Raw genomic sequence first — 57,671 nt, 5'->3', positions numbered from 1 at the left:
AAAAGGACACACCGAGCTTTATCGCGGTGCTGAGTATATGGTGGACTTTTTACCTAAGGTTAAACTAGATATCGTATTAAGCGACGAAGATGTTGACCGTGCTATCGATGTTATCGTTAAAACATCGCAAACAGGTAAAATTGGTGACGGTAAAATCTTTGTCACTGACGTTGAGCGTGTCGTACGTATTCGTACCGCTGAAGAAGATGAAGACGCGATTTAATTCCAACTGAAACTCGCACCTTGGGGTGGTTTGGGTATATTCGATCGCAAACATTAAAAAAGGCGCCTAAGGCGCCTTTTTGCTTTAGTCTGTTTTAACGCTTGTTAGCTTCTCGCGTTGCTTTAGCGTGTTCACTTAGCTCAGGTAAGCCAAGTTTGTTGTAGCTTTTTTCCATGATCTCTAGTGCTTGATCAAGGTAGCTGCTTTGTGAGTAGTGCTCAACCACATATTTACCACGGTTTGCAGCAGCAAGGTATGCCTCACGCTCATAGTAGTATTCAGCAACTTTTAACTCGTAGCGTGCCATTTTATTCAGTAGCCACACTAAACGTTTTTTCGCTTCTGGTGCGTAGGCACTGTTAGGAAAACGTTTTAAAAGCGTTGATAAATCAGTAAATGCGACACGAGTACGGTTTGCATCTCTGTCGGCACGGTCTACACCAAAATATTCTTGAAATGCGTTTTCATCCGCTTTGATATTCACCAAGCCACGCATGTAGTACATGTAGTCTAAGTCTTTGTGGTTTGGGTTTAAACGAATAAAACGGTCGATAGTTGCGAGTGCTTGTTCAGTATTACCTGCTTGATAATGCGCAAACACTAAGTCCATTTGTACTTGTTTTGATAGAGGACCAAAAGGGTAGCGAGAATCAATAGCACTTAATAGCTCAATTGCACGAGCGTATAAGCCAGAATCTAATGTTTGTTTTGCATCTTCATATAAAGCTTGCGCAGATTTATTAGGAACGCGTTGGATATCTTCTTGATCTGGTGCTGATGAACAGGCACCTAAGCCAAGTACAGATACTGAAAAAACTATGGCGAACGCACGTTTCCCTATTTTATTTATCATTTTATTTCTTACCTTCGATGTCTTCGGCTAGGCCAAGTGAGGAAAACCGAGTAAACTATACGTATTATATTAAAGCGATTCTAACCCAGTCGAGCACAGCTTGCACTGGTAAATTGGGTAAAGTTACTAATGTCAGAGCAAATTTCTCTCCAAGCCGAGGTTCCAATTGACCTTGGCGGTAAACGTCTAGACCAAGTATTAGCGCAATTGTTCCCTGATTATTCTCGTTCACGTATAAAAACGTGGATTTTGGATGATAAAATCACTGTAAACGGCGAAATATTAAACACACCGCGCGAAAAACTACTCGGTGGCGAAGTGGTGAGTGTAGAAACAACCATCGAAGCCCCTCGTGAATACGAGGCACAAAATATCAAATTAAACATCGTTTATGAAGACGATGATATTTTGGTGATCAATAAACCTATGGGATTAGTTGTACATCCTGGTGCGGGTAACCCAGATGGCACGGTATTAAATGCTTTGCTACATCATTACCCTGATATCATTAATGTGCCTCGTGCGGGTATTGTGCATCGCCTTGATAAAGACACCACTGGTTTAATGGTGGTGGCGAAAACAATTCCGGCACAAACTCATTTAGTTTCTGCTTTACAAAAGCGTGAAAACTTCACCCGTGAATACGAAGCAATTTGTAATGGCACAATGACAGCGGGTGGCATGGTTGAAAAACCAATTGGTCGACATGCAACAAAACGTACTCACATGGCCGTGCATGAAATGGGCAAACCAGCTGTGACGCATTATCGTGTTGCAGAAAAATTCCGTGCACATACACGCTTACGTTTACGCCTAGAAACAGGCCGTACTCACCAAATTCGTGTACACATGGCTTATTTAAACCATCCATTAGTTGGCGATCAACTGTATGGTGGTCGTCCGCGCCCGCCAAAAGGTGCTACACCTGAGCTGTTTCAAATGCTACGCGACTTTAAACGCCAAGCATTACATGCTGTTAAGCTATCAATTGCGCACCCAATCACTGGTGAACTAATGACTTGGCAAGCGCCAATTCCAGATGATATGGCTGCTATGACAGAAGCATTACGCGCTGATACTAAAGCAAACCCAAATATCGAGTTTTAAGCGTTATGATCACACCAGCATGGACTGCCCCAAACTCTGTTAGCGCGCTGAGTACCACCCGACAGGGCGGTGTTTCGGTTGCACCCTTTGATAGTTTTAATGTGGGTTTACATGTTGGTGATGATGAGCAAGCCGTGCTTGCAAATCGCGCGTTACTTACAAATCAGCTGCCTAATCCTGCTGTGTGGTTAAACCAAACACATAGCAGCGATGTAGTCGTAATTGATGAGCAGTCTGATTTAAGCGAACTACGCTCTGCTGATGCGCTTTACACCCGTTTAATAAAGCAGCCGCTGGCGATAATGACCGCAGACTGTTTACCAGTATTGCTTTGCTCGAGTTCTGGGGATGAAGTCGCTGCTGTCCATGGTGGCTGGCGTGGTTTAGCGCAAGGTATATTGGCAAACACGGTTTCGCACTTTCAAGCGCCAGCAAGCGATATTATTGCTTGGTTAGGCCCAGCCATCGGTCCTTTACAATTTGAAGTTGGGCAAGAAGTTAAAGTGTGTTTTTGCTCACAAAACCCAGAGCATCAACAAGCTTTTACAGCCAAGCACGAAAAATACATGGCTGATATCTACTTACTAGCACGCCAGCAATTGGCACAATTAGGTGTGGTCAAAATGTATGGTGGTGAGCACTGCACCGTCACTGAAAAGTCACTGTTTTTCTCTTATCGCCGCGATGGACAAACAGGCCGTATGGCTAGCTTGATCTGGCGCAATTAATACGCCTTTTTTGCGATTAAATTTTCTTCTTTTACTTGAACAAATCACTAAGCATACCCATTAATTAAGCAATTAGATTTTTTAATAGGTAAACCCTTATGCGTTTAGATAGATTTACAAGTAAATTTCAATCTGCGCTTTCAGATGCGCAGTCATTAGCACTTGGGCGCGATCATCAATTTATTGAGCCTGTGCATTTAATGTATTCATTGCTTCAGCAAAATGGTTCAAGTGTGCGTGCGTTACTTGCACAAGCAGGCGTCAGTGCTGATGAGTTAAACACCAAGTTATCCCAAGAAATCGAGAAACTGTTTAAAGTTGAAGGTATTGGTGGCGATGTTCAGCTGTCAAATAACCTGATTTCATTAATTAACTTATGCGATAAATATGCTCAAAAACGAAAAGATAAATTCATTTCGAGTGAGTTGTTTGTTCTTGCCGCGTGTGATGATAAAGGTCCATTAGGTGACATTTTTAAAGCGCTGAATATTACTTCTAGCAAGATCGAATCTGCAATTGAAGCCATTCGTGGTGGCCAAAAAGTAGAAGACCCAAATGCTGAAGAAACTCGTCAGGCATTAAAAAAATTCACCATCGATTTAACTGAGCGAGCAGAGCAAGGTAAGCTTGACCCTGTCATTGGTCGTGATGACGAAATTCGTCGTACTATCCAAGTATTACAACGCCGTACTAAAAATAATCCGGTGTTAATTGGTGAGCCGGGTGTAGGTAAAACAGCGATTGCTGAGGGCCTTGCACAACGTATTATCAATGGTGAAGTACCTGAAGGCTTAAAAAACAAGCGAGTATTATCGCTCGATTTAGGTGCTTTGGTTGCTGGCGCAAAATACCGTGGTGAATTTGAAGAGCGTTTAAAATCAGTATTGAATGAACTTGCCAAAGAAGAAGGCCAAGTCATCCTCTTTATTGATGAAATCCATACTATGGTAGGCGCAGGTAAAACAGACGGCGCAATGGATGCAGGTAATATGCTAAAACCAGCACTTGCCCGTGGTGAGTTACATTGCGTGGGAGCTACAACCCTTGATGAGTATCGTCAATACATTGAAAAAGATGCGGCACTTGAGCGTCGTTTCCAAAAGGTATTTGTTGATGAACCATCGGTTGAAGACACCATTGCGATTTTACGTGGTTTAAAAGAGCGTTATGAGCTGCATCACTCAGTTGATATTACCGATCCGGCCATTGTTGCTGCGGCGCAGCTTTCGCATCGTTACATTAGCGATCGGCAATTACCAGATAAGGCAATAGATTTAATTGACGAAGCAGGTTCTTCAATTCGTTTGCAAATTGACTCAAAACCAGAGTCTTTAGATAAGCTAGAGCGTCGTATTATTCAGTTAAAACTGGAAGATAACGCGTTGGCGAAAGAAAAAGACGAAGCAAGTCAAAAGCGCCGCACTGAAATGCAAGAACTGATCACTGAACTTGAAGCGCAATACCGCGAACTAGATGAAGTGTGGAATGCTGAGAAGGCCTCACTGCAAGGCACGCAAGTTATCAAAGCAGAACTTGAGCAGGCACGTCTTGATTTAGATGTGGCACGCCGTGCCAGCGATTTACAGCGTATGTCTGAACTGCAATATGGTCGTATCCCTGAACTTGAGCGCAAACTCGACCTTGCTTCACAAGCTGAAATGCAAGAAATGAGCTTGCTTAAAAACCAAGTAGGTGAAGACGAAATCGCTGAGATTTTATCGCGTTGGACAGGTATTCCGGTATCGAAAATGCTGCAAGGTGAACGTGAAAAGCTTCTGCAAATGGAAGATCAATTACACCACAAAGTGATTGGTCAAGATGAAGCCGTTGTAGCTGTTGCGAATGCAATTCGTCGCTCTCGCGCAGGACTTGCTGATCCAAATCGCCCAATCGGTTCATTCCTATTCTTAGGCCCGACAGGGGTAGGTAAAACTGAGCTGACCAAAGCACTAGCCAGTTTCATGTTTGACACTGAAGATGCCATGGTGCGCATTGATATGTCGGAGTTTATGGAGAAACACTCGGTGGCACGTTTAGTCGGTGCACCTCCGGGTTATGTTGGCTATGAAGAGGGTGGCTATTTAACTGAAGCGGTACGCCGTCGTCCGTATTCCGTCATTTTATTGGATGAAGTCGAAAAAGCGCACCCTGATGTATTTAACATCTTACTGCAAGTGCTTGATGATGGCCGCTTAACGGATGGTCAGGGCCGTACCGTTGATTTTAAAAATACGGTGATCATCATGACCTCTAACTTGGGTTCAGATATTATCCAAGAGCAAGCAGGTTCAAATGATTATGCGACGTTAAAAGAAAAAGTGATGGGCGTATTAGTCAGTCAGTTCCGTCCTGAATTTATTAACCGAATCGACGAAACCGTGGTATTCCATCCACTTGCTAATGAGCACATTAAGGAAATTGCTGACATTCAGTTAAGTAAGCTACGTGAGCGATTAACTGAAAAAGGCTACATTCTTGAAGTTACGGATGCAGCTTTAGACCGCATCGCTGAAAGTGGTTTTGATCCTGTGTATGGGGCAAGGCCTTTAAAACGTGCTATTCAACATACCATTGAAAACCCATTAGCACAGCGCCTGCTCGGTGGCGATTACCAACCAGGTGCCATCATCCATATTGATGCTGATGAGAATGGACTTGTTTTCTCAAGTCGTTAATTAGCCCTAAAAACAAAAGCCGCATCAATTATGATGCGGCTTTTTTGTATCAGTTAAGTTTAAACTTTAAAAGTTAACAGCATATCGTTAACTTTGCGTGAACCTTCAACAAGCCCCGCTGCATCTTTAGCCACGTTGAAGCTAAGCTTTAAGTTCTCTTCGCTGTGTCCTTTAATGCTTTCTACATTTTCGCGTATATCGGTGCTGACAACTTGTTGTTCCTCAGCAGCCGTCGATATCTCAGTGGCAAGGCCTGATATTTCATCAATTTGCGCGAAGATGCTCGCAAGCTCAGTTTGAGTGTGAGCAGTCGTATCAACACAACTATCTGCTTGCGCTTTAGTTGATTGCATCACTTTAGACCAGCTAAATAACGTATCTTGGATCTCTTTAATTGAGCTGTGTATTTGTGCTGTTGCATTTTGAGTACGTGAAGAAAGTGCGCGTACTTCATCTGCTACAACCGCAAAACCTCGGCCATGCTCACCGGCACGTGCTGCTTCAATTGCTGCATTCAGCGCTAATAAGTTTGTTTGTTCAGCAATGCCTTCAATCTCACTCATTACTTGGCCTATTTTGTCTGCTTCACTAGCAAGAGAGTTAGCGGTAGTGGCTGCTTGCTCTACTTGGTTAGCGAGATCAGACACCATGCTGCTATTATCTTCAATATGCAGTTTGATATCGTTACAGCTTTGGTAAGTGGTTTTAACCTTATCAGCAGTGTGATGAGTATTTGCTGAAATTTCGCCAATAGTTGCACTCATTTGTGTCATTGCCGTAGCAATATCACTTAAACGTTGGCCTTGTGCAGCAATACCTTGCTCGGTTAGTGACGATTGGTTATCTAAGTTGGTAGCAATGTCTTTGAAGGAGTAAGTAGAGTCTTTAACACGACCCAATACAGTTCTAAGCTTAGCGAACAGCATTTGCTGATTATAGGCAGCAATACTGAAAGGGTGTGAACCGCAATAGACGTAGCGTGAGACCGAATCAAATTCTGCACGTTGCTGCTTTAAATGGCTTGGTGTAACAACCAGTTCGTCATAATTTAAAGCAAAAAGTAGTGCTATAAGGACACATGCGGTTAAAGCAACCATCCATGAAGCGGCCACAGCTAAACCAACAATACCTGCAAGCAATAAAATCGCAGACATTATTTGTCTAAGTGAAATATTCTCACGAAATGATGTGATTGATTTACCGCCATTTATTTTAGTGTACAGTGCCATCGCACGGGTTTTTAATTGCTCAGATGGCTTGGTACGCACTGATTGATAGCCAACTAGCTGACCATGTTCATAAATAGGCGTAACGAACGCATCGACCCAATAGTAGCGGCCATCTTTACAGAGGTTTTTTACCATGCCACGCCAAGAGTGGCCCTCTTTAAGTTTTTCCCACATCTCTTTAAATGCCGCTTTAGGCATATCTGGGTGGCGTACAATATTATGATTTTTTCCGAGAAGCTCTTCTTCGGTGTAACCTGCTATAGTACAAAACTCCTTATTTACGTATGTGATTACACCGCGTAAATCTGTGGTAGAGACAAGCTCTTGATTATCTGAGTATGTCACTTCTTGATTGACGATTTCTTGCCCACGACGCATATGAGTCCTCGAAATATACTTTTTTATGGTGTGCGGATTATAGTCTCAGAAAAATGTAAGGGAAGGGGGGACATAGTGTTAACTGTGAAACTTTTAATAATTTCATCTTCCCTTTGATCTAAAACAATATCTTGCCTGAAATATTATGTTTAGCCTCATTCTTTTATATTAGTTAAAAGACCTAATATCCTCAAGGAAAAAGCCTAAATTGTATTTTTAACCGTTTAAGCAACAATGAAGTGCCACCAAAGCAATTGTATATTGTGACTCACAATGGCAAGATTGAGCTTCGAGTGTATAGGTAAATAATGAAACTGATATTTCTGACTTGAGTAATTGTTTTTTGCCCCCATACACTTAGGATTACAGCCACGCGGCTCGAGGAAGCATTTTTGATAAAACATGATTTAAATAAAACGCTAGAAGCGTTAACGGCACAATTTCCTAACGCAATTAATGGGATTCAACGTGGTATCGAGCGAGAAGCATTAAGGATTAAACCAAGTGGTGTTATCTCACAGCAAGGTCATCCACAAGGCGTTGGTAGCGCTTTAACGAATGATCATGTCACCACTGATTTTTCAGAATCACTTTTAGAATTTATCACGCCGGTTAGTACATCTGCAGAGCAAACACTCGCGCAGCTAAAAGACTTGCAAAAGTTCACCTTATCGCAGATGGACGATGAGCTGTTATGGCCGATCAGTATGCCATGCTTTATTGAACATCAAGATGACATTGTACTCGCACAGTTTGGTGACTCAAACATTGGCCGCATGAAAACACTTTACCGTGAAGGCTTAAAGAACCGTTATGGCAGCATGATGCAGGCCATTGCCGGTGTGCATTTCAATATCTCTTTCCCTGAGAGCTTATGGCAAAGCCTGTATAGCTTAAACGGCAACCAAGGTACATTAGCTGACTCTATTTCGAATGGCTATTTAGGGCTTATTCGTAACTTTAAGCGTGAGCTTTGGTTGATCAGCTTTTTATTTGGTGCATCACCAGCATTATGTAGTTCATTCTTACAAGGGCGCGAAACTGATTTACCATTCAAAAAGCTAGGTAAAGGCACCCTTTATTTAGAAGTGGGCACAGCGCTGCGTTTGGGTAACCTTGGCTATACTAATAGTGCGCAATCGTCTTTACGTGTTATGTATAACTCACTAGAAGAATATGTAGCGGGTTTAAAAGAAGCAATTCATACACCATCGGATATCTATGGTCATATTGATGATTACACGAGTGCGGAGCCAAAGCAGTTAAATAAAAATATTCTACAAATCGAAAACGAGTTTTACTCGCCAATTCGTCCTAAGCGTAATGCAGCCTCTGGCGAAACACCGACAGATGCATTACTTCGCGGCGGTATAGAATACATCGAGGTACGTGCGCTTGATGTTAACCCGTTTAGTGAAACGGGTATCGATTTACAGCAAATTCGTTTCTTAGACGTATTCTTAACTTATTGCTTATTGAATGACTCGCCAGAAATGGATTGGCAAGAGCAAAAATTAAGCACTACTAACCTTGATGCGGTTGTCAATGAAGGTCGAGACCCAGAGCTAATGCTCAACAAGCAGGGTGAGATGGTGCGTCTAACTGATTGGGCCGAGACAATTTTTACTCAGCTATCTGAGGTTGCCCGTTACATGGATAATGCATATGGCGTGAGTTATTACAGCGAAACCATAGCTGAGCTTGCAACTTGGGTGAACAATCCAAGTAAAACTTTCTCTGGCAAATATGTTAGTGCGCTGGCAAAAGAGAACCAAGATAATGGTCATTTCGCTTTATCACTTGCACAGCAGTACAAGCAAAGCCACCTTGATGCTGATTATCAATTTTATGATCAAGCATTTTTGGCAAAGCAAGCGACTGACTCTGTACTTAAAGAGCGTGAAGTTAAAGCGGCAGACTGTGTATCTTTCACTGCATTTTTAGATGACTATTTTGCTAAAGCTTAGTATGGTGAAGGCATAAAAAAACGCAGCCTAGGGAGGCTGCGTCAAAGATTCTTCAGGGATGAAACAATGCTATACTACTGCATTCATAAGTTCAGACTGACCTGATGAGAAAAAGTTCAGCGAGATCCATAAAAAAATGAAAAAAAGTATAATTATTTTATCGCTGGCCGCATCTTTGGCTGGTTGTGCAACGGCTCCTCCTGAGCAACCTCATGATATATGTAAGATTTTTGAAGAAAAACCTGACTGGTATTACGATGCTCGTGATGCACAAGAAAAATGGGGTTCACCAAAGCATGTACTAATGAGCATGATGTATCAAGAAAGCTCATTTCGTCATGATGCAGCGCCGCCAATGGAATATTTCTTGTGGGTAATTCCAATCGGACGTGCTAGCTCTGCATATGGCTACTCACAAGCAAAAACCCCAACATGGTCAGATTACATTCGTGAAACAGGTAACAGCGGTGCAGACAGAGATGACTTTGATGATGCTATCGACTTTATGGCTTGGTTCGTTTACAAAACTCATAAAGTAAATGGTATATCGAAATGGGACGCCTACGCGCAGTACCTAAATTACCACGAAGGGTGGGGCGGCTATAAGCGAGGTACTTATAAAAGTAAAAAATGGCTAATGAGCGTTGCTAATAAAGTTAAACATCGAGCTAGCCGCTATGGCGCACAACTTAAAAAGTGTGAAGCCGATTTAGACAAAAACTGGTTTGAACGCTTATTTAGTTAATGCATAAATAGAAAGCCCGCATCAATTAGCGGGCTTTTTGTTAGCTATTTACCAGGGAACTGGTGAATGTGAACATCCCTTTGCGGGAATGGAATAGTGATATCAGCGGCGTCAAAGGCAATTTTAACGCGTTCGTATAAGCCAAAATACACTGGCCAGTAGTTATCAGACTCAACCCATGCCCATACCAACATGCCAATATGGCTTTCACCGTGCTGACTAACATGAACCGATGGTTTTTTATCTTCTATATCTTTTAGTATCAAATCATAGTCATTAAGCACGCTCATAAGCACATCACGGGCTTTATGAACATTATCGCCATAACTAATGCCAAATTCGATAGCTACGCGGTGTGTTGGCTCTGAAAACTTATTCTTAACGCAACCATTTGATAGCGTGCCATTTGGGATAATGATTTTTTCATTGTCGTAAGTGAGTAAAACCGTGACAAAAATTTGTATCTCAACAACTGTACCCATGTAGCCTTGTGCTTCGATTACATCGCCTACTTTAAAGGGCTTAAAGAACAGAATAAGCACGCCACCTGCAAAGTTAGCAAGGCTACCTTGAAGTGCCATGCCCACCGCAAGGCCAGCAGCACCTAGCATTGCGATAAATGACGTGGTTTCTATACCAATCATAGAAGCAACAGATATCAGCAACAGTACTTTTAAAATGACCGAGATAAAGGAGACTAAAAAGTGTGTAAGACCAACTTCAAACTTGACCTTGTTCATTGATTTTTCGGCCATATTGGCAATTCTACCAATTAACCACCAACCTATGATCAAGACCAGTATTGCGAGGATAAACTTTGGCCCGTAAAGCATCAGTAATTCGATAGCTTGGTTATAGATTTTTTCGATTGATATTTCGTCCATTATTTTCCCTTTTATATCAAAATATGCAAAAGAAAATAATAGTAGAGGAATTCGTGTTTGGTTGTACGGGATAGCTTATAAAATGTGAATCTTCAGAGGTAATTCACCTATAAGTAACAAAAAAGGAGCAGCAAGCAACTCCTTTTGTTTAGGTGATGTAGAAAATTATTCTGTGCGTTTACTTGGAATAACTTTAACTAACTTAACCATATTTTCTTTTATCTCGATAACTTCAATAGGGTAGCCGGCAATACGCAAACTTAGGTTTGAGTCTGGGATGTCCTCTAAGTATTCAACAATTAAACCACTTAGCGTTTTCGGGCCATCAATCGGTAGCTCCCAACCCATTTCTTTATTTAAATCACGAATATTGGCACCGCCATCAACAAGTACTGAGCCATCATCTTGCTCTGTTACTTCTTCACTCGGTGTACGCGTTTGCGTTGTAGTGAAATCACCCACCACTTCTTCAAGAATATCTTCAAGTGTTACTAGACCTTGAATATCACCATACTCATCAACAACTAAGCCAATACGCTCTTTTGATTGCTGGAACTTAAGTAGTTGCGTGTTCAGTGATGTGCCTTCAGGAATAAAGTAGATTTCACGTACCGCACGCAGTAGTGATGGTTTATCAAACTGCTCTTTCGTTAATAGACGCAGTGCATCACGTGAGTGAATAAAGCCAACAGCATCATCAATTTGGTCACGATACAACAGTACACGGGTGTGCTGTGCATGAGTAAGTTGGCGGCTGATAAGCTTCCAATCATCATTGATATCAATAGCAACAATTTCGTTGCGTGGGATCATGATATCTTCAACAGTGACTTGCTCTAAATCTAAAATTGAAGTCAGCATGCTTTGGTGGCGAGCAGGTAATAGTGCACCTGATTCGTTCACCACAGTTTTTAATTCTTCTTTACTTAAGCTGTGCTCTTCAATTTGTGCTGTGGTAATACCAAACAAGCGTAACATGCCGTTGGTCATCCAGTTTACGATAACCACAAACGGGAAAAGGATTTTCAATAGGCCTTTGAGCACAATTGAGCTTGGAAAAGCAACCTTCTCTGGGTATAGCGCAGCAAGTGTTTTTGGCGTTACTTCGGCAAAGATTAAAACAACCAGCGTTAGCGCACCGGTTGCAATAGCGATACCGAGATCACCATACAAACGAATACCAATAATCGTTGCAACCTGTGCTGCAGCGATATTTACAAGGTTATTACCAATTAAGATCAGACCAATGAGCCTGTCAGGGCGACTTAATAGTTTGCTGACGCGCTTCGCTGCACGGTGCTCTTCTTTTGCAAGATGACGCAGGCGAATACGGTTGATTGACATAATTCCAGTTTCAGAACCAGAAAAATAAGCAGAAATAAGTATCAATAATCCCAATATTATAAACAGGGTACTAGTCGATATGTCGTCCAAGGATGGATCCTTTTTTTATAAATCAGTGCATATTAAGCTAGAGACAGCATGCTGAGTCAAGTTAAAACTTATTTAGAACCACTTCTTGGATGAAACGGCTGCCAAAATAAGCAAGTGACAAGATAAAAGCGGCTATCATGATCGAAAATACCACAGGCTTACCACGCCAGCCTTGGCGTAAGTGACCTACAGTGACCACAGTGAAAATTAGCCAAGCAATTAACGATAAAACCGTTTTGTGGATAAACTCACTGGCAAACATTCCCTCTAAGAAGATGAACCCAGAAAGGAGAGCAAAAGTCAGTAAGATAGTACCCAGCGTGAGTAATTGATATAGCTGACGTTCAACCACCATTAAAGGAGGGAGGTGGCTGTGAACAATTGCCAAGTCTTTGCGTTTTAGGCGTTTATCAATAAAGTAGAACTGTACAGCATAGAGTGTTGAGATTATCAAAACACAATAGGCTAGCAGTGATAACGATATGTGAGTAACTAAACCAAGTTCAACATCGATTGATTGCAAAATCACATGATGCGGTATAAACAAGCTGGCAAGGGTCAGTAAGGCTGCAAAACCATAAACAACTGGCAGCAATAAAGTTGCGGGGAATTTGAGAGACACAGCAGTTACCGACACCACAATGACCCAACAGGTTAATAAGGCAACGTTGACGATACTTAAATCTTGGCCGTCAGCACGAAAAACTGAATTAACCAGTAATAGCATATGAGCAAGGATAGCCACAGTGCTAAGAATGACTGTGAGTTTTTGGCTTGGACCTTGTTTGTGAAAAAGGCGTGATAGCACATGTGACGTTGCTAACACATAAAACAAACTAGCAATAATAGTTAAACTAATAATCATCGTGTTTTGGCCACTTAATTTATATCGATAAATCCTTGTCTCTTTGATGCCATTGTATTTTATAGCAAGGCAAAAGCATAGAGTTTGTAAAAAGAAACTCAAACTGCACACTTGAACACTGTATTGTCGACCACCATTTACGGTATACTGCTATGAATTAAATTTTAATATTGCCTGTATTGTCGCCAAACTTGTTTGATTTATGTACATTGCAGGTGCAACACGTTTTATCGGAACCTTTACATGTTTGAGAATCTCCAAGAACGCTTAGGTAAAACCTTAAAAAATATCAGTGGCCGCGGACGCCTAACTGAAGACAATATAAAAGATACATTACGCGAAGTCCGCATGGCATTTTTGGAAGCGGACGTTGCCTTACCTGTTGTTCGTGAGTTCGTTAAGCAAGTTAAAGAACGCGCCGTAGGTGTTGAAGTAACAAAAAGCTTAAGCCCAGGCCAAGTCTTTATTAAGATTGTTCGTGAAGAACTTGAAAAAGCCATGGGTGAAGCTAACGAAGAGCTAAGCCTTAATGCACAGCCGCCAGCGGTCGTGATGATGGCGGGTTTACAAGGTGCTGGTAAAACGACCAGTGTTGGTAAACTAGCTAAATTCTTAAAAGAGCGTAAAAAGAAATCTGTATTAGTTGTGAGTGCCGACGTTTACCGTCCGGCAGCAATCAAACAGCTTGAAACACTGGCTGATGAAGTGGGTGTTGAGTTCTTCCCAAGTGACATTTCACAAAAGCCTGTTGATATCGCAAACAATGCGATTTCGCACGCGAAGAAGAAATTCATTGATGTGGTATTAGTTGATACCGCGGGTCGTTTACACGTCGATAACGACATGATGGACGAGATCAAAGCACTTCACAGTGCGATTAACCCAATCGAAACCTTATTCGTTGTTGATGCGATGACAGGCCAAGATGCGGCAAACACTGCAAAAGCATTTGATGAGGCGCTTCCTTTAAGTGGTGTGATCTTAACTAAGACCGATGGTGATGCCCGTGGTGGTGCTGCATTATCGATTCGTCATATTACCGGTAAGCCAATTAAGTTTATGGGTGTGGGTGAGCGCACTGATGCTCTTGAACCATTCCACCCTGACCGTATTGCTTCTCGTATCCTAGGTATGGGTGATGTACTTTCATTAATCGAAGAAGTCGAAATGAAAGTAGATAAAGAGAAAGCTGCTAAAGTTGCCGAAAAAGTATTTAAAGGTGATGGTTTCACATTAGATGATTTTGCTGAGCAACTTCGTCAGATGAAGAATATGGGCGGTATGATGTCGATGCTTGATAAGCTGCCAGGCATGCAAAACCTACCAGACGCTGTAAAAGGCCAGATGGGTGATAAAACTTTCGTACAAATGGAAGCTATCATCAACTCTATGACGCCAAAAGAGCGTGCTCGCCCAGAAATCATCAAAGGCTCGCGTAAAAAACGTATTGCTGCAGGCTCTGGCACTCAGGTGCAAGAAATCAACAAACTGCTTAAGCAATTTACGCAAATGCAGAAGATGATGAAGAAGATGAAAGGCAAAGGTGGCATGAAGAAAATGATGCGCGGCATGAAAGGCATGTTACCACCAGGTATGATGGGTGGCGGCCCTAAATTTTAATAGTGCTGTTTATTAAGTGTATAAAAAGGAGCATATAGCTCCTTTTTTTGTAGATAATTTATGCGTAGTTGTTAGCTGCATGTAAGATTTAAAGCCCAGATCAGTGTTTAATCAACTAAACTTACATTTTGCAGCAGTTCTTACTTGCAATGTTGCAAAAAACTCGTACAATTCCCCAGCTTCCCGTATTGGGGAGTAAATCTTATTAATGAAAACAGTCAATCTAATGTAGAGGACGGTATGGTAACTATTCGTTTGCAACGTGGTGGCGCTAAAAAACGCCCTTTCTATCAAATTGTGGTTGCGGATAGCCGTTTCTCGCGTGACGGTCGCTTCATCGAGAAAGTAGGTTTCTTTAACCCAATCGCTTCTGGTCAGGAAGAAAAAGTACGTTTAGATTTATCTCGTGTTGATCACTGGGTAGGTCAAGGCGCATCTCTTTCAGATCGCGTAGCTAAGTTAGTTAAAGACGCTCGTAAAGCGGCTTAATAGGCGTAAGAGTAACCATGAGTCAAGAGAACACCTCGTATATTACAGTAGGAAAGCTCGGTGCCCCGTATGGTATAAAGGGCTGGCTTAAGGTGCATTCATTTACTGATGATCCCGAAGGGATCTTCGATTTCAGCCCATGGTTGATAGGGCAACAAGGTAAATGGCAGACCTTAGAAGTGGTCGACTGGCGTCGCCACAACAAAGGCTTTATCGCTAAAGTTGCGCAAGTAAACGACCGAGACGAAGCAATGGCTTTAACCAATGCAGAAATCTCAGTAGATGCAGCGCAGCTACCAGAATTACCGCAAGGTGAATTCTATTGGCGAGATCTGATCGGCATGTCTGTTATAACTGATAAAGGTTATAACTTAGGCACTGTTGATGACCTAATGGAGACAGGGTCAAATGACGTTTTGGTTGTGAAAGCAAACAAAAAAGATGCATTTGGCCAAGCAGAGCGTTTAATTCCTTTCTTAACAGATTCTGTTATTAAAGAAGTTAAACATGATGCAAGAGAAATTACCGTAGACTGGGACCCAGGGTTTTAATGTCACAAACGAGTTCGCTATGGGTAGGGGTGATAAGCCTTTTCCCGGACATGTTTGATGCGATTACCACCCAAGGGGTAACAGGTCGCGCAGTTAAAAATGGTCTAATCGACTTTAACTGTTGGAACCCACGTGACTATGCTACTGATAAGCATAGAACTGTGGATGATCGTCCTTACGGGGGCGGTCCTGGCATGTTAATGATGGTTGAACCATTGAAACAAGCTATCCTTGACGCTAAAAAAGCGGCAGGTGATGGTGCAAAAGTAATTTATATGTCCCCGCAAGGGCGCAAATTAGATCAGCAAGGTGCAAGCGAGCTTGCACAATCAGAAAAGCTGATTTTAATTGCAGGTCGCTATGAAGGTATAGATGAGCGAATTATAGAATCATACGTTGACGAAGAATGGTCAATTGGTGATTTTATTTTAAGTGGTGGTGAGCTACCCGCGATGACGCTAATTGATGCAGTAGCACGATTAGTACCAGGGGTGTTAGGTCATAACCAGTCAGCTGAGCAGGATTCATTTTCGAATGGCTTGCTTGATTGTCCTCACTATACACGGCCAGAGACATTGGATGATAAACAGGTGCCTGCTGTATTACTCAGCGGAAACCACCAAGAAATCGCTAAGTGGCGCACAAAGCAATCACTTGGTAGAACTTGGCTTCGTCGTCCTGACTTGTTGCATAACCTAGCTCTGACTGAGGAGCAAGCGGCACTCCTTGCTGAATTTCAGCAAGAGTACCAACAAGCTTGTGGCTAGAAGACAGTTACACCTAGGAAAGTGAGAAATATAATGGCAAAAGTAAACCAAAATATTATTAAAGCGCTTGAAGAAGAGCAGCTTAAAACAGACGTACCAGCATTCGGCGCTGGTGATACAGTAGTTGTACAGGTACGTGTAAAAGAAGGTAACAAAGAGCGTCTACAGGCCTTTGAAGGTGTTGTAATCGCTAAGCGTAATCGTGGTCTTCACTCAGCATTCACAGTTCGTAAAATCTCGAGCGGTGAAGGTGTTGAGCGTGTATTCCAAACGCACAGCCCTCTTATCGATAGTATCTCAGTTAAACGTCGCGGTGCAGTTCGCCGTGCGAAACTTTACTATCTACGTGAGCGTTCTGGTAAATCTGCACGTATTAGAGAAAAACTTAACTAATACGCGCTGTTTTACAACGCAAAATAAAACGGGTTGCAGCCTTAGGTTGCAACCCGTTTTGGTTTTTATACCACAAAAAAATTTTCCTTCCCTGAGAAATACCGAAATACTCCCTTCTAAATTATCTGTTATCCCTTCATAAGCTATGCTACATGCACGTTAGGGCTTTGTGCTTTGGCTGTTATCCTGTTACTATAATTTGTATTACAAGCTTTACTTTTTTGTATATAAATATTTACGTTTATAGGGTTTGAGGTGTGGTAACGTGGTAACAGTGAATGATCTAGCTGATTTAAGAGCAGGAATAGATGAATGTGATGCGCAATTGGTGGCATTACTGGCAAAGCGTAATGGGATTACAGAAAAAATCGGCGCAATTAAGCAACAAATCGGTGCACCATTACATGCCCCAGATCGCGAGGCAGATTTACTCGCGGCACGTCGTCAAGAAGCAGTCGCACAAGGGGTTAACCCTGAATTAGTTGAGGACATCCTGCGTCGTATGATGCGTGAAGCTTATCAGAATCAGCAAGGTAGCCTTGCTTGCGTTGCGCCTCAGTTATCACCTATTGTAATTGTTGGTGGTGAAGGTGCCATGGGTCAGCTATTTGCTCAACAGTTTACTCGTTCAGGTTATGAAGTGCGTATTTTAGATAAAGCACAGCAAGCACAAAGTGAAACGATATTAAAAGGGGCAAAATTGGTTCTTGTCAGTGTGCCAATTAATGCACTTGAACAAGTTGTCGCAGCATTACCAACACTTGATGATGACTGTTTGCTGGTTGATATTACCTCAGTAAAGCAAAAACCTCTAAAAGCGCTTATGGCGGCACATAGCGGCCCTGTAGTTGGCTTACACCCGATGTTTGGCCCAGATATTTCGCACTGGGTAAAACAAACGGTTGTGGTGTGTGAAGGGCGAGATCATGAAGTGGCTAAAGGGTTAATGGCACAACTACAAGTTTGGGGCTGCCAAGTAGTTGAAATGGATGCTAAAAAACACGATGAAGCAATGCAGATCATTCAGGTTATGCGCCACTTAACAACCTTTGTATATGGCCAATTTCTTGCCAAGCAAAGCCATACACTTGCAGAGCTTCGCAGCTGCTCATCACCCATTTATCAATTAGAGTTAATGATGGTAGGGCGCTTATTTGCCCAATCGCCAGAACTTTACTCTGATATCATGTTAGCGCAATTCGACGATGTAGAAGCACTGCTTGCCAACTACCAAGATACTTTTGCAGACACGCTCGAAAAGCTAAAAGCTGGGGATAAAGCATCATTGATTGCCGCATTTGCTGATGCAAAAGAATACTTCTCTGATGCAACTGCACATTTCTTAACGCAAAGCCGCAGCTTACTTAATAAAGCAAACGACGCGAAAGTGCTTGATTAAACAGCTATTACCTAGCAAAAAGAGCTCTATCAAAAAAGCCCGCATCAAGCGGGCTTTTTAGTTGCAAATGTTTTGTTTTAAATAATCGTTTTAATGACCACCTAATGAGCCAGGTAACGCACCTGTGTGGTGGTTAATTAAGCCCCATTGATACAGCAAGTCAGTCATATCTGAAAGGCTGAATAAGGTCATGCTCAAGCCAACAATCGTCAACACTATGGTATAAGGTAGCGCCATGTATACCATGCGTCCATAAGATAGTCTTAACACAGGGGCTAATGTTGATGTAAGCAAGAACAAGAAGGCAGCTTGTCCATTAGGCGTTGCAACACTTGGTAAATTAGTACCTGTGTTAATTGCCACAGCTAATAGGTCAAATTGATCACGGGTAATTTGACCTGCCTGTAACGCAGCAGCCACTTCATTGATATACACAGTACCCACGAAAACGTTATCGCTGACCATCGAAAGAATACCGTTGGCAATGAAGAACATCACAAGTTGTAGCTGACCTTCAAAGGTAAGCACCCATGCGATCACAGGTGTAAATAAATGCTGGTCGATAATAACTGCAACAATAGAGAAGAATACGCAAAGTAATGCTGTGAATGGTAGGGCTTCTTCAAATGCTTTACCTAACTGGTGCTCTTCGATAATACCAGCACTGGCTGTGGCAAAAATAATGACAGACAAACCAATTAAACCAACAGTGGCTAAGTGAAGGGCTAAACCTATGATCAACCAAACAGCAATGAAAGCTTGAATCGCTAGGTTCACTTTGTCGCGTGTGGTGCGTTTTTTCTCAAGCTTTTTAGCATGATCAGATAAAATCGTGTGGATGGGGGCAGGGAGTTTTGCGCCGTAACCAAAGGCTTTAGTTTTTTCGAGCAAGAAAGTAGTGGCAATACCGGCAATCATAACGGGTAAAGTAATAGGCAACATTCGGAAGAAAAATTCGCCAAATAACCAGCCAGCACGCTCAGCAATGATCAAGTTCTGTGGCTCGCCTACCATGGTACAAACACCGCCTAAGGCAGTACCAATTGATGCATGCATTAATAAGTTACGAAGAAAAGCACGAAACTCTTCAAGCTCTTGACGGTTTACAGGGCGAACTTGGTTATCGTCATTAATATCATGCTCGCTGCTAGAGTCTTTTCCTGATGCAACCTTGTGGTAAATACTGTAAAAGCCCATCGCAACGGCAATAACCACCGCCATCACCGTTAACGCATCTAAGAAAGCAGATAAAAAAGCCGCAGCAATCGTGAACGACAGCGACAATACGGTTTTACTTCGCACCGAAACAACCAGCTTTGTGAAGATATACAAAAGCAAGTCTTTCATAAAATAGATGCCGGCAACCATAAAGATAAGTAACAGGATCACATCGATATTCTGTACTATTTCATGTTCAACTTGGCCGGCGGTTGTCATGCCGATAAATAAGGCCTCAATTGCTAATAAGCCTCCCGGTTGTAGCGGGTAACATTTAAGTGCCATGGCGAGTGTAAAAATAAACTCTAGCACTAATACCCATCCTGCCAGATAAGGGTTAAGTTGAAATAACACCGGGTTGATTAGTAAAAACGCAATAATGGTGTATTTATACCACTGTGGCGAAGTCCCCAAAAAATTTTTAAATACTGCTGGTAAAACGCGCTGCTGCATGGCCGTACCTTTTAATAGTGCTGGTTGTTATTGTTAATAATTAGAAATTCAGTATATCGAAAGTATTGTTATTTGGCGTACTTTTAATCCAAAAGGTCATTTATTTAACTAGATCTTGTAGATTTTTATGCACTGCGGAGTTAGTTTACTTGTTAGTTGCAGATCATCTGGTACAATCAGTGAGTTGAACACCAAATGCGGTAAAAGTAGTTGCTAACTCAAGTGGAAATTGGATGAGAATTTTTAAAGCGAAAAGCCCAGCAGGTTTTGCTGAAGAATACATTGTTGAATCTATTTGGAATGGTGACTTTCCGCCTGGCTCAATTCTTCCTGCTGAACGTGAATTGTCAGAGCTGATTGGTGTAACACGTACAACCTTACGTGAAGTACTTCAGCGTCTAGCTCGTGATGGCTGGCTAACGATTCAACACGGTAAACCTACACGTGTAAATAACTTCTGGGAAACCTCGGGTCTTAACATTCTAGAGACGCTAGCACGTCTTGATGAAGACAAAATGCCAGAGCTTACAGACCAATTACTTTCTGCTCGCACTAATATTAGCGCAATTTATACCCGTGCGGCTATTAAGCTTGCCCCAGAGCGTGTAATTGAAATTTTATCGCAAAGTGAAGAGCTTGAAGACAGTGCTCAAGCATTTGCTGATTACGATTATAAAGTTCACCATGAATTAGCAGTGGCGGGTAATAACCGCATTTACGTGCTTATCTTAAATGGTTTTAAAGGTTTCTACTCAAAAATTGGCTGCCATTACTTCTCTGATTCTCGTACCCGTGAATTAGCGCGTCAGTTTTATAAAGACCTAACAGAGCTTGCTGAGCGTCGTGAGCATGACGGTGCGATTTCTATGATGCGTAAATATGGTCATCAAACAGGTGAAATCTGGCAGCAAATCCGTGGTGATATGCCAGAAGATATCATGGACTAAGTGTCTGTATTGATATTCATTTAAGAACCCAGCTAAAAGCTGGGTTTTTTGTTCTGTCGGTCAATTTGCACACTAATATAGAGTTATCTCAAACCCCCGTTTATTGCGAATCAATTTTTCCGATTAAGCATATCGTTTTTTTCGATTGTTCATTTGTCTGTAACCTCATTAAACTATCTTGCAAATTATCAATACTTACTCTTGGTTTTTGATTTTTAGTAACCATATCTAAGTGAGTATTGCATAGGCAATTGGAAATAAACTCAAATATTTGGAGATAAAAATGGGTGTATTAGTTGGCCGTCAGGCACCAGACTTTACTGCAGCAGCTGTTCTTGGTAACGGTGAAATCGTTGAAAACTTCAACCTAAAAGAAACTATCAAAGGTAAAAAAGCAGTTATCTTCTTTTACCCGTTAGACTTCACTTTCGTTTGTCCTTCAGAGCTAATCGCTTTCGACAAGCGTTTTGAAGAATTCCAAAAGCGTGGCGTTGAAGTAATCGGTGTTTCTATCGATTCACAATTCTCACACAATGCATGGCGTAACACTGCCGTTGCTGACGGTGGTATTGGTCAAGTTAAATATGCACTAGTTGCAGACGTTAAACACGAAATCTGTCAAGCATACGACGTTGAGCACCCAGAAGCAGGTGTTGCTTTCCGTGGTTCTTTCCTAATCGACGAAGAAGGTAACGTACGTCACCAAGTAGTTAACGACCTTCCACTAGGCCGTAATATCGACGAAATGATCCGCATGGTTGACGCGCTAGCGTTCCACAGCGAGCACGGTGAAGTATGTCCAGCTGGTTGGACTGAAGGTAAAAAAGGTATGGACGCAAGCCCTGCAGGTGTTGCTAAATTCCTTTCTGAAAACGAAGGCGACCTATAATCTAGGCCTTAGTTAAAGAATTAAAAAACCCGCCAATTGGCGGGTTTTTGTTTTTAAGCTCAACGATATTAGTTAAAGCGCATTGTTAGCTTAGTATAGAAATAACGACCACGTGGGTTATGTACGCTTGATACATAGCCATATAAGTCGCCATCACCATCACCGATTGCAAACGGAGGATCTTCATCAAACACGTTATTCACACCCACAGAAAGTTTAATTTTCTCTGAGAAATTATACGCAGTTTGTAAATCTACTAGCGTTTGTGAATCAACCATACGTGATGTGTTGCTATCAAAGTCTAGATTACCGTCAAAGTCGATATCTGGCGTATCTTCAAACTCGCCAGTGTAACTAACGTTTACATTAGTATTGAAGTCACCCATTTCCCAGTTTGTTGAGAAAATCCAACGGTTTTCAGGGTAACGGTACTCGCCAGTGTAATCGCGGCCATCTTTCTTAAATTCGTTTTGGTAAGCCCATTCTAAATTGAATTTTAAGAAGCCATAATCGTTCATCGCATGCGTGTAGTTAGCCGATACATCGACACCTGATACTTCTTGTGATGAGACGTTTTCAAAGGTGCTGTAAACTTTTTGGATTACACCTAAACTCTGACCATTTTGTGGCGCTAAACGCACACACACAGTGCTGTTTTGGTCATTACAGTTGTTATCATAGATAGGGCCGAACTCTTGCTCGTCAATCTTATTATCTTGGGTAATGCTCCATACATCGATTCCAAAACCAAATTCAGCGGTTGGTGCCCAAATGAAACCCACATTCCATGACTCTGATTCTTCAGCTTCAAGGTTCGGGTTACCCGCAAATTGAATGTTGTAATCAAGCGCATTACAGTCAAGTCCCGTTGCCTGACAACGGTATGTATCTACAAAGAACTGACTCTCTTCCGATGGACCTAAACCAATTTGTGCCAATGAAGGTGCGCGGAAACCTTGAGCCCACGAACCACGAACAGTGATTGAATCAGTTGGTGCCCAGCGAACAGCTACTTTAGGGTTTGTTGTTGAGCCAAAATCGCTGTAGTCATCGTATCGACCCGCTAATTGCAGTTCTAGGTTATCTGCTAAAGGAATTGAAAACTCAATATAAGCTGCGTATTGGTCGCGTTCTGCAGCAGCTGATACAGACTCAGTACCAAAGATTAAACCACGTTGGAATTGGTCGTCCGGAATATCGCTCACATCTTCTTCACGGTATTCAATACCAGCAGCCATCATTACTACATCATCGCCAAAGCTAAATGCTTCGCCACTGATATTTGCATCAAATGAGGTCATATGAGACTCACCACGGCGCACTAAGCTTGTCGTGATACGGTCAATCACTGCTTGGTCATTATAGGTGCCGCCAAATGGATTATAGTTACCTGCATCGATTTCTTGTTGTAAGAAATCAGTGCGCACCCAACCTTGGCTTCTGTCACCGGTTTGCATTGATTTACTGCGACCTTTTTGAACTGCTGCTTCCCAGCTCCAGTCGCTGATCTCACCTTTTAGGCCCGCAACAAAACGCATTGTATCTGATTCAATATCCCATTGGCGAGGGCCGGCATCTACCGTTCTGTAGCGACCAATTTCGATATCTTGGCCAAACGGGTTGTTAGGATGGCTCGCTGGCACTGTAAGGCCTGCGTCTTCATCAAGAGGCGTTGGTGCACCTGCTGCTTGCGATGTATTATGTTGTACAGCTACTTCTAAGAAAGCTGAAATGCCATTGTCGAAGTTATATTCAAATTGTGAGATAGCACCGACACGCTCAGATGCTGGGGTTACATAACCAAATGGGCCGTAGTCAAATAAGCAACTGCCACTTGCCGTTGCATTTTCTGCCGGACAGGCCGGATCAATTGTTTTTTCACCATCTACATAAAAGTAACCCGGGAAGCCACGGGATGAGCGAAAATCCATACCACCGTATGGTTCTTGGTTTGCTGTACCTAGACGTCCCATTTCATCAGAAGAAAGTGCAGTGTTGTTAAAGTAATCAATAATAATTGATGCGCTGCTTTTTTCTGTACTGGTACCCCAAACTAGACTTGCTGTTTTTTCTTCGTAGTTAGGACCGTCAGTGCCACCATATCCAAGGTTTACTTCTAGGCCGTTAATATCTTTTTTTAAAATAATATTAACTACACCTGCAACTGCATCAGAACCATAAATAGCTGATGCGCCATCCTTTAAAATATCGATACGCTCAATCGCAGAGACAGGGATTGAGTTGATATCAACAAACGAATTAGTAATGCTTTCAGCAAAAGCGCTAATAGATACACGACGGCCATTAATAAGTACCAATGTTGCGTCTGAGCCTAAACCACGAAGGCTGACTGCTGCAGCACCATTAGCTGTAGAGTCTTGGTTATTACCGCGAGTAGAGAAAGTACCATTACCTGCAACTGGCATACGTTCTAATAGTTGTTGTAGGTTGTCGTAGCCCATGTTATCGATGTCTGCACGGCTGATTGATTGAACCGGTGATGGCCCTTCAATATCTGAGCGCTTAATGCGAGAACCTGTAACTTCAATACGCTCGACCTTTTCAGCTCCGTCTGACTCTGCAGCAGCTGACATAAAACTTGTGCCTGCTAATGCTGCAACTGTAAATGCATAGAGAGGTCGTTGTATAAAGCGATGGGTGATCTTCATATATTTCAATCCTTGTATAATTGTGAAAGTGTTGTGAATTAATCACGACAAAGATTGATATCATGTAAATGGTGGCGAATGAAATAGCAAAAAAGTATGGGTTTATTAAGGGGTTAAGTTCTTAAGTAGGGAAAGTCAGGACTGGTAAGGGGTACGAGCCTACCAAAAAGGTTAGGCTCATTTCATAAATTAAGCTTTATGTTTCATCAGGCGTTCTTTTTCACGCGCCCAATCTTTATTTTTTCCGTCTTCACGTTTGTCGTGCATCTTTTTACCTTTAGCAAGGTGGAACTCCAACTTCACCCAGCATTTTTTCCAGTACATTGCAGTCGCGATTAATGAAAAACCTTCGCGTTCTGTAGCACCGATAAGACGATCGATTTCACGCTTATTTAAAAGTAACTTACGATACCTTAAAGGATCGCAAATTACGTGAGTAGAAGCACTGTTGAGAGGCTGAATTTGACTGCCAAGTAAAAATGCTTCGCCGTTTTTAATGTGAATATAAGTCTCAGAGATGTTTACTTTACCAGCTCGGATACTTTTTACTTCCCAGCCCTGTAGTTCAACCCCTGCTTCGAACTTATCGTGTAAAAAATACTCATGACGCGCTTTTTTGTTAAGCGCGATGGTATTACTTGTCGATTTAGATGATTTTTTCTTAGCCATAGTGGCTCATATTATACGTAAAAACAGCGTTTTTACATCGCTTTTTTAAGGCTTTGCAGATATTTTCGTGTTACTAAAATTTGGGGAAATAGCCAAAGCTTGCTAAAATTCGCCGACAAAGTTGGGAGTGAATATGCCGCAAATAGAAAAAAGTGCGCTGGTAATGTACAGCAGCAAAGAAATGTTTGATTTAGTGAATGATGTTGATGCTTATCCAGAGTTTTTACCACATTGCTCAGATGCAAAAATCGTTACACAACAAGCCAGTGGCATGACGGCCAGTTTAGAGATCTCAAAAGCCGGCTTAAAAAAGTGGTTCACTACCGAAAATACCTTTATTGATGAGCAAACTGTTGCACTACGCTTAGTCGACGGCCCATTTAAAAAGCTGCAAGGTAAATGGCATTTTTTACCGCTGGACGATAAAGCATGTAAAGTTCAGCTTCACCTTGAGTTTGAATTTGCTAGTAAACTTATTGAGATGGCTTTCGGTAAAGTATTTAACGAAGTCGCTAAGAACATGGTTAATGCATTTACACAACGCGCTAAAACTGTATATGGAGTTCGCCCATGATCACTGTTGAAGTGGTTTTTGCCTTACCTACAACGGCAACTAGTTTGCTGGTAGAAGTGCCAGTAGGCACTACAGCTGAGCAAGCGGTGATTAAGTCAGGTATTATTGATAAGTGCCCTGAAATAGACGCAAATAACCTAACGCTTGGGATTTGGAATCGTACTTGTAAACTGCATCAAGAAGTAAAAGATGGCGATCGCATAGAAATCTATCGACCGCTTATTGCTGATCCAAAGGATGCACGCAGACGCCGGGCTGAAAAAGCCAAAGAAGAGGGCCGAGCCAACAAAGTGACGGGCGGTCGCCCTTTAAATAAAGCATAAAAAAGGGTAGCTTAGGCTACCCTTAATAATTTGCGCTGCTATTACTCTTGTTCAAGCGGCGTATTAAATTCGCTAGGTTGTTCATAGTCTCCCGACAACGAAACAAGCTTATCGTTTTCAAAGTTAATAGTGAGTGACTTACGTTGCTCGTTGCTACGACCAAGGTTGAATACGTACAGGTAGTGCCAGGTATTTTTATCAAATGAGTCTTCAGCTACTGGCTTGCCTAGTACATACAGTACTTGCTCGCGAGTCATATTTACACGAAGCTTATCTACATCTGATTGCTCTAAGAAGTTACCTTGAGGAATGTTGATTCGGTAAACCCAGCTTGAACACCCTGCTGTAGCACTTAAAGTAAGGGTAAGTACTAACCAAAAAGAAAAAGTTTTAAACGACTGCATTATTTGTTTGAATCCTTATTTTTTATACACTGCATGATACCGATTAGTCACAGAAGGTAAAACCCTTTTCAGCAATTGTTTTTACTGAAATGCGATTAACAATCACGAGGCACAGATTTGACCACAGCAAACCCAGAAAGTTTACAGCAGCCTATAAAAAACAACGAAAATTCAGAGGCTCTGTGGCATTTGTATATAGTGCAAACACGTTTAGGTCATTGGTACACTGGGATCAGCACTAACGTTGAAAAGCGTTTTATGCAGCATCAAGCGGGAAAAGGGGCTAAAAACCTCAAAGGCAAAGGGCCTTTAACACTTATCTATCAACAGCAGGTAGGTAATCGTAGTGAAGCAACTAAACTTGAAATAAGCGTAAAAAAGCTCAGCAAAGCACAAAAAAGACAGTTTGTTTTAACCTCTGAACTACCCAAATAGCTAACTTGGAAGCTTTTCAATAAATAGGGCTATCTTCGCTATGGCATATTCGAACAATGTAAAGTCGATGTGCGCCGCTGTGTCAGTGCTTTGATGATGATGTTTATCGTGTCCGATGCCAAAATAAATGTAAGGGATCCCGGCTTTAGCGAATGAATAATGATCACTTGCTCTGCGCCAATCAACTTTGAGATCAAATAATCGATTCAGCCTCGCTGACGAGCTAGTTGCCATAAAGGTTAGCTGCTCATCAGATAGGGTTTTAATGTCAGTTTGATATTGCGCTAGTGATTGCTTATCTAAAAACGCATAGATACGAGGTTTTCGTGGGTTTACAACGAGCATATCTAAATTAATATTAAGTTTGATTTCGTCTTTATTAAGTGTTGATACCAAGTACTCGCTACCATGTAGGCCATTTTCTTCTGCATCGGTTGCAACAAAAACTAATTGATAGGGCTGGGTGCTTTGTGCAAAGTGCTCAGCTAAATAAAGTAAAGCGGCAACGCCGCTGGCATTGTCATTAGCACCAGGATAAAGCCGACTGCCTTTTTGCCCTAGGTGATCATAGTGGGCAGTAAAAATAACTTTTTTACAGTTTTCACAGCGGCTATTTTGGGACGCAATAATGTTCCGCCCAGTAGCCTTGCCAAAGAATCCTGATTGATAAGTAAAACTTTGCTCATCAACAGTGTAGCCAAGTGAGGTAAAGCGCTCAGAAACAAACTCTGCGGCTAACTGAGCGCCTTGAGTCGCCGTTTTTCGCCCTGCAAATTGAGCCGATGTTAGCGTTATGATGTCTTGTTCTAAGTCTTTACTGGCAAAAGCGTGCCCAGTGCTTATCAGTACAGCACTAGCGGTAATCAATAAGCTTTGCAGTATGCGAGCGAAGCGCTTGTAATTTACTTTCGTAACGCTGTTTATCATGATCAAAGTCTGCTTTATTGTTTGCCATAGTTAAATATTTTTTAGCCAGCTTTAAGTCACCCAATTGATAGTAGGTTCTCGCTAAACCAAAATCAGTATCATGCAGGGTTGGATTTAAGTCACGGGCTTTTTTGTAGTGCTTTAAGGCATCTTGATAACGGGCGGTTGTATAGGCGTCATTTCCTAAAGAAATATGATAATACGGGTTTGCTTGGCGCTTTTTATCAAGCTTGGCTAATATAGCTTGACCTTGCTCTTTACGATCGGTCAGGTTATAGAGTCTTGCTAAGTTGCCTAATGCGGTGTTGTTGTCTGGATCTAAACTAATCGCGTATTGGTAGGCTGTTTCTGCATTTTGATAGTCACTCGTTAATCTGAATAATACCCCAAGGTTGCCCCATGCACCTGAGTAGTTGCTATCAATATCAACTGCCGCCTTGTAATAGCTAAAAGCAGTATCATAATCATGTTTTAGCATCGCAGCTGCACCTTTATTGTTATAAAACATTGCTGTGATGCGGGCTTTATTGATGTTGCTAGTTTTAAACGCTTCTTGGCGGCTGTTAGGGTCAAAGTCTATTACTAAAGAGCGCTCTTCTGGGTAAATGACTTTTCTATTTACCACCAGTTTTTGAGCTTCACTTACTTTTAAGTTGATATGGCCTGTGAGTAAATTAAAGCCATTATCAAGTGCCCAATATTCTGGGATATGCACTTTTTGAAATTGTCCTGCAAGGCCAAGGTAGTCAGCAAGACTATAGGCTAAAATCGATAACGATAAACAGTTGGCGTTTAAATTTGAGTAGGCTTGATTAGCGGTTAAGGTCGCACCAGATTGATAAGATAAAGACGCATCGCCATTTTGCAACAGGAACTTCAGCAAACGTTTAGTGCTTTGCAATGAACGGCTGTCTTTTGGAAAAGCACTATCAAGTTGCTCTTTTACATGTTTGCTTAATGCAAAAATCTCTTGTTGAGTTTCAACTGGGATTTGAGTAAACGTATTACTTTGCGTCAAAGCAAATGGTGGGGGAGCGGTGTTATTTTCTGTACTACTACACGCTGTTAATAAGCAAAAGCTTGAGGCTAAAACAATGCTAGATAATTTCATCTGACCCTCTTAAATCATGGCCTAATACCATTTAAGTATAGGCCGTGAATGAAAAAGGGGCAGGGTTAACTGTTACAAAACGTGTCAGCGTTTATCAAATGTCGCAACAAGGTCATCAAGGGTTTGCGCACTGTTCGCTAAGTCTTTGATTGCTTGTTCACTGTCAATTTGTTCACGCATGACGTTGTCACTAATGTCACTTATTTGTTCAATATTGCGACCGACATCTGCCACAACATTACTTTGCTCTTCGGTCGCAGTTGCTATTAAGGTTGCCATATCGTTTATTTCATTGGCAGCATCGTTAATGGCATTAAGTAATTCAACAGAGCTCTGCATTGCATCAACGCTTAATTGAGCTTGTGATTTTGAGTGATTAATATGATTAACCACTAAATCAGAGGTACTGGTAAGTTCACTGATCATAGTTTGAATTTCAGTTGTTGATTGTGAAGTGCGATTTGCAAGTGCTCTTACTTCATCTGCTACAACAGCAAAGCCTCGGCCGTGCTCACCCGCACGAGCAGACTCAATCGCCGCATTAAGTGCTAACAAGTTAGTTTGCTCAGAAATACCCCTGATAGAGTCAACAATACTGGCAATGGCTTGCGTTTTGTTGGCCAGCTCGTTTACTTGCTCGGTGATATTATCGATATCACATGCCAGCTCTATTATCGCTTCTTTACTTTGCGTTACCTGAGTATGGCTTTGTTCAGTGTTCTGCTTACTATTCTCAGTAAGCTTAGCCGTGTTCGCTGCGCTTGAGGCAATTTCTTGCACTGTCGCACCCATTTCATTAATCGCCGCAGCAACCGAGATAGTTTGCTCTTTTTGATTATCAAGCGCTTCTGAGTTCTTTTGTGCTTGCTGAAATACATGATCAGCGCTTTGTCTGATTTCACTACTCTCTTGAGCTACTTGACTAATTGCAGTTTCAATCTTAGAGATAAATTGGTTAAAGCCTGCAGATAAGTTAGCAAGTTCTGGCTGCTCAGAGTCAGGAAGTCTATATGCTAAGTTAGCATCACCAGAGCCTAAACGGGTGAATAACTCAGCCATTTTCGACAGCGGCGATGAAAGCGTGCGTGCAAGCACTAAACCAGCAAAACTTGCGATCAGCGCAATCACTATTGCAAAGCTGATGATTTGCCATTGTAAAACCTGAATACTCGAAAACACTTCGTGCTTAGGTACTTGGGCAATAACAAATAAATCGGTGTTTTTAATTGGACTTGCAGCCACTAAGGTTGCTTCTCCGTTGAGAACAATCTCTTGTAAATTGAAGTCGCTTTGCGTTAGCAGAGTACGCGTGATACCCGTTTTATAAACGTCATCCAACTTAGCTTTAGCGACTTTGTTTTCGTCTTTATGCAGCTGAATGAGGCCGTTTTTATCGGCAACAAATACAAAACCTGTTTCTTCGATTTGGAAGCGCTGCAGCATAGCCTGCATGTCGTCAATGCTTTTAGCAAGGCCTGCTAAACCAATGCCGTTGGTTTGCTGGTGGTTTACAAACATTTTCACATCAGTCGGCGACTCTTGATAGATACTGATAGAAAAAGGCTGTGCGGTGTTTGTAAACGCAAAAAACCAACCATCTTGTTCTTTAGTTAAAACGCGCAAGAAGCCGTCTTGGTTCCAATATTGTGCAGTTTCACGATTAGCCCACGAAGCTGTTGCTAAATCGTATTGCTTAACAAGGCGGTTAAGTTCTTTTAGCAGTGTTTTATCATCAGTATTGCCTGAACGCGCCCACTCTAATACAAATTCGTTACTAGAGAGTTGCTCAGCTGCACTGATCATTTGATTTATATCGTGAGTAATATAGTTATCAATTGCTTGAAGTTTGCTAGGTAGCTCAGATTCAATCATTCGTTGTTCGATGATTTGTTTTGCACTGTATATCGCTGTTGCGCCGATTAACGCAGCAACAATGAGAGCTATAGAACTGCCAAGCAGTGTAATTTTTTTAGTAATGGTGAGTTGATTTAACGCCATGAAAGTGTCTTAGTTTACAACATTTAAGTCAGTAATTTTAGCATACACTTTACAGATGACGAATCAATGTAGGGACAAAAAAAAAGCCCAAAGCATATAAGCAATTGGGCTTGGTTTCTAACAAGCGAAACTTACTTTCCAGGGTTAAACAATTTTCTTCATTGCTGACATGTAACCACGTAGCTTGCTACCAATGATTTCAACCGGGTGCTCGCGTAGTGCTTTATTCACGGCAATCAAGGTTTGGTTATCAACTTGGTTGCTAGCACTATCAAGTCCTTTACCAATCACATCAGTGTCGATGTCTTTCATAAAGTCTTGTAGAAGCGGTAAACACGCGTGGTTGTATAAGTAACAGCCATACTCTGCAGTATCTGAAATAGTTCGGTTCATTTCGAAAAGCTTCTTACGAGCAATGGTGTTTGCGATAAGCGGCGTTTCGTGTAGTGATTCATAGTAAGCAGATTCAGCGATGATACCTGCGGCAGTCATGGTTTCGAAAGCAAGCTCAACACCTGCTTTAACCATTGCAACCATTAAAATACCTTGGTCGAAGAATGCTTGCTCGCTGATCTCTTGGTCGGTATTTTGTTGCTTTTCGAATGCAGTTTCGGCAGTTTCTGCGCGCCATGCTAGTAATTTTGCGTCATCTTCAGCCCAGTCAGCCATCATACCACGAGAGAATTCGCCGCTGATGATATCGTCCATATGCTTGTTATAAAGCGGGCGCATAATTGTTTTAAGTTCTTCACTTAATTCAAATGCTTTCACTTTTGCTGGGTTTGATAAGCGGTCAAGCATGTTAGTCACACCACCATACTTAAGTGCTTCAGTGATCACTTCCCAACCGTATTGGATTAGCTTTGACGCGTAGCTTGCATCAATGCCTTTTTCCACCATTTTATCGAAGCAAAGTAGTGAACCTGTTTGCAACATGCCACATAGTATCGTTTGCTCACCCATTAAGTCTGATTTAACTTCTGCAATGAATGATGATTTTAGTACACCCGCACGATGACCACCGGTACCTGCTGCATATGCTTTAGCTTGCGCTAAACCATGGCCTTGAGGGTCGTTTTCTGGGTGAACCGCAATTAATGTCGGTACACCAAAGCCACGTTTGTACTCTTCACGTACTTCTGAACCAGGGCACTTAGGTGCAACCATGATTACTGTTAAGTCTTCACGGATTTGCATGCCTTCTTCAACAATGTTGAAGCCGTGTGAATAAGCAAGTGTTGCACCTTGTTTCATTAGCGGCATGATGGCAGTTACAACAGCCGTATGTTGTTTATCAGGCGTTAGGTTTAATACTACATCTGCTGTTGGGATAAGCTCTTCATATGTGCCTACAGTAAAACCATTTTCAGATGCGTTTAAGAAAGATTGACGACGCTCAGCAATCGCTGATTCACGAAGAGTATAAGAAACATCTAAACCAGAATCACGTAAATTTAAACCTTGGTTAAGGCCTTGTGCGCCACAACCGACAATAACGAGTTTTTTCCCTTTTAAAGCGTCTACACCATCAGCAAACTCTGCTGGGTCCATAAATTCACACTGCGCTAATTGCGCTAACTGCTCTCTTAAAGGAAGAGTATTAAAATAATTCGCCATTGTTAGTGTCCTATAAATACAATTTTGTTAGAAAATCAAAGAACCGACGTGGTGTTCTTTGTATGTATTAACACTATGCAATTTTTTACCTTGCGTAAAATGATATATTTGAATTAAAGTATTTCATAAAATGAAATGGTGGCGATATGGATCACAAACATCTTAATTACTTTTTGGCGTTAGCTAAGACGTTGCACTTTGCTAGGGCCAGTGAGCTTTGTCATATCAGTGCGCCCACTTTGAGCCGCAACATCAAGCAACTTGAAGAAGAAGTTGGGGTAGTGCTGTTTAATCGGGATAATCGCACCGTCAAATTAACTCGCGAGGGTGAGTCATTTATTGAGTACGCTAATGCGACGTTGGCTAACTGGCACCGTTTTAAGGCTAACGTACAAGAGCCGCAACAGCATGTTTATGGCAATGTCAGTATTTATTGCTCAGTAACCGCCTCATATAGTTTTTTACACCAAATACTTGAGCAACTGCGAATGCAACATCCATATATTGAAATTACCCTCAATACAGGTGATCCCGCTCTTGCAATTAATCGTGTTTTAGATGGCCATGAAGATATGGCAATTGCTGCAAAACCTATGAAGTTACCGGGGCAAATAGCCTTTACAAGCGTTGGTTACTCACCATTAGTATTGATAGCACCAAAAATAGCATGCCCGATCAGCGAAAAGCTATCTGCTAATGAACAAATTGATTGGTCAGATTTAGAATTTATTGTTGCTGAGCAGGGTTTATCTAGGCAGCGACTTGAGCAGTGGTGGCGTAAAAAAAATATTCATGGCCGTATATACGCGCAGGTTGCAGGCCACGAAGCCATGGTTTCTATGGTGAGCTTAGGTTTAGGTATTGCCATGGTGCCCAAAATTGTATTGGATAACAGCCCACTTAAAGATAAAGTACAAATAGTGAGTGATGCGGAGCAGAGTATTGCAGGATTTGAAATTGGTCTAGCTGTTTTAAATAAAGAGCGCCATGATCCGGCACTCAACGCAATTTGGAGTATTGCTCAATCGCTTACTCAGCAAGCAATCTAGCTTAAGAGCTAGTCACTAACACTTTATTGCTAACTATATTATGTTGATACAAATGGCTTAATTTAAATTAATTATTTAGTATTGGTTTTTGTAAAAAATATTCGTGGTTTTTGCTGGTTTTACGTTTGTAAAATCCTTTTTCATTGATTTTTTTAATGGGGTTGATACCGTATTTTAAAATAATAAAACTTTCATGGCCTAGACTCATGATACTTTCAGCGCAAGCCGAACATTCATTAAGCTACTCGAGCCACTGTTTGAAGCTCGCAATTCCTTTAATGGTAAAATACAAAATGCCAATTACACCGCTTAATTATGCGCTTTGGTATTGCTATGTGAGTGAAAAGAACCAAGACTTAAACGAAGAGCTTGATAGTATTATTAAAAAATACAATACCTGCAGTCATGAGCAGGCAAAGCACCTTTTCAACAAGTACTTATCTAGAGATGACTTAGCTCTTTTTTATCAGCTTTCGAGTGGCTTTAATGATGTTGTTGGTAGGGTGCATCAAGATATCAATGAAGCACTTAGTTACTCAGCTGAATTCAACCAAGCTTTGCAAGAATGCCGTGACACACTAACTAGTGCTGATATAAGTCAGGAAAGGGGCTTTGATGATGTACTTGATTGTGTCGAGCGCTTAAGTGACGAGTCGGCAGCTTTGCAAAGTCGTGCACAAGATTTTCAAAATCAGCTTGCGCTGGCTTACTCAGAAATTACAGAATTAAAACAAGAGCTTGTCAGGTCTAGAAGTAAAGCCGAAAAAGACCCGCTTACAGGGCTTTATAACCGCGGTAAGTTTGATGAAGATATCACGCGGTTTTGTCAAACCAATGACTTAGCTGAAGTCACTGTTCTTACTATGGTTGATATCGATCACTTTAAACAATTTAACGACACTTTTGGTCATCAAAAAGGAGACCAAGTTTTGCGTGCAGTTTCAGCAAAACTACTTAAACATGTATCTAGTGTTGGTCAGGCCTATCGTTATGGTGGTGAAGAGTTTTGTTTCACCGCACAGTTTGCAAGTATAAGTGACATGACTAATTTTACTCAGCAGCTGCGTCATGCTGTCGCTAAATTACAGATTAAAGAGCCTAAATCTAATAAGGTGTTAAGCCAAGTCACTGCTAGCTTTGGTATTGCTATAAAAGCTAAAAATAGTAATCCAGAACAACTTATAGCAAAAGCCGATAAAGCACTCTATTTAGCCAAAGAACATGGCCGAAATCGTATCGAAATCGTCGAAGAGTAACAAACTTAACCGATATATGTATCAAATTTGTGAATAGTTGTAACCTTGCAACGACAGTTTGTTCACATCTTGATATTATGCTCTTATTGCAAAACCCCTTTGGTCGTAAAATAACAATGAAATCTCAAACGATCAGGATGTGCGCAGCGGTTTATGTCTTGATAGGCATGCTAGTAAGTCAAGCAAGCGCCGATGACTCAACGCGCACTGAACGTGAAAGCCGTGTGGCAAATCAACAGATCGATACCCAGCAGTGGCACCTAAGTATTAATACGGGAGCTGGGGTGATCACGAACCCACTTCATGGTGGTGATAACTTACCATTAATTGTGCTGCCTGAAATCGCTTTTTATGGTGAAAAATGGTTCTTTGATAATGGCCGTTTAGGTTATTCATTCCAAGAAAGCGATACTCATGTTGTTAATTTCGTAACCGAGTTCAACCCTGAGACTCGCTTCTTTATAGATTTTCACCCTAGCAATGTTTTCGCACTGCAAACATCGAATAGCTTTATTGTTGAATCGACTACTAGTAATGAACTGGCAGAAAAGTCAGTATCTACGAACGATATTAAAAAAAGACGATGGGCATTAGATGCTGGCTTAAGCTATCACTATATTCATAATAATCATGTGATTTCTTTACAGGCACTAGCCGATGTTTCGAGCGTTTATAAAGGCCTTCGTAGTGCTTTACAATGGCAATCACATCACCGAATAGGAAACCTATCTGTCGCACCTAGCTTAGGGGTTTGGTACAAATCAGCCAGACTAAATGATTATTTTTATGGTTTATCGGCTAAAGAGTCCTCATATGGGGAAATAGATGTTGGCAGTAGTTGGCAACCTTATGCTAAAATCGACGCCCGTTGGCCCCTGAGTGAGGCTAACTCTCTTCGTTTTCATTTAGCATATTATGACTACTCAGCCGTGGATGACAGTCCGCTTTTTGAACACACGTACTCGATGACTGCATTTATAGGATTCAATCATATTTTTTAATATGAAGTATTTTGTTTTTAGTCTGTGTGTGTTTGTTGCTGTTATTTGGGTTACCCCAAGCCATGCGCAAGCGACTCAGTTTGATATCACACCAAAAGTGTGTGTTGTATTACAACAGCACGAATTTTGTGATCTTGAGTTAAAAATCAGCTGGCAAACACAGCTGCCTCAAGATCTGTGTTTGTTTCAAAATAACCAACAAATTCAATGCTGGAACGACAGCAAAAAAGGGCTTTACAGCCATAAAGCGCGGGTTCAGGTTGAAACAATATACTCCTTAGTCAATCCGCACACGGGGAGCAAAATTGCGACCGCAAAAGTCGAAGTGCAAAGCACCGAAGCAAAAACAACGAGGCGTAGATTACGCTCACCGTGGAGCTTTTTTTAATTCAGGAGCAACCAATGGCAAAGATTTTACTTGTTGAAGATGATCTCGGCTTACAGCAGTTAACACGTGATTACCTTCAACATAATGGGTTGGATGTTGCGGTCCTTGAACGCGGCGACGAAGTATTTGAATACCTTGAAAACAACCCAGTTGATTTAATGATTTTAGATGTCATGTTACCGGGTAAAGATGGCTTTAGCGTTTGCCGTCAGGTACGTGATAAATTTAGCTTACCTATTTTAATGCTGACAGCTAAAGGTGAGGACTTTGACCAAGTGATTGGCCTTGAACTTGGCGCAGATGATTATGTAATTAAGCCTGCAGAACCTCGTGTATTGTTAGCACGTATCAATGCATTGTTACGTCGCGGTCAAGCTACAAACAAAGCGCCAGAAGAGCTTAGCTTTGGCGATTTAACCATTGATAAAACTAGCCGCATTGTTACACTTAAAGGCAGTGAAATTACACTGACTTCTCATGAATTTGAGTTGCTTTGGTTGCTAGCGTCAAATGCTGGTGAAGTGTTAAGTCGTGAGCATGTTCATCAACACATGATTGGTCGTCAATATGATGGTTTAGACCGAACCGTTGACGTACGTGTATCGCGTATCCGTAAGAAATTAGGTGATAACAGTGATAAACCATACCGAATTAAAACAGTTTGGGGACAGGGTTACCTTTTTGTATCTGACGCATGGGATATGTAATTTTTAATGGGGAAACTATTTGCTAGCTTATATCTTTATATAATAGTTTCTCTGTTTCTAGTTAGTGGGGTCATAGAGCAGTTATGGCCCTACGAAGAAACCCAACAACAAATAGCCCTTGACCAAGAATTTGGTAAATCTCTGTGGTTATTAAGCCAATCTGAAAATGGTTTAGCGACACTCCAGCAAGAATTCGAAAGCGAGATAATTAACCTCACCGATCTAGCACTTCCTGAAGATCTAAAAACACAGCTCAAAAATGACCATTACCTGTATTTGTTCAATCAAGAACAAAAAGTGGTTTGGTACATAGCCCTTAATGACACTCAGCTTTTACATGTAGGCCCACTTTCAGTTGAAAATCCAAACTTTAGCTCTGTTTGGCCTTACTTTTTATTATTGACCGTGATTGGCTTGCCAATTGGACTTTGGAGTCTATTGCTTTGGCGTGACTTTAATAAATTGACGCTCGCCTGTGAAGCTGTAGGAGGATCGCAAGACTTTGAGCTTCACGATGCCTCAAAATCATTTTTTCTGCCGATTACTGATACCCTAAACGCGATGCAAGAGCGTATTCAGTATCTACTGGCTGCGCAGCAAGAACTAACTTCTTCCGTTTCTCATGAGTTTAGAACGCCCCTTGCGCGTTTAAAGTTTGCTGTTGCCATGCTCGAAGAGCAAATCGAGAATGAAAAATCCTACACTTACATTGATAACATGCAGGCTGATATTACAGAGCTTGAAGCACTGGTGTCAGAAATGCTTGAATACGCACGACTTGATTCACACCAACCAAGCTTAAAGCCCCGTTCCTGTGACCTAACAGCGCTTATCAATAGTGTGGTGAATAAACTCGAGTTTGCTACAGATATAGAGGTAGCATTGACTGCACCCAAGCAGCTTTACTACGAGTGTGACGAGCATTTTATGGCGCGTTGTATTCAAAACCTATTGGGCAATGCACAAAAATACGCAAACCATAAAATTCATGTAAGTGTTGAAGAATTAGGGGATTCAATACAAATAAGTGTTGAAGACGACGGCCCAGGGATCGCTAAATCTGAGTGGCAAAGTATTTTTAAGCCATTTACTCGTTTAGATAAAAGTCGTGACAAGAAAACTGGCGGCTTTGGGTTAGGGCTTGCCATTGTCGCTAAAATTGTTAGTTGGCATCAAGGGCAGTCTGAGGTGTGTGACTCACCATTAGGTGGAGCTAAATTTACTATTCATTTGTTTAAAAGTAACTCGCTTTAAATTGCAGGCATAAAAAAAGCGCCTAGGGCGCTTTTTAAAGATTAAAACCAAAAATAAACAAGTAGCAAAGTAATAGACCGCAATTAATTATAAAAGTTCGAAAAAAGTTTAATTATTTTTCATCTAATAATGGCATTAGCATTTTTTCAAGGCCATTGAGCTTCACTTCATACATCATTGCTAGCTGTGCACCCAACTGGGAATCAGGAAATCCTTGCTGTTTAAACCACACTAAATAAGGCTCTGGCAGCAACAATAAAGGGCGGCCAGCGTACTTTCCAAATGGCATCTTAGTATTTATGGCGCGTTTGAGTTGAGCTGTATCCATCTTTATCTCAAAGAAATTTTAAAGCTAGATGATACGGTAAAAAGAGGAGAGAAAATAGGCTGTGACGGGCAAGAAACAGCCTATTTAGTGAGGGATGTAGGCCCTCAGAATAACAACCACTAATTAATTACGGCGTATTAGTGTAGCTGGTGACGACGCTTTTTCGTGAAGCCAAGTTTATTTAGCTTAACGACAATAGCTGGGTCGTCGATTCGTTCTGGTGTCTCACCGTCACGAAGAAAATGATCACTTGGTACTTGATATACATCGAGCATCTTGTTGAATAGCACTGTTCTGATATCCATTGCAGTCATGCCATTATTTTGTAACTCATCAAGTTGCTGCTGAATATCTGAAAGTTTCCCAGCACGTGCGTCATCCGTGTTTGCTAAAAATTCGTTGGTAAACTTATCTTTCATTTAAACAACCTCAATCCACCTAACAGTGCTGAATTAAAAACAGCGGCACTACACAACACTGTTAAACTTTTTTGTGTTAAAAATAGATACTTAGCTAAGCACCTTGAAATTAATTCTACTCTTTTTTTTAGCCTGATTGCTAATCTGGATGTAAAGCTTTGTAAATAAGCTTGACCCAATAGAGGGACTGATTTGGCTTGTCGTGAAAACTAGTTAGCCAACTAACTGAATACAGTGAAAATAATTCTCAGTACCATGAAAAGGTACCGAGAATTATTTTTTACATTAAGAGAAAAGTTTTTGTTTTACATGCTCTGCGAAGCCGCTACCAGCTTCTAAATAGAAGTTATATGTGGAATCAACCCCCATATCTTCTAGTTCTTTTTGCTGATCTGGGTAGTTTGCAATGGCTGTAACTTGACCTTCATAACCAGAAGCACGCAGTTGCTCTAAGGCAAAAATATTTTGCATGTGTTTTGGCATTGCAAGCATCACCATACCTACATGTGAGTGGTTTACCCGTTGCCAAAAGTCAGGGTCAGTGGCATCAGCAAGTAGCACCCGGCGGCCTCGTTTAATATGCTTATCAACAACATCTGGCTTAATATCGATTCCAGCAACAAGGTTAGGGTGAGTTTGACTGATTGTTTCATAGGCACCTGTACCAATTCGACCCATACCAAAGATTACGATTTTAGTGTCATTTAGATTAACTGGCAGCTCTTCTGCAAGACGGCTGTCGCTTTCAAATTTTAGTAGCCAATGTTCTATTTTTACATACACTTCATTCGAGCGTTTATTTAATGGTGATGCGAGTATAAAGGTGATTGACACAGCGATAGCCATGACGGCTAGCCATTCAGATGTGATCATATTGCTGGTGGCTGCAACGGCGCAGACAATTAAACCAAATTCACTGTAATTAGCTAAGCTAAACGCGCTTAATAGTGAAGTACGAGCACGTAATTTGAAGGCGTTTGTTAGCACATAATAAAGTGCAACTTTTACAGGCAAAACTAAAATAATGATGAGTGCAACAATCACGGCATGGCTGGTCAGCTCTGCATTCAAACCAATATTTAAGAAAAAACCAACCAGCAACACGTCTTTTAAATTAAGGAGTGACTTTGATAATTCACCGGCTTTTTTATGCGATGCGAACATCATACCGATAATCAACGCACCTAAATCACCTTTAAGACCTGCAAATTCGAAGGCCTGATAGCCAATAATTAGCGCAAAGAAAAAACCAAACAGGGGTAATAACTCACCATGCTTTGAGCGGTTTAATACCCAAAACATCACAGGGCGTAAAATAGGTAAACCCACTAATAATGCCAAAGCCCAAATGTTAGGTGCTTTACCTGTGCTGATGGCTAAGAAGACAACGGCAAAGATATCTTGCATAACCAAAATACCAATGGCGATTTTACCATGGAGACTTGCCATTTCACCGCGTTCTTCAAGCACTTTTACAGCAAAAACGGTGCTTGAGAAGCTAAAAGCAAAGCCGACTAACAATGCACTTTGCCAAGTAAGCTCGTTAAATAAAGGCAGTGCAAGGGCTCCTAGCAACAACATAAAACCACTAAATAGCGTACTGCTTAAAACAATATGCATTGAGGCGGGCGCCCAAACTTGTGGTTTTATTAAGTTTGATACTTTGAGCTTAAGGCCAATGCTAAACAATAACAAAGTAACACCCAAGCTTGCCAACGTATTCAGCAGCTCGGTTGTCTTATATCCATATATGTTGAGTGCAAAACCCGCTAATAAAAAGCCGATAAGAGGTGGCAGCTTTAACTGATAAACAGCAAAGCCACAAACGAACGCGGTAGCAAAGTAGATTAGTTCCATAGTTTTTCTTTTGACTTCATTTGTTAGAAGTGTAGCGAAATATTTGTAGTTGGAAAACAATATCAGACAGTAAGAGTTCAAAAAATAAGCACTTATACATGATTTATCGATTAATCCGCCAAAAGCATCATTTTTTCGCTGACATTAGCTTTTAATTGTGGTTAAGATGCATTAACAAAGGAATTTAAGCCATAGGTTAGAAGCTGGCTTAAGGAGAAAAGATGTTTAAGAAAATCCTTGCATCAGTAGGTATTGGTGCAGCAAAAGTTGACACTGTACTTGAGACAGAGCATTTACAACCGGGTCAAAAATTTAATGCCGTTATTGTTATTAAAGGCGGCGATGTTGATCAAGACATATCGGGTTTAGACTTAGCACTGATGACACGTGTTAAAGTCGAAGGTGAAGATGGTGAGTACTTTACAAACCATGTAATTGAAAAGTGGCGAATTACAGATATCGGCACGATTGCAGCAGGTGCTGAAAAACATATTCCATTTGAAGCGCGACTGCATTCAGAAACACCGATCACTGAAATTAATGCTGGTTATAATCAATCACATGTGTGGCTTGAAACAGGCTTGGATATTGATTTAGCACTTGATCCAACTGATCGTGATGCACTTCATATTTATCCTAACGATGCTGTAAGCACGTTGATGGAAGCGATGGATAGACTTGGCTTTAGCTTAGTAAAAGCGGATGTTGAAAAAGGCTTCTTAAGAGCACCTACATTTCAATCACATTCGGGATGCTATCAAGAGCTAGAGTATCGACCAAACAGCCGAAGCCTATTTGGTCTACAAGAGATAGAGTTGTCGTTTGTTCCTGAAGCTCACAAAACTCATGTACTCATTGAACTTGATCGTGCCTTTAGAGGGGATGGTTATGTCGATTTAACCATTGAGCATGATCATGTAAATCTGTCGCAGCTGTGTGATCAGCTAGAACGATTATTTGCTTAGGCTAACTGCTGTTAAGTTAGTTAAAACCCAGCTACGGCTGGGTTTTTTGTCTTCAAAAAGGAGAGTTATGTTTTCTGTTAAAAGTTATAGTGAACTCAGTAAAGATGAATTATTTGCCATTTTACGGGCGCGGGTTGATGTATTTGTGGTAGAACAAACTTGCCCTTACCCAGAAATTGACGAAGTGGATAACAATGAACTGACCCAGCACGTGTTCTTGTTTAAAGATCAACAAGTGGCAGCCTATGCACGATGCTATAAAAAGAATGAGCAATTTAGCGCATTTGGTCGTGTGCTGGTAGCAGAGCAATTCCGTGGTGAAGGTTTGGCGAGTAAGTTGGTGCAAACTGCGATAGACACATGTAAAGAGCATTGGCCTGACAAAGCGATTATGATTGGTGCTCAGTGTTATTTAACAGGGTTTTATCAGCAATTTGGTTTTGAAAATGTGGGCGATGATTACCTAGAAGATGGCATTCCACATCAAGATATGTGTTTGAAGTAGCCTAAATGGCCACTTCAAACATAAACATTTGTTAGCTTAACAGAGAGTTAGCAAATACGAGCGAAATGGCTAGTGGGCAAATAAACTTGATATACCATGGCCATACTTTCCAGAAGAAGCTATTGGCAGCTTCAGGGCATCCTTGTTGAATTTCTTTTAGCAGTGACGCGCGATGCCAAATCCAACCAACAAAAATACAACACATTAAGCCTAGAATCGGTTGACCAATCTTAGTGGTTAAGGTGATCACAAAGCCAAACAAGGTGCCTAGGTTAAAGACAATTGTAAAACTAATGAGCGCAATAATACCGCCAATGATCCATGTAGCTTGCACACGCTTTAACGCAAAGCGTTCAACAGCATAGGAAACAGGTGCTTCTAGCATCGAAATCGATGAGGTTAACGCTGCAATACTCATTAACGCAAAAAATGCAAAGCCAACAAAAATACCCACATTACCCATGCTAGTGAATAGTGCCGGCAGCACTTGGAATACTAAGGTATCTTCTGAAAGTAGTGCGCCTTCAGCAGAGAAAATTTGTACGCCTTGAGCTTGAGCAACATACATAGCTGGAATAATGAGTAAACCCGCTACAAAGGCAATGAACACATCGATTAAAGTCACATAAGCGCCTAACGATACTAAGTTTTCTTTTTTGCTAATGTATGAGCCGTAGATGATCATTACGCTGGTACCAAGCGACAATGAGAAAAATGCTTGTCCTAGTGCATTCACTAATAACTCAGGGTTTAAAATCGATGAAAAGTCTGGCACTAAATACGCCTTTAGGCCTTCCATTGCGCCATCTTGCGTCATTACATAGATGATAAGCATAAACAAAATCCCTAACAGGGCAGGCATTAAGCGCTTAGACCATTTTTCTATGCCGTTTTCTACGCCCTTAGAGATAATAGAGACGGTTAAAATAATAAATGCGGCAGTGAATAGGAGGTTTCTTGATAGTGACTGCTCACTAAGCCAAGTACCAGCTTGCTCTTGACCGGCTAATTGTGCAACAGGTTCAAGGGTCGCACTCAGCATCCAGCCAGCCACAATCGCATAGAAGCTTAAAATTAGACCCGCACAAATAATACCGCCAAAACCCACCATGAAGGCGAACTTCTTTTGCCATGCTTGATTAGTTACTTTTCGAAGTGAAGTGACGGCATTAGCTTGACCATGACGACCAATTACTAACTCAGCCATTAAAGCAGGATAAGCAAGACAAAATGCTAACACTAAATAAGCCACTAAAAACGCGGCACCGCCATTACTTGCAGTTTGTGTTGGGAAACCCCAAATATTTCCTAAGCCAACAGCAGAGCCTGCTGCAGCCATAATAAATCCAAAGCGGGAGCTGAACTCCCCACGTGATGCGCTCATATTATTGTTACTTCTCTATTTGTGACGGCGCTGACAATCTACTCGAATTAACACTAAATAAAAAGGGTTAATCATCCGCATTTTCGTTGTTCTTCGTTATGTGCGAGCTGTCAGCGTAGAATTCGTGCAATTGCGCATTACAATACGAAACAATTAACACAAATGAAACATGTTTATTGGCTTTTATTTTGAATTGAAAGAGTAAAACACGCGCCACCTAGCTGCTTACTTTTTGATACTTCGACCGTGCCATGATGCCAATCAACAACTTTCGCAACGATAGCAAGGCCAAGCCCGTAGCTTTCTCCATCCCGGTTACGATGTGTTTGTTCTTGGAAAAATGGACTAAATACTTTTTGCCAGTTTTGTTCGCTGACACCCGGACCGTCATCTTCAATTTTTATGGTAACGGATTCACTGGTACTCGTAGCACTGAGTAAAATTTCTGATTTAGCAAAGTCGCAAGCATTACTTAATAAATTAACAATGGCCCGAGCTAACCAGTGTAAATCCGCACAAATATCACCGCCTTCAACGAGGTGATTAATGCGCAAGCCTTGTTGTTCAAGCTTGGGCTCAATTTGATGTATTAAAGTAAGAATATAGGTTTCTAGATCAGAATGATTAAAGGTCAACTGATTTGCCTTTTGCTCAAGGGTTGCAAATGCCAAGTAACTTTTTAGCATAGACTCCATTTGGTCTAAGTCGTTTTCCATTCGAGCAAGATACTCAAGGCGCTTTTCGTCATTAGGGCAGTCTTGCGCTGCTTCAAGGCCAAACCTTAAGCAGGCGATAGGTGTGCGAATATCGTGAGATAAACTTGATGCCATTAACTTATTTTCATCAAGAAGTTTTTCAATTTGACTCGCCATACGGTTGAATGTCAGCTCAACATCTTTGATATAAGTAAAGTGAGATAAGTGAATACGGCTTTTTAAATCACCTTTAGCAAAGCGTTGTGCCGCTTCGTTTAATACCGTTAAACGCTTGGCCAGTGGCGCAATGATAAAGCCCATAAATACGCATAACCCAGCGTAGAACAACAAGGTGAGTAATACATCGTTGCCTTGCTCGTGTGTTAAGTCTTTATCTAAACGCATTTTTAAGTGGTGTGTGCCCAAAGCTGCTTCACTGTAAAGTAAATAGTAGCCTTGCTGATCTTCGAGGATAAGGCCACTAGGTTGGGTCATTAGTGTTAACAATGAATGAGGTAGCGCAAGCGACTGTGTAGGGCGATACTCTAGTTGCACAGCAAAGTTTTGGTTAATATCCGCAATAGCTTGCTCACGATCTTTAGCATCATACTTAGCGAGTTGCTTTGCAAAGCCTTTAATCATTTGTGTTTCGCTAGAAAACACATCCTGAGGTGCTTGGGTTTGTTGGCTAAAAGCATCAATTAGCCAACCCAACACGATGATTGAAAGCAGGGCACTGCCAAGGAGTGAGATATAAAACTTTTTCACAGGCGCGAGTCGTTATTGCCAAGCGGTGGCAACAAGTAAATAGCCTTTGCCCCAGATAGTTTTAATTTTTTCAGGGTGCTGAGGGTCATCATTAAATTTTTTACGTAATGATGAAATCAGCACATCCACACTTCTGTCTAAGCCATCATATTCGCGCCCTTTCGTTGCCTTAAACACTGCATCACGTGAAACCACTTGACCTGCATTACTTGCTAAATAATGCAGTAGTAGGTACTCAGCGCTTGAGATATGAACCTCATCATTATTAAAGTAAACGGTACGTGACTCAGTATTGATTGATAACTTACCCACATTAATAAGCTCAGAGCTTGTGCTTGATTCGTGTGTATCTGATTTAGAGCGAAGTGCTGCTTTTATACGTGCTAATAAAGCGCGAGGGCGAACGGGTTTCATCATGTAATCACTGGCACCAACTTCAAGGCCAATCACTTCATCCATTTCATCATCACGTGCGGTGAGCATAATAATCGGGGCGTGATAAAACTGTCTTAAATCACGGCACACACTAATACCGTCTTGACCCGGAAGCATAATATCTAACAAAACTAAGTCAGGGTTTGTTTTACGTACCTGCTCAACGACTTGGTCGCCACGTTGGCATATGGTTGTTTGGTAGCCTTGTTCAATTAAATATTCCGCAACCCAATTGGCGAGAGAAATATCATCTTCTACTAATAAGATAGTTCCGTAATGTTCCATTATTTACTCCTGCTTAGAACAGTCGCCAACGACGTTTCTTTTGACGATTTTGATAGACCCACTGTAATTGTATTTCAGTGCTTGCAACAACCTTACCGTTATCACTGCTTATAAGTTCAAAACCTATGGTTTCTGCTGAATCAAATTGGTATCTAAATAAGCCCTTTTGTTGCATCAACCAGCACTGAATAATGTGCTTGCTTTGTGCATTACGTAAGCAGTAGTTACCAACTTGCTCTTGATGCCATGTTAAATCAACTTCTGCGTAGCAATTTCTGCCTTCACGCAGCGCTACGCAAGTGTCGGGCAGTGCAACTAACGCATTTTCAATATCTTTCTTACCTACAGATTGCTGCTCAGCGAGTAATGGCCCTGACAGTAATAAGGTAAAGCACAAATAATACTTAGAAAACATAACGCACGCCTACCTTGGCTTTATGCTGATACTCTTGAGAAATTATAGGGCTTTGGTGAATATCGTTTGAAAACCAAGTCGATAACCAACCAGTTAAAAACACCCAATGTCTGTTAATTGGGTATTCTGCATGAAATTCAAAAATAAGGCTGTAAGAGGTATCTGGGTTATATACAGGGCGAGTTTCTAGCGCTTCAGCTTCTGAAATGCCAAAGTAGTAATTTGTAAAGTCTGCTGAGTAGGCACTTAAGCCAACACCAGAGCGAAACTCCCAATTTCGCCAAGGAATGATCTGGCTAAAAAACGAATTCATTACCCAGCCATTATGTGCACCTGAAATATCATGCAGGTATTCAAATGAAATTTGCGAGTTTTCAAAGCGACGTGATAGGCGAAGACCTACATCAAAGTCGTAGTCGCGTGTTCTGATCCCTTCAAGCTCTTTAATTACTTCGTTACCATAAATATTTAAGCCTGTTTCATCAAAGCCAGATTGAATGTTGGTGCCGACAATATCTAAGCCCCATTCAAATTTATCGATAACGCTGTAACCTAATGTTAAACCGCCACTAAGTTGGCTTTGGTCATAATCGAGGTAAAAGCTGTCGTAAGAAACTGCGAGGTGTACGTCTGGCTCTATGCCATCATTATATGAATCCATGCCAATAAGGTAAGAGTCTTCAATGTAGTAACCTAACCCAATGCCCCAGTCCCATGCAAAGCCTTGACTTGGCTCTAAAGTATTGTCTGCATAATAGCGGTTACTTGCTTGGCTTGTGCTACTAAGCAAGGTTAAACATATCAATAATAGGGCACTGTAAGCTCGCAATGTTGCTTCCTTGTCTGTGAGAAAGGGTAATAGCTTATAGTATATTGTTAAGGAGTTCCTGTAATCTGTAAAAAAATGTAGTAACAGAAATTGGAAGTGTAAGAAAGTGTTGCAAATTCAAGGAGGGAAGCTGTTTGCCTATGGGCAGACAAACAGCAAAAGTTAGTTACTGAACTTTTATTTTATCGATTAAAATGCTGCTCAGGTAGTACTGCATCATAGGTGTAAGTGCACTAATTTCTGTACGGTTACACGGTCCTTGTTCCTTTTTAAATTCGTTCATTCGCGTAATCGTTTGATAAGCAGGAATCGTTACTTCTTGGTTAACTCGTGCCATACGTGCCTCTTCAGAGTTTTGTTCATGTACAAAAGTCGCTACTTCAAGTTCATTCTTTATTAGCTGCTGTTGTTCAAAGCTGTAGATCAGAGGCTCACGGTGAAAGCTTGCGCTGTCAATTGATGACTTTGCAAACCACACAACATCACCGGTTTTTCTATGAGTTAAGCGCATGCTTACTTGACCTAAGATCGTTGCACATTGCTGAACTGGAAACTGTTTTGCTACTTCATCAAATAAAGGCAGAGGCTTTTCTGGTGTTACCAATTGATATTCTGTGTCTTCTATAAGCTCAAGATCAAGCTGGTGAATAGATAGGGTATAATCTGCTTGAGTAGCCTCTTTAACTACATTTAATTGTTTGGCTGCAAGTGCTTCAGTAAGCTGACCATACAGGGTATCAGTCACACTGGTTTTGTCGGCAACTATCACCACAGTTTGGTTTTTACTCACTGCATGTGCAGGCAACTGTACTGACTTCACTTTAGGAGCTGCATGCTCTGTTTGGTACTCAACTTGAAAACGCTGGCTTTGTAAGCTTGGTTTCTTCGGCATCGAAAGTAATGGAGCTGGTTCAGGTTTTAGGGCGCAACCAGCTGAAATTAAAGTAAAAAACAAAACTACAAGTAAGCGCATGAAAAATAGTCTACCCATAAAAATTTAAGATTGAACGTATTGTACGTTAGTCGAGACAAAAGTTCATGATATTATGTTATGAGAAACTTCCAAAACAGGCATAAAAAAAATAAATAATGAAGTACAGCTTATCTTTAATTCCTTTTCTTTTTTCTTTAACACTGCTTTTAGTTAGCGGTGAAGCTGCTTCGAGTGATAAGCAATGGCAAACATTCGTTGCTGATTATAATAAACACCTCACCCGAAAATTAAAAAGTAAAGGGATCCCGGGTGGTTCATTGGCGATTGTAAATATTGGTCATGATGATTTTATTAATGGTATTGGTCGAACAAAAATAGAAAAAGGCCGCAAAGTCGATAAACATACCCGCTTTCGATTGGCATCAGTCTCTAAAACCTTTGCAGGCTCATTAACCGCTAAACTTGCAGCGCAAGGGGAGTTTAATATTGATGACCCAATAAGTAAGTTTATTCCTGCTTTTTCTAATACTGCTTACAAAGATGACTTAAAAATTTATCATATCCTTAGTCATTCTAGTGGCCTAGTACCTAATGCATACGATAACCTAATTGAGTCGCGTATGAGTTACCCAGATATTGTCGAGCGGCTATTGACGGTTGAGCCTATCTGCAAACCAAGCGAGTGCTACGGCTATCAAAATGTGATGTTTAGTTTGATTGACTCAGTGATTTATCAATCAACACAGATGGATTACACACATTGGATTTCAGAATATATCTTTGCGCCTTTAAAAATGGTGGATGCCAGTGTTGGTTTTGAGGGGATGGTTAAAGACAATAACTATGCACACCCTCATGTACGCGGCCGAAAACGTTGGTATACATCACGATTAAAGAAGAATTACTATAAAGTGCCTGCGGCTGCAGGTGTGAACGCCAGCGCAAATGACATGGCTATTTGGTTAAATGCGCAGCTAGGGCAATACCCTGACGTATTACCACTCGAAGCATTGATCAAACAAACCCGTCCTTATACACACACCAAAAAAGAAACTCGTCGCCGAGTTTGGCGAAGTCATGTTAAAGATGCTTACTATGGACTAGGTTGGCGTGTTTACAATTATGATGATGAAGTACTTTATTACCACAGTGGTTGGGTACAAGGTTATCGCAGCGATATCGTAGTATTCCCGCATTTAAACATAGGGTTTAGCTTAGTTCTAAATGCTGAAACAGGGTTAATTAATGAATTAACTACCGAGTTTATTAATCGGGTCCTTAAATACACGCGAGAGCAAAAATAGCCTAGTTAAAAAAGTTTAGTTACAAATTAATGCAAAATTATTTTTGCCTACAAAAAAGCCAGCATATTTGCTGGCTTTTTCTGATTCGAAATTTCACAAGGCAGGATTAACCGCGTGGTAATTGAATCTTTTTCTCTTCGCTTTGGCGATACAATACAATTGTATGGCCAATTGTTTGTAGTTTCGTTGCGCCTGTCTCGCGAACAATTGCATCAAAAATCAATGTTTTAGTTTCACGTTCATCTGTAGGAACTTTAACTTTGATTAGTTCATGAATTTCTAGAGCGCTTTGGATTTCAACTAAAACGCCTTCGGTTAATCCGTTTGCACCAAGTAATACAACAGGTTTTAAACTGTGCGCTTGGCCTTTTAAAAACTGCTTTTGTTTGTTCGATAATTTCATCATGTTACAAATTTTGCTGAATATGGCTTGAATTAAGGGTATTCTAACGCCATCTAGAGAATATTACTAATTAGTTACGTATTAATTTTATGGCAAATAAAAAACATTCAGCCAGTTCTAAGCGTTGGCTGAAAGAACATTTCGACGATCCTTATGTTCACGAAGCGCAAAAGAAAGGTTGGCGTTCTCGTGCGGTATTCAAATTAGACGAAATTCAAAACAAAGATAAATTAATCAAACCATCAATGACGGTGGTTGATTTAGGTGCTGCGCCAGGTAGTTGGTCGCAATATTTAGCAGAAAAAGTAGGTGATAAAGGTCAAGTAATTGCTTGTGATATCTTACCTATGGATTCCTTAGCAGGTGTTGACTTCTTACAAGGCGACTTTCGTGAAGAAGCGGTACTTGATGCACTATTGACCCGTATTGATGGAAAAAATGTTGATGTAGTTTTTTCTGATATGGCACCTAATATGAGCGGCAATACATCTGTTGACCAAGCTGGTAGTATGTACTTAGTTGAGTTGGCATTAGATATGTGTCACCAAGTTTTAAAGAAAAATGGTGCATTTTGTGTCAAAGTCTTCCAAGGCGAAGGATTTGATCAATACTTGCAGGAAGTACGTAATAGCTTTAAAGCGGTTAAAATTAGAAAGCCCGATGCATCACGCGCCCGTTCTCGGGAAGTTTATATAGTGGCGACAGGCTACAAACTGTAGTACAGTTGTGCTGCGTTAAGTTGAATTTAAATTAATTGGATACAAGAGGTTAACTCCTTGAGCGATATGGCGAAAAATCTAATACTCTGGCTGGTCATTGCTGTTGTGCTAATGTCAGTGTTTCAGAGCTTTAATGGTGGTGATCAGGCAGATCGCCAAACAAGTTACACTCAATTTGTAAGCGACGCTCGTAGTGGCGCTATCCAAGAGGTCTCAATTGAAAGCACATCTGGTACTATCACAGGCACCAAGACTAACGGTGAACGCTTTCAAACTATCATGCCAATGTATGATAAAGACATCTTGAATGATCTTTTAAAAAGCAACGTTAATGTAAAAGGTGTTAAGCCTGAAGAGCAGTCATTCCTCGCCAGCATTTTAATCTCTTGGTTCCCGATGTTACTGCTTATTGGTGTATGGATTTTCTTCATGCGTCAAATGCAAGGTGGTGGCGGTAAAGGCGCGATGTCTTTCGGTAAGAGTAAAGCGCGCCTGATGAGTGAAGACCAAGTTAAAACGACGTTTGCTGATGTCGCTGGTTGTGACGAAGCGAAAGAAGATGTAACTGAGCTGGTTGACTTCTTACGTGACCCATCAAAATTCCAAAAGCTAGGTGGTAGCATCCCGAAAGGCGTGTTGATGGTTGGTCCTCCAGGTACGGGTAAAACGTTACTTGCTAAAGCAGTAGCTGGTGAAGCTAAAGTGCCGTTTTTCACAATTTCAGGTTCTGATTTCGTTGAAATGTTTGTAGGTGTTGGTGCATCACGTGTACGTGACATGTTTGAGCAAGCGAAAAAAGCAGCACCTTGTATCATCTTTATAGATGAAATCGATGCAGTAGGCCGTAAACGTGGCGCTGGCATGGGTGGTGGTCACGATGAGCGTGAGCAAACACTAAACCAAATGCTTGTTGAAATGGACGGCTTTGAAGGTAACGAAGGTATTATCGTTATCGCTGCAACCAACCGCCCAGATGTATTAGACCCTGCGTTATTACGTCCTGGTCGCTTTGACCGCCAAGTTGTTGTTGGTCTTCCTGATATTCGTGGCCGTGAGCAAATCCTTAAAGTTCACATGCGTAAAGTGCCACTAGGCGACAACGTAGAAGCCGCAGTTATTGCACGTGGTACGCCAGGTTTCTCTGGTGCTGACCTTGCAAACTTAGTTAACGAAGCCGCGTTATATGCAGCTCGTGGTAACAAACGCGTAGTAAGCATGGCAGAGTTTGACGCTGCAAAAGATAAAATCATGATGGGTGCAGAGCGCAAGACCATGGTGATGAGTGAGCAGGAAAAAGAAATGACTGCTTACCATGAAGCGGGTCACGCGATTGTTGGTCGCATGGTACCTGAACATGATCCAGTTTATAAAGTGTCTATCATTCCTCGTGGACGTGCGTTAGGTGTTACTATGTACTTGCCTGAGCAAGACCGTGTGAGCCACTCAAAAGAGCTTTTAGAGTCAATGATCTCTAGTCTTTACGGTGGTCGTATTGCTGAAGCGCTGATCTACGGTGAAGATAAAGTGACAACTGGTGCAAGTAACGATATTGAACGTGCAACAGATATTGCTCGTAAAATGGTTACTCAATGGGGTCTTAGTGAAAAACTAGGTCCATTACTTTACGCTGAAGATCAAAACGAAATGTACATGGGTGGCGGCGGTAGTCGCTCTATGAGCATGTCTGATGAAACAGCGAAAGTGATCGACACAGAAGTTCGTTTATTCTCAGATCGTAACTATCAACGTGCAGAGCAAATCCTAAAAGATAACATTGATATCTTACATGCGATGAAAGATGCACTAATGAAGTACGAGACGATTGATGCGGGTCAAATTGATGACTTAATGGCTCGTCAGCCTGTACGTGAGCCGCGTGATGTTCATGACCGTCGCTCAGATGATAAAAAGCCTAGTACGAAGGCTGAGCCTATTGTTAATGAGACAAAAGCGGATGATTCAGTAAAAAAGGATGAAACAAGCCTTGATGACAAACCTGAATAGTCGTTAAAATATAATAAGCAAAAGCCCCGGATGCCGGGGCTTTTTTGTAGCATAAAATTGGCTCACTATCGTTGTTGAGCAAATGCATGGAAGTTTGAAGGTAAAAATGACCGCTCTTAAATTACCCCGAGGTCGTATTTTACACCTCGACTCCCCAGTGGTGATGGGGATTCTAAATGTCACTCCTGATTCATTTTCTGATGGCGGAAGTTACTGCCAACTAGACAGCGCTGTCAAACAAGCTCATACGTTATTAAATCAAGGTGCAAAAATAATTGATATAGGTGGTGAGTCAACTCGCCCAGGGGCACCTGATGTATCTCTTGAAGATGAACTTGAACGCGTTATTCCTTTAGTTAAAGCGCTTAGAGCAAGCAGTGATTGTATTATTTCCATTGATACCAGCAAGAGTGAAGTAATGCGCCAAGCTATAATTGCAGGGGCTGACATAATCAATGATGTTAGAGCGTTACAGGAGCCTGAGGCGGTAGAGGTATTGGCACAATACCCAGAGGTGGCAATTTGCTTAATGCATATGCAAGGTCAGCCCCGCACTATGCAAAGTAACCCACATTATGACGATTTATTTGCTGACATTAACGAATTTTTTGCAGAGCGTTTAGCCGCGTGTGAGCAAGCGGGCATTCAGCAACAACGTATTATTTTAGACCCAGGTTTTGGCTTTGGTAAAACACTGGCTCATAATTACGAAATTTTAAATAAGTTTGATGTATTTAACCAATTCAAGTTACCGGTTCTTGCGGGGTTATCTCGTAAATCAATGATCGGTAATTTATTAAATAGAGACACACATGAACGCTTAGCGGGAAGCCTTGCCGGCGCGCTGATTGCAGCACAAAATGGTGCTAAAATCATTCGCGTTCATGACGTACAAGAAACAGTTGATGTGCTTAACGTTTGGCAAGCATGTACTAAAGGAATTACAAATGAGTAAAACAAGAAAATATTTTGGCACGGACGGTGTACGAGGCATGGTTGGTGAGTACCCAATCACTCCAGAATTTGCGCTAAAGCTTGGTTGGGCTGCAGGTCGTGTTTTATCAAAAATTGGCACTAAAAAGGTCATTATTGGTAAAGATACTCGCATTTCTGGCTATATGCTTGAAACATCACTTGAGGCAGGTTTGATTGCTGCTGGTATTGATGTTGTTTTGTTAGGGCCAATGCCAACACCAGCAGTTGCATATCTTACGCAAACTTTCCGTGCTGAAGCGGGTATTGTAATTAGTGCATCTCATAATCCTTACCATGATAACGGTATTAAATTCTTTTCAAGCAGGGGCTTAAAGCTACCTGATGAAGTTGAGCTTGAAATCGAAGCTATGATGGATGAGCCAATGACCTGCGTTGCTTCTGATAAGCTTGGTAAAGCGCGTCGTTTAGAAACTGCTGATGGGCGCTACATTGAGTTTTGTAAAAGCCAATTCCCACAAGGCTTATCGCTAGAAGGTCTAAAAATTGTACTCGATTGCGCAAATGGTGCTACATACCATATTGCACCGTCAGTAATGCGTGAGTTAGGTGCTGAGGTTATCTGTCACGCCTGCGAGCCAAACGGGGTAAATATCAACCTAGAGTGTGGTGCAACCCATGTTGAAACGCTTAAACGCAAAGTATTAGAGCATAATGCTGATGTTGGTATTGCCTACGATGGTGATGGTGACCGAGTAATGATGGTTGACCACAATGGTCGTGTATTTGATGGTGATGACATTGTCTATATTATTGCTTGCCAAGCTGCAAATGACGATATTTTAGGTGGTGGTGTCGTTGGCACTGTGATGTCAAACATGGGTCTAGAAAATGCCTTAAAAGCGCGCGGTATTGGTTTCGCTCGCAGTAAAGTAGGCGATCGTTACGTGATGGAATTACTGCAAGAAAATGGCTGGAAAATCGGCGGTGAAAGTTCAGGTCACGTATTAAACCTTGATTTAATCAGCACGGGTGATGGCATTATCTCAAGCTTGCAAGTATTAGCAGCAATGGTTGCGCAGAATAAAACATTGCAAGACTTAGGGGCTGGTTTTACAAAATACCCAATGAAAATGATCAATGTTCGTTACCCACAAGGTACCGATCCGACGCAAGATCAAGCTGTAGTTGACATGGTAGCTCATGTTGAAGAGCAATTAGGTGATACAGGCCGAGTATTACTTCGTAAATCAGGAACTGAGCCTGTTGTGCGAGTAATGGTTGAAGCTGAGCAGGAAAAAGTTGTGCTTAATAGTGCACGTAAAATAGCTGAAGTTGTCGAAACTGTGAGCAAACAAACCCAGGCATAACAATAACCTCTTGTAACTTTGGGCAAGTCGAGTTAGTATCTTGCCCGCTTTCTAATGTGGAGTGGAATAATGGCAACACGTAAGCCGATGGTCGCAGGTAATTGGAAAATGAACGGCTCTCTAGAGCTTGTTGAACAGTTATCAACTGCTATCAAAAATGTTCAATCGGATGAACTGGATATAGTGGTGTTTCCACCATTCCCATTGTTGAGTTCTTTGCAGCAACAAAACGTCACGTTTGGTTCGCAAACAGTCTCTGAAAACCAAGCTGGTGCTTTTACTGGTGAAGTAGATGCTCAGTTAGTAAAAGACTTAGGGGCAACTTACACCTTGGTTGGTCACTCTGAACGTCGTAGCATTTACGGTGAGTCAGATGAAGTTGTTGCAGATAAGTTTGCGCGAGCGCAGCAAGTTGGCTTAACTCCTATCCTATGTGTGGGTGAAAGCGAGCAGCAACGTGAAGCAAACGAAACTGAATTAGTGGTTGCAGCTCAAATTGATGCTGTAATTAGCAAATTAGGTGTAGCAGCACTGAAGAATTCTGTGGTAGCATACGAGCCCGTTTGGGCCATTGGCACAGGTAAGACTGCCTCTCCTGAGCAAGCGCAAGCCGTGCACAAGTTTATCCGCGAGAAGATTGCTTCTTCAGATAGCGACGTAGCACAGCAATTAACCATCTTATATGGTGGTAGCGTGAATGAAAAAAATAGCGAATTATTATTTGCACAACCAGATATAGACGGCGGCCTTATTGGTGGCGCGAGTCTTAAAGCAGATTCATTTACTGCTATCTGTGAAAGTGCAAAAGGGACCGTATAAGATGTACGAAATTTTATTAGTAGTTTATTTAATTGTTGCTTTAGCATTAGTTGGTATGGTTTTAATCCAACAAGGTAAAGGCGCAGATATGGGTTCATCATTTGGTGCTGGCGCTTCTGGTACCGTATTTGGCTCATCAGGTGCTGGTAACTTCATGACTAAAACAACAACAATCTTAGCGACGATTTTCTTCGTACTAAGTATTGTTCTAGGTAACCTTACTGCAGGTCAAATCAAAAAGACTGATGAGTGGGAAAACCTAGAAGCTGCGCCAGCTGTTGAAACTGTAACGCCAGCACAATCTGATGTGCCTGCGACAGAAGATAAAACGTCTGACGTACCTAACTAATTAGCTTTGCTAATTATCGTTAAGCAGTTTTCACTCCTCAAGTAAACGTTAAGCTTAACAACATACAGAATTGTATGCGGATGTGGTGGAATTGGTAGACACGCCATCTTGAGGGGGTGGTGGCTTCGGCCGTGGGGGTTCAAGTCCCCCCATCCGCACCAAAATTAAAAAGCTGTAACTCACTGAGTTACAGCTTTTTTCGTTTTAGTGCTTCATAAAACAAAATGCGCACCTTTATAGTGCTTTTATTCTAATGCCATTCCCCTGCCCGAAATTAACTAATTGATTATTAATTGAAATAAAAATTGGAGTCTTCCTTGCTTAACTAGAGTTAGTATCTCTACTACTTTGAGGAAGCAAGATGGCCAGAATGAGTTATTTAAGTGCTATAGAACGTTATGAAGAGCAACAACAGCTTATTCATGAACTGCTTCTTTCTATACTTGCCAGTGTTCAGGCATCGTTGACTAACAAGCAAGCGTATCAACAGCTTGTCAATCAATACCCATTTCTAGAATTACAATATTGTTTGAATGAGCAAGGCATTCAGCAAGGTGATAATGTTTGTTTTAAGCGTCAGTACAACAAGAAACTAGGTAATGTTGGAGCTGGGCAAGATTTAAGCGCTCGACCTTATTTTTTAGTCGCCTCTGCTGCGCCTGTTCCGCACTTTACTTCGCCATATATTTCGACAGCGACTAAACACCTTTGTATCTCAGTGATCAAAACAATCCCTTCAGGCAACGATGAACAGCAGTTTTTGGTTATCGATGTGTGTTTAACAGAGCTGATTGAATTTATTATGGGAGACACCAAGCGAGCCAGAATGACACCTTACTTTAAGGTAGGTTATGGCCTGATTGTAGTTTGCTTATTCTGTTTGGTATTTTACCTGTTATATAAAGTGTTTGCCGGTATGGTGGACTTAGTCATAAGCGAAGACACTCAGTCAGACCCGCTTAAACCATTTACCATTATTATCTTTGTTACTTTAGCGTTGGCCATTTTTGATTTAGGCAAAACAATTCTAGAAGAAGAAATCCTCATGCATAAGGATATTTTTCGCCACAGCTCAACAAGACGAACGATCACACGCTTTATCTCAACAATTTTGATCGCAGTATCGATAGAAGCCTTACTAACCATGTTTAAAGCAGCGCTCGGGCAAACTGAGTACGTTATACCTGCTGTATTGATGATGTTTGCTGTGGTAGGTCTGTTGATTGCTCTGGCAATTTACGTTTACCTAGGCGCCAAGGCTGAAGATGTATTGACTCAGGTGCAACGCTTAAAAGTAAAACACTAATGAATAGGACGCTTTGTTTAAAACGCAGCGCCCTGAAATTGATTAAAGTGTACCGCCAATGCCAATACTTGGGTTAACGTACACAGGACCTACTTTAAATGGCGCATTAATATCTAGGCTTGCATATGGGGTGCAGGCATTTAAAGCTAACATTGCAGCCGCAAGAGCTGCTAAGCGAATCATTTTTTTATTCATTACATTTGCTCCTGAATTACAATACCAGCACCCGCTGGATCACGAATAATGGCGACGCTGCCACTTCGTACTTTGTCATTTGGTGCCATTAGAACTATGCCGCCTGCGGCGGTTACTTTTAATAGGGTCGCGTCAACATCGGCTACTTTAATGTAATTCACCCATGTGTTACCTATCTCGGCATCTGGTTTTTTTACAAAGCCAATCGCAGGTGTGCCATTTAGGGCTAAGTAGCTGTAATTGCCATTACTAAG

At 41.4% G+C, this 57,671-nt stretch carries 58 protein-coding genes and 1 tRNA gene (2 of these 59 only partly in view); 34 read left to right on the top strand and 25 right to left on the bottom strand.

Annotation, left to right across the window (positions count from 1 at the left end):
- Positions 1–223: the 3' portion of a P-II family nitrogen regulator gene (locus HUS61_RS04585; protein WP_054551748.1), read on the top strand. It extends 116 nt beyond the left edge of the window; only the last 223 of its 339 coding nucleotides appear in the window; the start codon falls outside the window, past its left edge; the stop codon is at positions 221–223.
- Between the two features lie 94 nt (positions 224–317).
- Here the strand turns inward: HUS61_RS04585 and HUS61_RS04580 are convergent, their stop codons facing one another.
- Positions 318–1,076 carry an outer membrane protein assembly factor BamD gene (locus tag HUS61_RS04580; RefSeq protein ID WP_054561898.1) on the bottom strand — a complete coding sequence of 253 codons (759 nt, stop codon included), beginning with the start codon at positions 1,074–1,076 and terminating at the stop codon, positions 318–320.
- Positions 1,077–1,205: 129 nt separating this feature from the next.
- On the opposite strand from HUS61_RS04580, the gene rluD reads away from it, so the two are divergent.
- The 3 genes from rluD (at position 1,206) to clpB (ending at position 5,586) form a co-directional block, all read left to right on the top strand.
- On the top strand, positions 1,206–2,183 hold the full coding sequence (gene rluD, locus HUS61_RS04575; protein ID WP_058585463.1) for a 23S rRNA pseudouridine(1911/1915/1917) synthase RluD: 978 nt from the start codon (positions 1,206–1,208) through the stop codon (positions 2,181–2,183).
- A gap of 5 nt (positions 2,184–2,188) precedes the next feature.
- A complete protein-coding gene (gene pgeF, locus HUS61_RS04570) occupies positions 2,189–2,911 on the top strand; it encodes a peptidoglycan editing factor PgeF (protein ID WP_175082055.1) in 723 nt (240 codons plus the stop codon).
- 98 nt (positions 2,912–3,009) lie between these two features.
- Positions 3,010–5,586, top strand: a complete 2,577-nt coding sequence (gene clpB / locus HUS61_RS04565; protein ID WP_063530032.1) for an ATP-dependent chaperone ClpB — start codon at positions 3,010–3,012, stop codon at positions 5,584–5,586.
- A 59-nt stretch (positions 5,587–5,645) separates the two neighbouring features.
- Here the strand turns inward: clpB and HUS61_RS04560 are convergent, their stop codons facing one another.
- Entirely contained in the window at positions 5,646–7,193 is a 1,548-nt protein-coding gene (locus HUS61_RS04560) for a PAS domain-containing methyl-accepting chemotaxis protein (RefSeq protein WP_175082056.1), read from the bottom strand.
- Between the two features lie 392 nt (positions 7,194–7,585).
- Between HUS61_RS04560 and gshA the strand changes: the two genes are divergently transcribed.
- Positions 7,586–9,160, top strand: a complete 1,575-nt coding sequence (gene gshA / locus HUS61_RS04555; RefSeq protein WP_175082057.1) for a glutamate--cysteine ligase — start codon at positions 7,586–7,588, stop codon at positions 9,158–9,160.
- 136 nt (positions 9,161–9,296) lie between these two features.
- The gene (locus HUS61_RS04550; RefSeq protein ID WP_054551741.1) at positions 9,297–9,905 is read left to right on the top strand and encodes a hypothetical protein; all 609 of its coding nucleotides are present in this window, start codon (positions 9,297–9,299) and stop codon (positions 9,903–9,905) included.
- A gap of 44 nt (positions 9,906–9,949) precedes the next feature.
- On the opposite strand, the gene HUS61_RS04545 is transcribed toward HUS61_RS04550, so the two are convergent.
- The 3 genes from HUS61_RS04545 to HUS61_RS04535 all read right to left on the bottom strand — a co-directional run bounded on the left by HUS61_RS04545 (position 9,950) and on the right by HUS61_RS04535 (position 13,088).
- Complete coding sequence (locus HUS61_RS04545; RefSeq protein ID WP_054561892.1) at positions 9,950–10,789, bottom strand: mechanosensitive ion channel family protein; 840 nt, start codon at positions 10,787–10,789, stop codon at positions 9,950–9,952.
- 165 nt (positions 10,790–10,954) lie between these two features.
- Complete coding sequence (locus tag HUS61_RS04540; protein ID WP_175082058.1) at positions 10,955–12,223, bottom strand: HlyC/CorC family transporter; 1,269 nt, start codon at positions 12,221–12,223, stop codon at positions 10,955–10,957.
- Between the two features lie 61 nt (positions 12,224–12,284).
- Positions 12,285–13,088 carry an inner membrane protein YpjD gene (locus tag HUS61_RS04535; RefSeq protein ID WP_054551738.1) on the bottom strand — a complete coding sequence of 268 codons (804 nt, stop codon included), beginning with the start codon at positions 13,086–13,088 and terminating at the stop codon, positions 12,285–12,287.
- Between the two features lie 243 nt (positions 13,089–13,331).
- Between HUS61_RS04535 and ffh the strand changes: the two genes are divergently transcribed.
- From ffh to tyrA, 6 genes are all read left to right on the top strand, one after another.
- Positions 13,332–14,708: a signal recognition particle protein gene (gene ffh, locus HUS61_RS04530; protein WP_054551737.1), complete on the top strand. Its 1,377-nt coding sequence runs from the start codon at positions 13,332–13,334 to the stop codon at positions 14,706–14,708.
- A gap of 240 nt (positions 14,709–14,948) precedes the next feature.
- Positions 14,949–15,197, top strand: coding sequence for a 30S ribosomal protein S16 (gene rpsP, locus HUS61_RS04525; RefSeq protein ID WP_054551736.1), 249 nt, complete (start codon positions 14,949–14,951; stop codon positions 15,195–15,197).
- Between the two features lie 17 nt (positions 15,198–15,214).
- On the top strand, positions 15,215–15,748 hold the full coding sequence (rimM, locus tag HUS61_RS04520) for a ribosome maturation factor RimM (RefSeq protein ID WP_054551735.1): 534 nt from the start codon (positions 15,215–15,217) through the stop codon (positions 15,746–15,748).
- Positions 15,748–16,515, top strand: coding sequence for a tRNA (guanosine(37)-N1)-methyltransferase TrmD (trmD, locus tag HUS61_RS04515; protein ID WP_054551734.1), 768 nt, complete (start codon positions 15,748–15,750; stop codon positions 16,513–16,515). Before rimM ends, trmD begins: the two co-directional genes overlap by 1 nt.
- Before the next feature lie 33 nt (positions 16,516–16,548).
- Entirely contained in the window at positions 16,549–16,908 is a 360-nt protein-coding gene (gene rplS / locus HUS61_RS04510; protein ID WP_054551733.1) for a 50S ribosomal protein L19, read from the top strand.
- 265 nt (positions 16,909–17,173) lie between these two features.
- Positions 17,174–18,307 (top strand): bifunctional chorismate mutase/prephenate dehydrogenase, encoded by a 1,134-nt coding sequence (gene tyrA / locus HUS61_RS04505; RefSeq protein ID WP_062564297.1) that lies wholly within the window; start codon positions 17,174–17,176, stop codon positions 18,305–18,307.
- 90 nt (positions 18,308–18,397) lie between these two features.
- Here tyrA and nhaB read toward each other — a convergent pair whose 3' ends face one another.
- Positions 18,398–19,978, bottom strand: coding sequence for a sodium/proton antiporter NhaB (nhaB, locus tag HUS61_RS04500; protein WP_175082059.1), 1,581 nt, complete (start codon positions 19,976–19,978; stop codon positions 18,398–18,400).
- A gap of 233 nt (positions 19,979–20,211) precedes the next feature.
- On the opposite strand from nhaB, the gene fadR reads away from it, so the two are divergent.
- Together fadR and HUS61_RS04490 are read left to right on the top strand one after the other, a co-directional pair.
- On the top strand, positions 20,212–20,925 hold the full coding sequence (fadR, locus tag HUS61_RS04495; protein ID WP_054561887.1) for a fatty acid metabolism transcriptional regulator FadR: 714 nt from the start codon (positions 20,212–20,214) through the stop codon (positions 20,923–20,925).
- 283 nt (positions 20,926–21,208) lie between these two features.
- Positions 21,209–21,814 (top strand): peroxiredoxin C, encoded by a 606-nt coding sequence (locus HUS61_RS04490; protein WP_054561886.1) that lies wholly within the window; start codon positions 21,209–21,211, stop codon positions 21,812–21,814.
- Positions 21,815–21,882: 68 nt separating this feature from the next.
- Here the strand turns inward: HUS61_RS04490 and HUS61_RS04485 are convergent, their stop codons facing one another.
- Both HUS61_RS04485 and smpB read right to left on the bottom strand, forming a co-directional pair.
- Positions 21,883–24,408: a TonB-dependent receptor gene (locus tag HUS61_RS04485; RefSeq protein WP_258535976.1), complete on the bottom strand. Its 2,526-nt coding sequence runs from the start codon at positions 24,406–24,408 to the stop codon at positions 21,883–21,885.
- A 264-nt stretch (positions 24,409–24,672) separates the two neighbouring features.
- Positions 24,673–25,152 carry an SsrA-binding protein SmpB gene (smpB, locus tag HUS61_RS04480; RefSeq protein ID WP_054551727.1) on the bottom strand — a complete coding sequence of 160 codons (480 nt, stop codon included), beginning with the start codon at positions 25,150–25,152 and terminating at the stop codon, positions 24,673–24,675.
- Between the two features lie 133 nt (positions 25,153–25,285).
- On the opposite strand from smpB, the gene HUS61_RS04475 reads away from it, so the two are divergent.
- A complete protein-coding gene (locus HUS61_RS04475) occupies positions 25,286–25,726 on the top strand; it encodes a type II toxin-antitoxin system RatA family toxin (RefSeq protein WP_054561884.1) in 441 nt (146 codons plus the stop codon).
- On the top strand, positions 25,723–26,049 hold the full coding sequence (locus tag HUS61_RS04470) for an RnfH family protein (protein WP_055197025.1): 327 nt from the start codon (positions 25,723–25,725) through the stop codon (positions 26,047–26,049). Before HUS61_RS04475 ends, HUS61_RS04470 begins: the two co-directional genes overlap by 4 nt.
- 41 nt (positions 26,050–26,090) lie before the next feature.
- Here the strand turns inward: HUS61_RS04470 and HUS61_RS04465 are convergent, their stop codons facing one another.
- Positions 26,091–26,453: an outer membrane protein assembly factor BamE gene (locus HUS61_RS04465; protein WP_054551724.1), complete on the bottom strand. Its 363-nt coding sequence runs from the start codon at positions 26,451–26,453 to the stop codon at positions 26,091–26,093.
- A 117-nt stretch (positions 26,454–26,570) separates the two neighbouring features.
- Between HUS61_RS04465 and HUS61_RS04460 the strand changes: the two genes are divergently transcribed.
- Positions 26,571–26,888 carry a GIY-YIG nuclease family protein gene (locus HUS61_RS04460; protein WP_062564301.1) on the top strand — a complete coding sequence of 106 codons (318 nt, stop codon included), beginning with the start codon at positions 26,571–26,573 and terminating at the stop codon, positions 26,886–26,888.
- On the opposite strand, the gene HUS61_RS04455 is transcribed toward HUS61_RS04460, so the two are convergent.
- The 4 genes from HUS61_RS04455 to ilvC form a co-directional block, all read right to left on the bottom strand.
- Complete coding sequence (locus tag HUS61_RS04455) at positions 26,889–27,755, bottom strand: M20/M25/M40 family metallo-hydrolase (RefSeq protein WP_175082061.1); 867 nt, start codon at positions 27,753–27,755, stop codon at positions 26,889–26,891.
- Positions 27,742–28,926, bottom strand: coding sequence for a tetratricopeptide repeat protein (locus HUS61_RS04450; RefSeq protein ID WP_175078964.1), 1,185 nt, complete (start codon positions 28,924–28,926; stop codon positions 27,742–27,744). Before HUS61_RS04450 ends, HUS61_RS04455 begins: the two co-directional genes overlap by 14 nt.
- Before the next feature lie 84 nt (positions 28,927–29,010).
- Positions 29,011–30,924: a methyl-accepting chemotaxis protein gene (locus tag HUS61_RS04445; RefSeq protein ID WP_175082062.1), complete on the bottom strand. Its 1,914-nt coding sequence runs from the start codon at positions 30,922–30,924 to the stop codon at positions 29,011–29,013.
- 144 nt (positions 30,925–31,068) lie between these two features.
- On the bottom strand, positions 31,069–32,541 hold the full coding sequence (ilvC, locus tag HUS61_RS04440; protein ID WP_062564305.1) for a ketol-acid reductoisomerase: 1,473 nt from the start codon (positions 32,539–32,541) through the stop codon (positions 31,069–31,071).
- 146 nt (positions 32,542–32,687) lie between these two features.
- Here ilvC and ilvY point away from each other — a divergent pair, with 146 nt between their 5' ends.
- The 6 genes from ilvY (at position 32,688) to HUS61_RS04410 (ending at position 38,196) form a co-directional block, all read left to right on the top strand.
- Positions 32,688–33,590, top strand: coding sequence for an HTH-type transcriptional activator IlvY (gene ilvY, locus HUS61_RS04435; protein ID WP_175082063.1), 903 nt, complete (start codon positions 32,688–32,690; stop codon positions 33,588–33,590).
- A gap of 206 nt (positions 33,591–33,796) precedes the next feature.
- Entirely contained in the window at positions 33,797–34,846 is a 1,050-nt protein-coding gene (locus HUS61_RS04430) for a GGDEF domain-containing protein (RefSeq protein ID WP_175082064.1), read from the top strand.
- A 167-nt stretch (positions 34,847–35,013) separates the two neighbouring features.
- A complete protein-coding gene (locus HUS61_RS04425; RefSeq protein ID WP_175082065.1) occupies positions 35,014–35,847 on the top strand; it encodes a MipA/OmpV family protein in 834 nt (277 codons plus the stop codon).
- Position 35,848: 1 nt separating this feature from the next.
- A complete protein-coding gene (locus tag HUS61_RS04420; RefSeq protein ID WP_054561875.1) occupies positions 35,849–36,235 on the top strand; it encodes a DUF3019 domain-containing protein in 387 nt (128 codons plus the stop codon).
- 14 nt (positions 36,236–36,249) lie between these two features.
- Positions 36,250–36,942, top strand: coding sequence for a response regulator (locus HUS61_RS04415; RefSeq protein WP_054562019.1), 693 nt, complete (start codon positions 36,250–36,252; stop codon positions 36,940–36,942).
- 6 nt (positions 36,943–36,948) lie between these two features.
- Positions 36,949–38,196, top strand: a complete 1,248-nt coding sequence (locus HUS61_RS04410; RefSeq protein ID WP_175082066.1) for an ATP-binding protein — start codon at positions 36,949–36,951, stop codon at positions 38,194–38,196.
- Between the two features lie 112 nt (positions 38,197–38,308).
- Here HUS61_RS04410 and HUS61_RS04405 read toward each other — a convergent pair whose 3' ends face one another.
- The 3 genes from HUS61_RS04405 to HUS61_RS04395 form a co-directional block, all read right to left on the bottom strand.
- Positions 38,309–38,524: a DUF3820 family protein gene (locus HUS61_RS04405; protein WP_062564309.1), complete on the bottom strand. Its 216-nt coding sequence runs from the start codon at positions 38,522–38,524 to the stop codon at positions 38,309–38,311.
- Between the two features lie 137 nt (positions 38,525–38,661).
- Positions 38,662–38,943, bottom strand: coding sequence for a hypothetical protein (locus tag HUS61_RS04400; protein WP_058585448.1), 282 nt, complete (start codon positions 38,941–38,943; stop codon positions 38,662–38,664).
- A gap of 285 nt (positions 38,944–39,228) precedes the next feature.
- Positions 39,229–40,800, bottom strand: a complete 1,572-nt coding sequence (locus tag HUS61_RS04395; RefSeq protein ID WP_175082067.1) for a cation:proton antiporter family protein — start codon at positions 40,798–40,800, stop codon at positions 39,229–39,231.
- Between the two features lie 221 nt (positions 40,801–41,021).
- Between HUS61_RS04395 and HUS61_RS04390 the strand changes: the two genes are divergently transcribed.
- Both HUS61_RS04390 and HUS61_RS04385 read left to right on the top strand, forming a co-directional pair.
- Positions 41,022–41,765 carry a sporulation protein gene (locus tag HUS61_RS04390; protein ID WP_054561870.1) on the top strand — a complete coding sequence of 248 codons (744 nt, stop codon included), beginning with the start codon at positions 41,022–41,024 and terminating at the stop codon, positions 41,763–41,765.
- Between the two features lie 67 nt (positions 41,766–41,832).
- Positions 41,833–42,270 carry a GNAT family N-acetyltransferase gene (locus HUS61_RS04385; RefSeq protein ID WP_175082068.1) on the top strand — a complete coding sequence of 146 codons (438 nt, stop codon included), beginning with the start codon at positions 41,833–41,835 and terminating at the stop codon, positions 42,268–42,270.
- A gap of 31 nt (positions 42,271–42,301) precedes the next feature.
- Here HUS61_RS04385 and HUS61_RS04380 read toward each other — a convergent pair whose 3' ends face one another.
- From HUS61_RS04380 to HUS61_RS04355, 6 genes are all read right to left on the bottom strand, one after another.
- Positions 42,302–43,654 carry a sodium-dependent transporter gene (locus HUS61_RS04380; RefSeq protein ID WP_063529127.1) on the bottom strand — a complete coding sequence of 451 codons (1,353 nt, stop codon included), beginning with the start codon at positions 43,652–43,654 and terminating at the stop codon, positions 42,302–42,304.
- Positions 43,655–43,827: 173 nt separating this feature from the next.
- A complete protein-coding gene (locus tag HUS61_RS04375; RefSeq protein ID WP_175082069.1) occupies positions 43,828–45,117 on the bottom strand; it encodes an ATP-binding protein in 1,290 nt (429 codons plus the stop codon).
- 12 nt (positions 45,118–45,129) lie between these two features.
- The gene (locus tag HUS61_RS04370) at positions 45,130–45,837 is read right to left on the bottom strand and encodes a response regulator transcription factor (protein WP_175082070.1); all 708 of its coding nucleotides are present in this window, start codon (positions 45,835–45,837) and stop codon (positions 45,130–45,132) included.
- 13 nt (positions 45,838–45,850) lie between these two features.
- Positions 45,851–46,252 (bottom strand): DUF3019 domain-containing protein, encoded by a 402-nt coding sequence (locus HUS61_RS04365; protein WP_062564316.1) that lies wholly within the window; start codon positions 46,250–46,252, stop codon positions 45,851–45,853.
- Complete coding sequence (locus tag HUS61_RS04360) at positions 46,242–47,081, bottom strand: MipA/OmpV family protein (protein ID WP_175082071.1); 840 nt, start codon at positions 47,079–47,081, stop codon at positions 46,242–46,244. The genes HUS61_RS04365 and HUS61_RS04360 overlap by 11 nt, the downstream gene beginning before the upstream one ends.
- Positions 47,082–47,247: 166 nt before the next feature.
- On the bottom strand, positions 47,248–48,054 hold the full coding sequence (locus HUS61_RS04355) for a hypothetical protein (protein WP_175082072.1): 807 nt from the start codon (positions 48,052–48,054) through the stop codon (positions 47,248–47,250).
- Positions 48,055–48,170: 116 nt separating this feature from the next.
- Between HUS61_RS04355 and HUS61_RS04350 the strand changes: the two genes are divergently transcribed.
- Positions 48,171–49,319 (top strand): serine hydrolase, encoded by a 1,149-nt coding sequence (locus tag HUS61_RS04350; RefSeq protein WP_175082073.1) that lies wholly within the window; start codon positions 48,171–48,173, stop codon positions 49,317–49,319.
- Positions 49,320–49,425: 106 nt separating this feature from the next.
- On the opposite strand, the gene yhbY is transcribed toward HUS61_RS04350, so the two are convergent.
- Positions 49,426–49,722 carry a ribosome assembly RNA-binding protein YhbY gene (gene yhbY / locus HUS61_RS04345; RefSeq protein ID WP_175082263.1) on the bottom strand — a complete coding sequence of 99 codons (297 nt, stop codon included), beginning with the start codon at positions 49,720–49,722 and terminating at the stop codon, positions 49,426–49,428.
- Positions 49,723–49,811: 89 nt separating this feature from the next.
- Between yhbY and rlmE the strand changes: the two genes are divergently transcribed.
- The 8 genes from rlmE (at position 49,812) to HUS61_RS04305 (ending at position 57,222) form a co-directional block, all read left to right on the top strand.
- Positions 49,812–50,441: a 23S rRNA (uridine(2552)-2'-O)-methyltransferase RlmE gene (gene rlmE, locus HUS61_RS04340; protein ID WP_054551703.1), complete on the top strand. Its 630-nt coding sequence runs from the start codon at positions 49,812–49,814 to the stop codon at positions 50,439–50,441.
- Between the two features lie 66 nt (positions 50,442–50,507).
- On the top strand, positions 50,508–52,445 hold the full coding sequence (gene ftsH / locus HUS61_RS04335) for an ATP-dependent zinc metalloprotease FtsH (protein WP_258535968.1): 1,938 nt from the start codon (positions 50,508–50,510) through the stop codon (positions 52,443–52,445).
- A 106-nt stretch (positions 52,446–52,551) separates the two neighbouring features.
- Positions 52,552–53,400 (top strand): dihydropteroate synthase, encoded by an 849-nt coding sequence (gene folP / locus HUS61_RS04330; protein WP_175082075.1) that lies wholly within the window; start codon positions 52,552–52,554, stop codon positions 53,398–53,400.
- Complete coding sequence (gene glmM / locus HUS61_RS04325; protein ID WP_175082076.1) at positions 53,393–54,748, top strand: phosphoglucosamine mutase; 1,356 nt, start codon at positions 53,393–53,395, stop codon at positions 54,746–54,748. Before folP ends, glmM begins: the two co-directional genes overlap by 8 nt.
- A gap of 69 nt (positions 54,749–54,817) precedes the next feature.
- A complete protein-coding gene (gene tpiA, locus HUS61_RS04320; RefSeq protein WP_055196993.1) occupies positions 54,818–55,567 on the top strand; it encodes a triose-phosphate isomerase in 750 nt (249 codons plus the stop codon).
- 1 nt (position 55,568) lies between these two features.
- Complete coding sequence (gene secG, locus HUS61_RS04315; RefSeq protein ID WP_054551698.1) at positions 55,569–55,916, top strand: preprotein translocase subunit SecG; 348 nt, start codon at positions 55,569–55,571, stop codon at positions 55,914–55,916.
- A 76-nt stretch (positions 55,917–55,992) separates the two neighbouring features.
- Positions 55,993–56,077: transfer RNA gene (locus HUS61_RS04310), tRNA-Leu, on the top strand.
- 200 nt (positions 56,078–56,277) lie between these two features.
- A complete protein-coding gene (locus HUS61_RS04305; protein WP_175082077.1) occupies positions 56,278–57,222 on the top strand; it encodes a general glycosylation pathway protein in 945 nt (314 codons plus the stop codon).
- Between the two features lie 42 nt (positions 57,223–57,264).
- Here HUS61_RS04305 and HUS61_RS04300 read toward each other — a convergent pair whose 3' ends face one another.
- Positions 57,265–57,417, bottom strand: coding sequence for a hypothetical protein (locus tag HUS61_RS04300; RefSeq protein WP_167350228.1), 153 nt, complete (start codon positions 57,415–57,417; stop codon positions 57,265–57,267).
- Positions 57,417–57,671 carry the final stretch of a VOC family protein gene (locus HUS61_RS04295; protein WP_258535969.1) on the bottom strand. 588 nt of this gene lie beyond the right edge of the window, so only the last 255 of its 843 coding nucleotides appear in the window; its start codon lies off the right edge, out of view; the stop codon is at positions 57,417–57,419. The genes HUS61_RS04300 and HUS61_RS04295 overlap by 1 nt, the downstream gene beginning before the upstream one ends.

This window comes from Pseudoalteromonas sp. 0802 (assembly GCF_013350085.1).
GTDB lineage: Bacteria > Pseudomonadota > Gammaproteobacteria > Enterobacterales > Alteromonadaceae > Pseudoalteromonas.
Note: the sequence above shows the minus strand (reverse complement) of the source record. Positions and strands in the feature narration are given on the sequence as shown.

Excerpts from the sequence above, each read along its gene's own strand:
- HUS61_RS04400 (WP_058585448.1), bottom strand. The coding sequence starts at position 38,943 with ATGAAAGATAAGTTTACCAACGAATTTTTAGCAAACACGGATGACGCA.
- rpsP (WP_054551736.1), top strand. The coding sequence starts at position 14,949 with ATGGTAACTATTCGTTTGCAACGTGGTGGCGCTAAAAAACGCCCTTTC.
- HUS61_RS04535 (WP_054551738.1), bottom strand. The coding sequence starts at position 13,088 with ATGATTATTAGTTTAACTATTATTGCTAGTTTGTTTTATGTGTTAGCA.
- HUS61_RS04405 (WP_062564309.1), bottom strand. The coding sequence starts at position 38,524 with ATGGATACAGCTCAACTCAAACGCGCCATAAATACTAAGATGCCATTT.
- HUS61_RS04485 (WP_258535976.1), bottom strand. The coding sequence starts at position 24,408 with ATGTCAGCTGCTGCAGAGTCAGACGGAGCTGAAAAGGTCGAGCGTATT.
- secG (WP_054551698.1), top strand. The coding sequence starts at position 55,569 with ATGTACGAAATTTTATTAGTAGTTTATTTAATTGTTGCTTTAGCATTA.
- HUS61_RS04465 (WP_054551724.1), bottom strand. The coding sequence starts at position 26,453 with ATGCAGTCGTTTAAAACTTTTTCTTTTTGGTTAGTACTTACCCTTACT.
- HUS61_RS04350 (WP_175082073.1), top strand. The coding sequence starts at position 48,171 with ATGAAGTACAGCTTATCTTTAATTCCTTTTCTTTTTTCTTTAACACTG.
- HUS61_RS04380 (WP_063529127.1), bottom strand. The coding sequence starts at position 43,654 with ATGAGCGCATCACGTGGGGAGTTCAGCTCCCGCTTTGGATTTATTATG.
- ffh (WP_054551737.1), top strand. The coding sequence starts at position 13,332 with ATGTTTGAGAATCTCCAAGAACGCTTAGGTAAAACCTTAAAAAATATC.
- HUS61_RS04560 (WP_175082056.1), bottom strand. The coding sequence starts at position 7,193 with ATGCGTCGTGGGCAAGAAATCGTCAATCAAGAAGTGACATACTCAGAT.
- HUS61_RS04300 (WP_167350228.1), bottom strand. The coding sequence starts at position 57,417 with ATGAATAAAAAAATGATTCGCTTAGCAGCTCTTGCGGCTGCAATGTTA.
- folP (WP_175082075.1), top strand. The coding sequence starts at position 52,552 with ATGACCGCTCTTAAATTACCCCGAGGTCGTATTTTACACCTCGACTCC.
- HUS61_RS04490 (WP_054561886.1), top strand. The coding sequence starts at position 21,209 with ATGGGTGTATTAGTTGGCCGTCAGGCACCAGACTTTACTGCAGCAGCT.
- glmM (WP_175082076.1), top strand. The coding sequence starts at position 53,393 with ATGAGTAAAACAAGAAAATATTTTGGCACGGACGGTGTACGAGGCATG.
- HUS61_RS04580 (WP_054561898.1), bottom strand. The coding sequence starts at position 1,076 with ATGATAAATAAAATAGGGAAACGTGCGTTCGCCATAGTTTTTTCAGTA.
- rimM (WP_054551735.1), top strand. The coding sequence starts at position 15,215 with ATGAGTCAAGAGAACACCTCGTATATTACAGTAGGAAAGCTCGGTGCC.
- trmD (WP_054551734.1), top strand. The coding sequence starts at position 15,748 with ATGTCACAAACGAGTTCGCTATGGGTAGGGGTGATAAGCCTTTTCCCG.
- HUS61_RS04445 (WP_175082062.1), bottom strand. The coding sequence starts at position 30,924 with ATGGCGTTAAATCAACTCACCATTACTAAAAAAATTACACTGCTTGGC.
- HUS61_RS04410 (WP_175082066.1), top strand. The coding sequence starts at position 36,949 with ATGGGGAAACTATTTGCTAGCTTATATCTTTATATAATAGTTTCTCTG.
- ftsH (WP_258535968.1), top strand. The coding sequence starts at position 50,508 with ATGGCGAAAAATCTAATACTCTGGCTGGTCATTGCTGTTGTGCTAATG.
- HUS61_RS04415 (WP_054562019.1), top strand. The coding sequence starts at position 36,250 with ATGGCAAAGATTTTACTTGTTGAAGATGATCTCGGCTTACAGCAGTTA.
- tpiA (WP_055196993.1), top strand. The coding sequence starts at position 54,818 with ATGGCAACACGTAAGCCGATGGTCGCAGGTAATTGGAAAATGAACGGC.
- fadR (WP_054561887.1), top strand. The coding sequence starts at position 20,212 with ATGAGAATTTTTAAAGCGAAAAGCCCAGCAGGTTTTGCTGAAGAATAC.
- smpB (WP_054551727.1), bottom strand. The coding sequence starts at position 25,152 with ATGGCTAAGAAAAAATCATCTAAATCGACAAGTAATACCATCGCGCTT.
- ilvY (WP_175082063.1), top strand. The coding sequence starts at position 32,688 with ATGGATCACAAACATCTTAATTACTTTTTGGCGTTAGCTAAGACGTTG.
- nhaB (WP_175082059.1), bottom strand. The coding sequence starts at position 19,978 with ATGCAGCAGCGCGTTTTACCAGCAGTATTTAAAAATTTTTTGGGGACT.
- HUS61_RS04420 (WP_054561875.1), top strand. The coding sequence starts at position 35,849 with ATGAAGTATTTTGTTTTTAGTCTGTGTGTGTTTGTTGCTGTTATTTGG.
- HUS61_RS04550 (WP_054551741.1), top strand. The coding sequence starts at position 9,297 with ATGAAAAAAAGTATAATTATTTTATCGCTGGCCGCATCTTTGGCTGGT.
- HUS61_RS04355 (WP_175082072.1), bottom strand. The coding sequence starts at position 48,054 with ATGCGCTTACTTGTAGTTTTGTTTTTTACTTTAATTTCAGCTGGTTGC.
- HUS61_RS04365 (WP_062564316.1), bottom strand. The coding sequence starts at position 46,252 with ATGTTTTCTAAGTATTATTTGTGCTTTACCTTATTACTGTCAGGGCCA.
- yhbY (WP_175082263.1), bottom strand. The coding sequence starts at position 49,722 with ATGAAATTATCGAACAAACAAAAGCAGTTTTTAAAAGGCCAAGCGCAC.
- pgeF (WP_175082055.1), top strand. The coding sequence starts at position 2,189 with ATGATCACACCAGCATGGACTGCCCCAAACTCTGTTAGCGCGCTGAGT.
- HUS61_RS04475 (WP_054561884.1), top strand. The coding sequence starts at position 25,286 with ATGCCGCAAATAGAAAAAAGTGCGCTGGTAATGTACAGCAGCAAAGAA.
- HUS61_RS04390 (WP_054561870.1), top strand. The coding sequence starts at position 41,022 with ATGTTTAAGAAAATCCTTGCATCAGTAGGTATTGGTGCAGCAAAAGTT.
- HUS61_RS04470 (WP_055197025.1), top strand. The coding sequence starts at position 25,723 with ATGATCACTGTTGAAGTGGTTTTTGCCTTACCTACAACGGCAACTAGT.
- HUS61_RS04450 (WP_175078964.1), bottom strand. The coding sequence starts at position 28,926 with ATGAAATTATCTAGCATTGTTTTAGCCTCAAGCTTTTGCTTATTAACA.
- HUS61_RS04545 (WP_054561892.1), bottom strand. The coding sequence starts at position 10,789 with ATGGACGAAATATCAATCGAAAAAATCTATAACCAAGCTATCGAATTA.
- HUS61_RS04385 (WP_175082068.1), top strand. The coding sequence starts at position 41,833 with ATGTTTTCTGTTAAAAGTTATAGTGAACTCAGTAAAGATGAATTATTT.
- ilvC (WP_062564305.1), bottom strand. The coding sequence starts at position 32,541 with ATGGCGAATTATTTTAATACTCTTCCTTTAAGAGAGCAGTTAGCGCAA.
- rplS (WP_054551733.1), top strand. The coding sequence starts at position 16,549 with ATGGCAAAAGTAAACCAAAATATTATTAAAGCGCTTGAAGAAGAGCAG.
- HUS61_RS04425 (WP_175082065.1), top strand. The coding sequence starts at position 35,014 with ATGCTAGTAAGTCAAGCAAGCGCCGATGACTCAACGCGCACTGAACGT.
- clpB (WP_063530032.1), top strand. The coding sequence starts at position 3,010 with ATGCGTTTAGATAGATTTACAAGTAAATTTCAATCTGCGCTTTCAGAT.
- rluD (WP_058585463.1), top strand. The coding sequence starts at position 1,206 with ATGTCAGAGCAAATTTCTCTCCAAGCCGAGGTTCCAATTGACCTTGGC.
- rlmE (WP_054551703.1), top strand. The coding sequence starts at position 49,812 with ATGGCAAATAAAAAACATTCAGCCAGTTCTAAGCGTTGGCTGAAAGAA.
- HUS61_RS04430 (WP_175082064.1), top strand. The coding sequence starts at position 33,797 with ATGATACTTTCAGCGCAAGCCGAACATTCATTAAGCTACTCGAGCCAC.
- HUS61_RS04370 (WP_175082070.1), bottom strand. The coding sequence starts at position 45,837 with ATGGAACATTACGGAACTATCTTATTAGTAGAAGATGATATTTCTCTC.
- HUS61_RS04395 (WP_175082067.1), bottom strand. The coding sequence starts at position 40,800 with ATGGAACTAATCTACTTTGCTACCGCGTTCGTTTGTGGCTTTGCTGTT.
- HUS61_RS04305 (WP_175082077.1), top strand. The coding sequence starts at position 56,278 with ATGGCCAGAATGAGTTATTTAAGTGCTATAGAACGTTATGAAGAGCAA.